Raw genomic sequence first — 46,414 nt, forward strand, 5'->3', positions numbered from 1 at the left:
ATGTCGTGCCGTCGAGGGACTCCCACGCGAGATCCAGCACCAGGTATCCGCCGTTGGTGGCCTCGAACGAGGAGCCGTTGGATGTGCCCCACGTGGCCGACCGGATCGTGACTTCGGCGGTGCCGGACATCTGCGGAACCGTCACGGCCTCGCCGAGCGTCCCCTCGGAGACCTCGCCCGTGCCGCCGTCGGTGTCCGGCGCGGTCGTCTCGGTGCCGTCGCCGAAGTCAGGGAGGGTGTCCGGGCGTACGGAGTTCGCGACCGTGACGACGAAGACGATGCTCACGATGATCGCGACGATCCCGCCGAGCACGGACACCCCGAGGCCGGTGATGCCCGGCCACTTCGTGCCCTTCAGGAACAGCGAGATCAGCGAGACGATGAACCCGGCCGCGAGCAAGAACCACGCGAACGGAAGGGTGAGCGGGATGAACGCGAGGATGAGACCGAGAGCGGCGATCCCCAGGCCCACCAGGCCGAGGACGGACACCTTCTTCGGCCCTTCCGGAGCAGTCGTCGCGCCCGGGTACGGCTGGCCCGGGTACGGCTGCCCGGGATAGGGAGCCTGGCCCGGGTACTGGCCGGCCGACGGCTGCCCCGGGTACCCGCCGGCGCTCTGCTGACCCGGGTACCCGCCGGCGCTCTGCTGCCCCGGGTAGGCGCCCGGCGCCGCATAGCCGCTCTGGCCGGAGTACGCGCTCTGGCCGGGTGGAACCGGCGCTGCCGGAGGCGCGGTCGCCAGGCCGCCGTCGGCCGCCGGCGGGACCACGGGCGCCGCCCCGGGGAGGTCATGCGCGCCGCTGGCCGGCGCGGTCCAGTCCTGCGCGGGCTCGGGCGAGACGATGAAGTCGGTCGCGGGCTCGTCCGGGGCGATCTCGCGCTCCGCGGCGACCGCCGCGGGGGTGGACGGCTCCGTGGCAGACGCCGCGGCGGCCTCCTCGATCGGGGCGACCGGAGTGTCCTCGGGAACGCTCGCGGGCGGCGCGTCCTCGGGAACGCTCGCGACGGCGTCCTCCGAGGCCGCGGAAGCGCTGTCCGCGGGCGTGCTCTCCGCGGGGGTGGTCTCCGCGACCGCCTCGTCGGTCGCCGCAGCGGTCGTGTCGGGTGCGAAGTGCTCCGTCCACTGCTGGCCGTCCCACCAGCGCAGGCGCCCGGAACCGTCGTCGTACCAGCCGGCAGGTGTCGTCATGGGGGTCCCCTCCGTGTGTGCGCTCGCACGATGGACGCGAGTCGACACTCCATGTATAGCAGCGGGGAGGGACGCCGATGTGGTCGGAGGACGGGGAGGAATACCCATGTCGCCTGCGGCGCCGCGGGGTGTCGCACGCGGCCGCGGCCGGTGCCGCGCTTAGGCTCGAATCGCCATGATTCGGTTCGAGAACGTCACGAAGCGCTACCGCGGGACGTCGAAGCCCGCCCTGTCCGGTGTCGACTTCGAGGTCCAGCGCGGGGAGTTCGTCTTCCTCGTCGGTGCCTCGGGTTCCGGCAAGTCGTCCTGCCTGCGTCTGATCCTGCGCGAGGACGTGCCGACCAGCGGTCGTGTCGCCGTCCTCGGCCGCGACCTGCGGGCCCTCGCCAACCGGAAGGTGCCCTACTTCCGACGCCACATCGGCTCGGTCTTCCAGGACTTCCGGCTGCTGCCCTCCAAGACGGTCGCGCAGAACGTCGCCTTCACACTGCAGGTCACCGGCTCCTCGCGGGGCTTCATCCAGCAGGCCGTCCCCGAGGCGCTCGCGCTCGTCGGGCTCGACGGCAAGGAGAAGCGCATGCCGCACGAGCTCTCCGGCGGTGAGCAGCAGCGCGTCGCGATCGCCCGGGCCCTCGTCAACCGTCCGCAGGTGCTGCTCGCCGACGAGCCCACCGGAAACCTGGATCCCGCGACCTCCGTCGACATCATGCAGCTGCTCGCCCGCATCAACGCCGGCGGCACCACGGTGCTGATGGCCACGCACGAGGCCGGATTCGTCGACCAGATGCGTCGTCGCGTCATCGAGCTCCGTGACGGAGAGATGGTCCGCGACGAGGTGCACGGCGGGTACGGCGACACCTCCAACATCCCGCGCCTCGGGCCGGAAGAGGTGCGCGGTGCCGCCGCCGCCGCCGCCCTGACCGCCGTGCAGGAGGTGCAGCGGCAGACCGCCGACCTCTCCGTGGTCCGCGCCGCCCTCGCCGAAGAGCTGGACGCGCAGCGCCGGGCCGCCGCCGCGGCGCCCGCTGTCACCAAGCCCGCCGCCGAACCGAGACCGCAGGTGGTCGAGCCGCCCGAGCCCGAGCGGGACGCCGGGGTGGTCGAGCCGCCCGACGCCGTGGAGCAGCCCGCACCGGAGCAGCCGGCAGCCGAGCGCGCCGCCGCGCTGCCGCCGCGCACCCACCCGATCGTGATCCCTGAGGTGGATGTCGCCGAACTCGGCGTCGCCGACCGCCTCGGACTGTCCGACCAGGACGACGAGGAAGTGGGCCCGACCTCATGAGAATCGGCCTGATCTTGACCGAGGCCCTCGTCGGCCTGCGGCGCAACATCTCGATGGTGATCTCCGTCGTGCTCGTCACCTTCGTGTCGCTGACGTTCGTCGGTGCCGCGATCCTCATGCAGTCCCAGATCGGCGTGATGCGGGGTTACTGGGCCGAGCGTGCCCAGGTCGCCGTGTACATGTGCTCGGCGGTCTCGGAGTCGGACACCTGTGTGGACGGGGCCGCGAGCGAGGAGCAGGTCGCCGCGGTGCGCGCCCAGCTCGAGGGCGACGCGTTGTCCCCGCTCATCAGCTCGGTGAGCTTCGACACGAAGGAGGAGACCTACGCCAAGCTCGTGGAGCAGGTCGGCGAGGAGCAGGCCAGCGTGCTCTCACCGGACCAGGCGTTCGAGGTCTTCTTCGTCACGATGAAAGACCCCGGGCAGTCGCAGGTCCTCGCCGAGGCGTTCAGCGGGCAGGCGGGTGTCGAACAGGTGCAGGACCAGCTCCAGTACCTCGAACCGCTGTTCTCCGCGCTCACGGTGGCGACCTACATCGCCGTCGGTATCGCCGTCCTCATGCTCATCGCCGCGACCCTGCTGATCGGTACGACCATCCGTCTGTCCGCCTACGCGAGACGGAAGGAGATCGGGATCATGCGCCTGGTGGGTGCCTCGAACCGCTTCATCCAGACACCCTTCGTGCTCGAGGGCGTGTTCGCCGCCTTCCTGGGCTCGGCCCTCGCCAGCGCGGCGGTCGTGGCTGGCATGCACTTCGGCGTGAACGGCTACCTGCGCGGACGTGTGCCCTTCATCACCACGTGGGTGACGATGCAGGATGCGATCCTCGTGGTCCCGGTCCTGGTCGGCATCGGTGTCGTCCTCGCCGCCCTGTCCGCCGGGTTCGCGATCCGGCGCTGGCTGCGCACCTGATACTCTGAAAGGCTGCTCGACCGATCCGCTGTCGAGCCGTCCATCGCATCACAGCACAGGAGATCATCATGCCCAGGGAACGCGGGGAGAAGGTCATCGCGACCAATCGTCGCGCGCGTCACGACTACAACATCGAGAAGTCGTACGAGGCGGGGATGGTGCTCACCGGCACCGAGGTCAAGTCACTGCGCCAGGGGCGCGCGAACCTCAGCGACGGCTACGCGTTCGTGAAGGGCAACGAGGTCTTCCTGGACGCCGTGCACATCCCGGAGTACTCGCAGGGGCACTGGACGAACCACTCGGCCAAGCGCATCCGGAAGCTCCTCCTGCACCGGGAGGAGATCGCGAAGCTCGCGCACGCCGTCTCCGCCGGGGGATACACGCTCATCCCCCTGAAGCTGTACTTCTCGGACGGCCGCGCCAAGGTCGAGATCGCCCTCGCGAAGGGCAAGCGCGAGTTCGACAAGCGGCAGGCCCTCCGCGAGCGTCAGGACTCCAGGGAAGCCGAGCGCGCGATGCGCCTGCGCAACCGCATGGGCGAGTAGCCGCTCAGAGGCTCGGCGTGAAGCCGAACACCCGGCCGAGGAAGGCCAGCTCCCGCTCCAGGGCGTCCACGATCGTCTCCGCGCTGCGGAAACCGTGGCCCTCGCCCGGATAGAGCACGTACTCGTGGTCGATCCCGTTCGCCGCCAGGGCGTCGCGGATCGCCTCGGACTGGGACGGCGGCACCACGCGGTCCTCCCCGCCCTGCAGCAGGAGCACGGGCACGTCGATCCGGTCGGCGTGCGTGAGGGGCGAGCGCTCGATGTACACGTCCTCCGTAGCGGGGAGGGGGCCCACCAGGCCATCGAGGTACGACGCCTCGAAGTCATGGGTCTCGGCGGCCAGCATGCGCAGGTCCGCGACGCCGTAACGGCTGATGCCCGCGGCGAACGTCCCGCCGCGGACGAGCGCCGAAAGCACCGTCCATCCGCCGGCGGATCCGCCGCGGATCGCGATGCGGGCGGGGTCGGCGAGCCCGGCCTCGGCGAGGCCCCGGGCGGCTGCGATCACGTCGTCCACGTCGACGACGCCCCACTGGCCCTGGAGACGGTCCCGATACGCGCGTCCGTATCCGGTGGACCCGCCGTAGTTCACGTCCAGCACCCCGATGCCGCGGCTCGTGAAGAAGGCGATCGAGGCGGAGGCGGCACCGGTCACGTGCGCGGTCGGTCCGCCGTGCACGAGGACGACGTAGGGCGGCAGCTCGCCGTCGACCCCGGTGGCCTCGGGGGAGGCCGGGGGATACGCGAAGGCGTGGACCGGACCGTGCGCGCCCTCCACGACGAGCTGTTGCGCGCCCGGCATCCAGTCGCGGTCGACGGGGAGGCCACCGGTGACGGTCTCCACATCGCCGGTGTCGGTGTCGACGCTCCAGACGCCGGACGTCACCGTCGAGCCGTCCCCGCTCAGCAGCACCCGCGAGCCGGAGACGTCGTCGACGCTGAGGTGCCCGTCGCCGGGCACCGCGAGCGGTCGGACGGAGCCGTCCGGGGACACGATCTGCACGGCGTCGCGCCCGTTCGTGCGGACGGCCACGACGGCTCCGTTCTCCTGCACCTGGAACCAGCGGTTGCCGAGCACCCAGAGCCCGTATCCGGTGTCGGCGTCCGAGGAGGTCAGGGCCCGCGGCGTCCCGGCGCGGAGGCCGTCCAGGGGGAGGAGCTGGAGCTGCCAGCGTCCCGTGGCGTCGTCCGCGAAGACGAGGGCGTCGTCGCCGGCCCACTCCGGCTGCAGGGCCGCCGACGTGGGGACGTGCGTCACCGTCCCGCCGGTCGGCGATCCGATCGCGAGCGCGGCGCTCTCCCACGGCATGCTGTCGGCTTGCCACTCGACCCAGGCGACACGGGTGCCATCGGGAGACAGTGCCGGGTGCGCGAAGAATCCGGGGCCCTCGGCGATCACGCGCACCGCGGCCGGATCGTCCGCGGCGGATCCGTCCAGCGGGATCTCCACGATCGCGCGGCGGTGCGGCACGGCCGAGAGGTCTTCCCGCACGGCGAACAGACGGCCACCCTGCACGCGCAGCCCACCGTGCGAGGGACCGGCGGCGGTGAGGGGCTGAGGCTCCGCCCCCCGATCCATCCGATGCACGCGCTGGTCGGCGCCCGAGACGAAGTACAGCGTGTCGCCCTCGGCCGTCCACGCGCCCCCGCCGTACTCGTGCACGCGGGAGCGCGCATTCCACGGGGCGGGGAGGATCTCCGCGCCCGTCGAGCTGCGCACCGTCACCCGTCCGCCCTCCGCCGGGACGGACTCGCCCCACCACACCTCGTCGCCCACGAAGCGGGCGCCGTCGATGCGCGGGGACGCCCCGGCGACGGCCGCGGCGGTGAAGGGGGAGGACCAGGAACCGAACGGGGAGGACATGCCTCGAGCCTATGGGCGGTGACACACGACGTCACACTCGTGCGGGCGGGCGAGGCGGTGTTCTAGGTTTCTGGAAACGCCCGGTCCCCTCCGGGCGTGGAGCGACAGCCGAGCCCGGCACCCGCCCGCGAACGACGTGCTCTTCGTCGTGCGCGGACCCCGGCCCCTGTCCCCTGGAGTGAAGATGTCTTCCACGATCGACGCCTCCCGTGTGCCGTTCTCCTTCGAGCTCTATCCGCCTCGGTCGGAGTCGAGCCAGGAGGCGCTGCACGACACCGTCCGCCGCCTCGCCGCGGCCGGGCCCGAGTTCCTCTCGGTGACCTACGGTGCCGGCGGGTCGACCGGAGGCCGCTCGCTCGACGTGCTGCGCTTCATCCGGGAGCACACCGACGTCGAGCCCCTCGCGCACCTCACCTGCGTCGGCAACACCTACGCCGGGGCGACCGCCCTCATCCGCGAGTTCCTCGACGCCGGGATCCTCCGCTTCCTCGCCCTCCGCGGCGATCCGCCCGCCGGGCAGACCGAACCGTTCCTGGGAGACCTGGAGAGCGCCGCCCAGCTCGTGCAGCTCATCGACCGCGTGCAGGCCGAACGCGCGCCCTATCGGGAATCCCCGGTACCGGGCCTTCCGGGTGCCGCGCTCGTGGCGCCCCGGCAGAAGGTGGACATCGCGGTCGCGGCCTTCCCGAAGGGGCACCCGCGGGCGACGCACCGCACGCAGGACGTCGAGGCACTGCTCGCGAAGCAGGCGGCTGGTGCGACCTTCGCGATCACGCAGCTGTTCTTCCACCCCGACGACTACCTCGCCTTCGTCGAGCGCGCCAGGGCGGGCGGCGTCACCATCCCGATCCTCCCCGGCATCATGCCGATCACGTCACCGGCCCGGCTGGCCCGCGTGCTGGAGCTGACGGGGGAGGACCTGCCGAGCGAACTCGCGATCGCCCTCGATGTCGAGCCCACGGCGGAGGGGCGTCGGGAGATCGGGATCACGTGGGCCGCGCGCCTCGCGGCCGATGTCGTCGCCGGCGGCGCCCCCGGCGTGCACCTCTACGCCTTCAACCAGCACGAGACCGTCCTGACCGTCCTCGCCGAAGCCGGCATCCTCCCGGCGCTCCGGCACTAGACCCCGCCGAAAGGAAACATCATGACCGCATTCCCCGAGGGCACCATCCTCGGCTATCCCCGCATCGGCCGCCGCCGCGAGCTGAAGAAGGCCGTCGAGGCGTTCTGGGCCGGACGCATCGACGAGGAGGAGCTGGAGCGGACCGCTGCAGACCTGCGTCGGGCGACGCGCGAGCGTCTCGCCGCCCTCGGTCTCGGCCGCACGGACTCGGCCATCCCGGAGTCCTTCTCGTACTACGACCAGGTCCTGGACGCCGCCGTCACGGTCGGGGCCATCCCGGCGCGCTTCGACGACCTCCGCGAGGCCGACGGGACGATCGGACTCTCCGCGTTGTTCACCATCGCCCGGGGCGAGGGCGACAGGGCGCCGCTCGAGATGACGAAGTGGTTCGACTCGAACTACCACTACCTCGTGCCCGAGATCGGACCGGAGACGGTGTTCTCCCTCTCCGGCGACCGGCTGGTGCGGGAGGTCGCGGAGGCGGTCGCGGACGGGTTCGTCACCCGCCCGGTGATCGTCGGACCGGTCACGCTCCTGGCCCTGGCGAAGGCCTCGGACGCCGCGCCGGAGGGTTTCGATCCGCTGTCGCGCCTCGATGACCTCCTCCCGGTGTACGCCGACCTGCTCGCCCGGCTGCGTGCCGCCGGGGCCGAGTGGGTGCAGCTCGACGAACCCGCGCTCGTGAGCGAGTCGCTGCCGGCCTCGACCACGCAGCTGGCGTCCGCCGCAGAGCACGCACTCGCGGCCCTGGGCGGCGCCGCCGATCGGCCCGCGCTCCTCATCGCGGCGCCGTACGCGAGCCTCGGCGACACCTTCGCCACCGTGGCCGCCGCTCCCGTCGAGGCGATCGCCGTGGACCTCGTGCGTGGCGTCGTCCCGGACGCCGTGCCCGGGCTGGAGGGCAAGACCCTCGTCGGCGGTGTGGTCGACGGGCACAACATCTGGCGGGGCGACCTCGCTGCGGCGTTCGCCTCCCTGGAGGCGCTCCGCGCTCTGGGCGCGCCGGTGTCGGCCGCGACGTCCACCTCGCTGCTGCACGTGCCGCACGACGTCGAGGACGAGACCGCCCTGGACCCGCGCCTCGTGTCGTGGCTCGCGTTCGCGGATCAGAAGGTGCAGCAGGTCGTCGTCCTCGCCCGCGGTCTGGCCGAGGGGCGCGCGGCGATCGCCGCCGAGCTCGATGCCGCGACCGCCGCGCTGCAGGACCGCCTGTCGGCACCCGGCGTCCGCGACGGCGCCGTCCGGTCCCGCTCCCTCACCGACGCCGACTTCGCCCGCGCACCGTACCCGGAGCGGGAGGAGGCGCAGCAGGCGCTCGGCCTTCCCGCGCTGCCGCTGACGACGATCGGCTCGTTCCCGCAGACCGGTGACATCCGGCGGGCCAGGGCCCAGTTCCTGCGCGGCGAGGTGCCCCAGGACGACTACGAGGAGTTCCTGCGCCGCGAGGTCGCCGCGGTCGTGTCGCTGCAGGAGGACCTTGGGCTCGACGTGCTCGTGCACGGCGAGCCGGAGCGGAACGACATGGTGCAGTACTTCGCGGAGCATCTCGACGGGTTCGCGGTCACCGAGCACGGCTGGGTGCAGTCGTACGGCTCCCGGGCCACCCGTCCCTCCATCCTGTGGGGAGACGTCTCCCGGCCGGCGCCCATCACGGTGGCCTGGTCGGCGTACGCCCAGTCGCTCACCGCGAAGCACATGAAGGGCATGCTCACGGGCCCGGTCACGATCCTCGCGTGGTCGTTCGTCCGCGACGACCAGCCTCTCGGCGAGACCGCCAACCAGGTGGCGCTCGCGCTGCGTGAGGAGATCGCCGACCTCGAGGCGGCGGGCATCCAGGTCATCCAGGTCGACGAGCCGGCGCTGCGCGAGCTGCTGCCGCTCAAGCAGGCCGATCAGCCCGCGTACCTCGACTGGTCGGTCGCCTCGTTCCGCCTGGCCACGGGCGGCGCGGCCGCGGCGACGCAGGTGCACACGCACCTCTGTTACTCGGAGTTCGGCGTCGTCATCGACGCGATCCGGGCGCTGGATGCGGACGTCACCTCGATCGAGGCCGCGCGCAGCCGCATGGAGGTCGTCGCGGACATCGCCGAGGTCGGCTTCGATCACGGCATCGGCCCGGGCGTGTACGACATCCACTCGCCGCGCGTGCCGACGGTCGAGGAGGTCGAGTCGCTGCTGCGCCGCGCGGTCGACGAGATCCCGCTCCGTCAGCTCTGGGTGAACCCCGACTGCGGTCTGAAGACCCGCGGTTACGCGGAGACCACGGCCTCGCTCCGGAACATCGTCGAGGCGACCCACCGGGTCCGCGCGGACGTCGCCGTCACGGCCTGACGTCCCCTGTACGACGAAGGCCCTCCCGGTGATCCGGGAGGGCCTTCGTCGTACGTGTCAGACCGCTCGGAGGACGGCGACGACCTTGCCGAGCACCACGGCCTCGTCGCCCAGGATCGGTTCGAACGCGGAGTTCCGGGGGAGCAGCCAGGTGTGTCCGTCGCGGCGGCGGAGCACCTTCACCGTGGCCTCGCCGTCGAGCATGGCGGCGACGATCTCGCCGTTCTCCGCGGTGTTCTGCGACCGGACCACGACCCAGTCCCCGTCGCAGATGGCGGCGTCGATCATCGATTCGCCGGAGACCTTGAGCATGAAGAGATCGCCCTTGCCCACGAGCTGCCGGGGAAGGGGGAAGATCTCCTCGACCTGCTGATCGGCGGTGATCGGCACACCGGCGGCGATGCGGCCGACGAGGGGGACCAGGGCGGCGTCGCCGACGGGGGTCGCGACGTCGGCGGGATTCTCGGCTCCGGTGCCGGGGAGGTCGATGAGGACCTCCATCGCCCGGGTCTTGCCGGGATCGCGGCGGAGGTAGCCGCTGAGCTCGAGCTGCCCGAGCTGGTGCGTGACGCTGGACAGCGACTTCAGCCCGACGGCGTCGCCGATCTCGCGCATGCTCGGCGGGTAGCCGTTCTGCGCGATCGAGGTCTGGATGACCTCCAGGATCGCCATCTGCTTCGGGCTGAGGCTCTTGCGACGGCGGGTGCGCGGCGCCTCGGATTCGAGGGCTGAGGTGTCGCTCATGGTGCTCCTTCAGTGCGTGATCCGACGTGCCGCTTCGAATGTCGGTGGCCCGTGGTGGGGTGTCCTTATCGAAACCGTATCCGAGAAGAGCGCCGATCTGGAAGATCTGTTCGAGCGTGTCGGTCGATTCCCCGATCCGGCTTTCGAAGACAGCTTGACAGATGTTCGAAATCGAAGATATCTTCGGAACGTAGCTTCGCATCCACGCCTCCCGGCCGAGACGCGGATGCGAAAGCTACGCCAACCTCCCCGGGCCGACGGCACCGGGACAGCTAAGGAGCAGACATGAGCAGCATCAGCCTCAGCACCGCGACCGCCCTTCCGGCATCGGCCCGTCCGGCCACCCGGCTGCGGATCACGGCGCGAGGCCGCCGCACCCTGCTCGCTCTCGCCTCGATCCCGCTCGCCGCCGGTATCGCGTTCGCGGCCATCAGCGGTGGCAGCGCCATCGCGTCGGGCGCCGATGCGCCGGCCGCTGCCGTCGAGACGGTGACGGTCATGCCCGGCGACACCCTGTGGTCCATCGCGAGTGCGATCGCCCCCGAGGCCGATCCGCGCGATGTCATCGGTGAGATCAGCCGGATGAACCTGCTCCGTGGCGGCGAGCTGCAGGTCGGCCAGGAGCTCGCGCTCCCGGCTCGCTACACCGACTGACGTCGGGAGGCCCTCGGTGCCCGCGGTTCTTCCGTCGTCACGATGACCTCGATGCCGCGTGCGGCTCTTAACATGGGAAGGGTGACCTTCTCCCTCAATGATCTCCCGCTCCGCGACGATCTGCGCGGACTCACGCCGTACGGGGCCCCGCAGGCGCCCCTTCCGGTCGCGCTGAACGTCAACGAGAACACGCATCCGGTTCCGGACGCGGTCGCCAGCGACATCCTGGACGACATCGCGGTGGCGATCCGGGACGTGAACCGCTACCCGGACCGCGAGTTCACGACGCTGCGGGAGGCTTTCGCCGGCTATCTCGGCCACGGTCTGACGGCGGAGCAGATCTGGGCCGGCAACGGCTCCAACGAGGTGCTGCAGCACATCTTCCAGGCCTTCGGCGGCCCGGGCCGCACGGCGTTCGGGTTCAGCCCGACCTATTCGATGTACCCGCTCATCGCCAAGGGCACGGGAGCGTCCTGGATCGCCGGGACGCGGCAGCCCGACTACACCGTCACGCCCGAGGACGCGGCCCAGCAGGTGCGCGACGCCGACCCCGACATCGTGATCCTCTGCTCGCCCAACAACCCGACAGGGACCCCGCTCGGGCTGGACGTGGTGGAAGCGGTCTACGACGCCGCCCGCGGCGTCGTGATCGTCGACGAGGCCTATCAGGAGTTCGCACCGCGGGACGCGTCGTCCGCGCTCACGCTGCTGGAGGGGCGTCCCCGTCTCGCCGTCTCGCGCACCATGAGCAAGGCGTTCGCCTTCGCCGGGGCGCGCGTCGGCTATCTGGCGGCCGACCCGGCGTTCATCGACGCGCTGCGTCTCGTGCGGCTCCCGTACCACCTGAGCGCCCTGACGCAGGCGGCCGCGGTCGCGGCGCTCCGCAACGCCGACGTCATGCTGGGCATGGTGCAGGAGATCGTGGAGCAGCGGGACCGCATCACGGCGACGCTCGAGGCGCTCGGCTACACGCCGCACCCGTCCTGGTCCAACTTCGTGCTGTTCGGCGGCGTCGCCGACCCGCAGGCCACCTGGCAGCAGCTTTACGACCGCGGCGTGCTCGTCCGCGATGTCGGCATCCCCGGTCACCTGCGCGTCAGCGCCGGCACGGAGGCGGAGACGACCGCGTTCTTGGATGCTCTGGCCTCGATAGGATCGGCATCATGACCATCCCCGCGCCCACCGCCCGGACCGCGAGCCGCGTGCGCACCACGTCGGAGTCGACCGTCGAGCTCGAGCTGAATCTCGACGGCACCGGTGTGAGCCGCATCGACACCTCGGTGCCCTTCTTCGACCACATGCTGACGGCGTTCGCGAAGCACTCGCTCACCGACCTCACCGTCCGTGCCTCCGGGGACACCCACATCGACGCGCACCACACCGTGGAGGACGTCTCGATCGTCCTCGGTCAGGCGATCCTCGCCGCCCTCGGCGACAAGTCGGGCATCTCGCGTTACGGCGATGCGCTCGTCCCGCTGGACGAGGCGCTCGCGCAGGCGGTCGTCGACATCTCGGGTCGTCCCTACCTCGTGCACGAGGGGGAGCCGGCCGGCTTCGAGCACCACCTGATCGGCGGCCACTTCACCGGGTCGCTCGTGCGCCACGTCTTCGAGGCGATCACCTTCAACGCCGCGCTCACCGTGCACGTCCGCGTGCTGGGCGGCCGCGATCCGCACCACATCGCGGAGGCCGAGTTCAAGGCGTTCGCGCGCGCGTTCCGGCAGGCGAAGGCCCTGGACCCGCTCGTCGACGGCATCCCGTCCACCAAGGGAGCATTGTGAGCGCCGCTCCCCGCGTCGCGGTCTTCGACTACGAGTCGGGCAACGTCCACTCCGCGGTCAAGGCGCTCGTCGCCGCGGGTGCCGATGCCGTCCTCACGCGTGACCGCACGGAGGCGCTCGAGGCCGACGGTCTCCTCGTCCCCGGCGTCGGCGCGTTCCAGGCCGTTCGCGACGCCCTGCACGCGCACGGCGGGGACGAGATCATCGGGCGTCGGCTCGCGGGCGGTCGTCCCGTGCTCGGCATCTGCGTCGGCATGCAGGTGCTCTTCGAGCACGGCGTCGAGCGCGGTCACGACACGGCGGGCCTCGGTGAGTGGCCCGGAGCGGTCACCGAGCTCAACGCTCCGGTGCTGCCGCACATGGGCTGGAACACAGTGGAGCCGGGGGAGGACAGCGTGCTGTTCCGCGGCATCGAGCAGGAGCGCTTCTACTTCGTGCACTCGTACGCGGCGCAGTCGTGGGAGCTGGACGTGATCCCGCCGTTCCCGCAGCCCGTGCTGACGTGGGCGACCTACGGCGACCCGTTCCTCGCGGCGGTCGAGAACGGCCCGCTCTCGGCCACCCAGTTCCACCCCGAGAAGTCCGGCGAGGCCGGCATCCAGCTGCTGCGCAACTGGGTGCAGAGCCTCTGACACCAGCCGCCTCATCGCCGCGCGTCATGCGTTTTGTCTCGCGCCGTGCGGCGGACTACCCTCGTCTCTCGTGCCCTCTCGGGCCATAGAGCCACCCGAACCAAGGACCCCATGAACGACTTCGCGCAGTCCCCTTCGCTCACGCTCCTTCCCGCGGTCGACGTCGCCGGCGGCAAGGCGGTCCGTCTCACGCAGGGGGAGGCCGGCACCGAGACCAGCTACGGCGACCCTCTGGACGCCGCCGGGGAGTGGGTGTCGCAGGGGGCCTCCTGGATCCATCTCGTCGACCTCGACGCGGCGTTCGGGCGCGGCAGCAACGCCCCGATCCTGCGCAAGGTCATCAAGCAGTTCAAGAACGTCAACGTCGAGCTCTCGGGCGGGATCCGCGACGACGCGAGCCTGGAGGCGGCGCTGGAGAGCGGCGCCGCGCGCATCAACCTCGGCACCGCCGCGCTGGAGAACCCGGAGTGGGCCGCCGACGTCATCAGCCGGTTCGGCGAGGCGATCGCCGTCGGCCTGGATGTGCGCGGCACGACCCTCGCGGCCCGCGGCTGGACGAAGGAGGGCGGCGACCTCTGGGAGGTGCTCGAGCGCCTCGAGGACGCCGGATGCAGCCGCTACGTCGTCACCGACGTGACGAAGGACGGGACGCTGCGCGGCCCGAACCTCGACCTCCTGCGCGAGGTGACCTCGCGGACGCCCAAGCCGGTCGTCGCATCGGGGGGGATCTCGAACCTCGACGACATCGCGGCGCTGCGCGCGCTGGTCCCGCTGGGCGTCGAAGGCGCCATCGTCGGCAAGGCCCTGTACGCCGGGGCGTTCACGCTGGCGGAGGCACTGGATGTCGCCGGAGACTGACCCGCACGCCTGCGGTCCCGAGTCGCACCACCGGGCCGATTCCGCCGGGGTGCCCTGGGAGGGGCGGCGCTTCGAGTCGAATCCGCACACCGCGGACGACGGCTCGGCGGATCCGGCTCTCCTCGCCGCGCTCCACCGCTTCCGCGCCGGGGAGGGGAGTCAGACGGAGGTCGTCGACGCCTTCCGCTCCGCCCGGGTGCTGATCCCGCTGATCGCCGAGAAGGGCGAGGAGGGCGTGGCTCCCAGCGGGCTCGTGGTCGACAAGACCCAGGAGCTGTCCATCGTCACCGTCGCCGCGCCCGACGGCCGGCGCGTCCAGCCGGTGTTCTCCTCGGTGGAGACGATGCAGCGCTGGGACGCCACCGCGCGTCCGATCCCGGTGGAGGCGGTGCGTGCCGCGCTGGCGGCGGCGTCGGAGGACACCGACCTCATCGTGCTCGACCCGACATCGGACACCGAGTTCGTGATCCGGCGTCCGGCCGTCTGGGCGATCGCCCAGGGGCACGGATGGGAGCCGAGCTTCTTCTCGCCCGAGGTGGTCACGGCGCTCCGCGAGAGCATCGCGCACGAACTGGCGGTGATCGATGTCGCCGTCGCTCCCGGAGACCCGGACGCGCGGCTTCGCGGTCCCGAGCTCATCGTGGTGCTGGAGCTCGTGGACGGCCTGGAGCGTGAGGTGCTGGATGCGGTGCTCGCCCGCCTCGCCCAGCGGTGGGCGGCGGACGACCGCATCGCCGTCCTCGCGGATTCGCTGACGGTCAAGCTCCGCCGCAGCGCCTGAGGCGGAGCGCGGCCCGGGTCAGGTGACCGGGCCGGTCCACTTCTCGCCGGGTCCCTTGCCGATCGGGTCGGGGATGGACGAGGTCTCGCGGAAGGCGAGCTGCAGCGAGCGGAGACCGTCACGCAGTGACCGTGCGTGCATGTCGCTGATCTCAGGAGCGCCGGCGGTGATGAGTCCGGCGAGGGCGTTGATGAGCTTGCGCGCTTCGTCCAGGTCGATCTGGGCCGCCGCGTCGGGGTCGTCCGCGAGACCGAGCTTGACGGCTGCCGCGCTCATGAGGTGCACGGCCGCGGTCGTGATGACCTCGACGGCCGGGACATCGGCGATGTCGCGGACGGCCGACGAGGCGGCCTCCTCCTGACGTGCCCATCGCTCCTCGCGCTCGCGCGCCGCCTCGTCCGATGCCTGGTTCGTCACTTCGCCTTGCTTTCTGTTAGACTTTGGCGGGCTCCGGAGCGTCATGCTCTGGAACGAAAGAGGATTCACTTCCCACCCGCGCTTGCCGTTCCAGGCTACCGGGTCTTGCACTCCGCCGGCTCCGATCGTCACGAGGGGACCGGTAGACAGGGTGCGGAGCCGGCGTCTGAGAGCCGGTGGGTGGGGGACGACTCCGATTTCGCCCGGGATGCAGACAGCATCGCGGTGGCCGAATCACATCGTCTAAGGAGCTCCGCATCAGCGATCCCCGTACCAATGAGCGCATCCGCGTCCCCGAGGTCCGCCTCGTCGGCCCCGCGGGTGAGCAGATCGGCGTTGTCCGCATCGAGGCAGCGCTGCGTCTCGCCCAGGAAGCCGATCTCGACCTCGTCGAGGTCGCCCCGAACTCGAAGCCGCCCGTCGTCAAGATCATGGACTACGGCAAGTTCAAGTACGAGGCCGCGCAGAAGGAAAAGGAAGCGCGTCGCAACCAGGCGAACACGATCCTCAAGGAAGTCCGCTTCCGTCTGAAGATCGAGGCGCACGACTACACGACGAAGCTCAAGCGTGCCGAGGGCTTCCTCAAGGCCGGTGACAAGGTCAAGGCCATGATCCTCTTCCGCGGTCGCGAGCAGTCGCGTCCGGAGCAGGGTGTGCGTCTGCTGCGCAAGTTCGCCGAGGACGTCGCCGAGTTCGGCACGGTCGAGTCGAACCCGACCATCGACGGCCGCAACATGGTCATGGTCGTCGCGCCGCACAAGAGCAAGTCCGAGGCGAAGCAGGAGCAGAACGCCGTGCGTGCCGCGAACAAGCAGGCCGCGCGCGACGCGAAGAACGACGCGGACGCCTCCGCGGACGCCCCGGCGGAATAAGCCCCGCCCCCAGAACTCCCGCACCGCGGGTTGACCCCGTCGCCTGACAAGGCGCCATACGAAGGAAGAGAAGATGCCGAAGCAGAAGACCCACTCGGGTGCTAAGAAGCGCTTCAAGATCACCGGCAGCGGAAAGCTGAAGAAGCAGCAGGCCGGGATGCGCCACAACCTCGAGCACAAGTCGAGCCGCCGCACCCGTCGCCTCAACCAGGACCAGGTGCTGTCGAAGGCAGACACCAAGGTCGCGAACAAGCTTCTCGGTCGCTGACGCGCCGAACGCACGATAGGAACACAGGAAAATGGCAAGAGTCAAGCGGGCGGTCAACGCCCACAAGAAGCGTCGGGTCATCCTCGAGCGCGCCTCCGGCTACCGCGGTCAGCGTTCGCGCCTCTACCGGAAGGCCAAGGAGCAGGTCATCCACTCCCTGGTCTACTCGTACCGGGACCGTCGCAAGCGCAAGGGCGACTTCCGTCGTCTGTGGATCCAGCGCATCAACGCTGCGGCCCGCCAGAACGGCATGACGTACAACCGCTTCATCCAGGGTCTGGGCCTCGCGGGTGTCACGGTCGACCGTCGTATGCTCGCCGACCTCGCGGTGAACGACGCCGCGACGTTCGCGACGCTGGTCGAGACGGCGAAGAAGGCTCTGCCCTCCGACGTCAACGCGCCGAAGTCGGCTGCGTAAGCATCACGCTTCCGAACGGGCGTCTTCCTCCGGGAAGGCGCCCGTTCCGCGTATCCGGGCCGCCGCGGGCTGACCGTAGACTGAGATCGTGCTGGAGAACCCCCGTTCCCCCCGAGTCCGTGCCGTCGCCAAGCTGACCAAGCGCAGCGCGCGCACCGAGACCGGTCTTTTTCTGCTCGAAGGTCCGCAGTCCGTCCGTGAGGCGCTGACGTACCGTCCCGAAGCGATCGTCGAGCTGTTCGCGACCCCGCACGGGTGGGAGAAGCACCCGGACATCCGGGCGAAGGCGGACGACGCCGGCATCGAGGTCGAGTACGTGAGCGAGGACGTGCTCAACGCCATGGCCGACACGGTGACGCCCCAGGGGCTGGTCGCCGTGGTGCGTCAGACGCCCACGTCGGTCCGTGAGATCTTCGCGGGCACGCCGCAGCTCGTCGCGATCTGCGAGGAGGTGCGCGACCCGGGCAATCTGGGCACCATCATCCGTGCGGCGGACGCCGCCGGTGCCGACGCCGTCGTGCTCACCGGCCGGACGGTCGATCCCTACAACCCGAAGGTCGTCCGGGCGACGACCGGCTCGCTCTTCCATCTGCCGGTCTCCGTCGGGGGAGACCTCGACGAGGTCGCTCGGCGCGCGCACGACGCCGGCCTCCGGATCCTCGCCGCCGACGTCAAGGGCGACGACCTCCTCGCGGCGCGCGCCGAGGGCATCCTCGCGCAGCCGACCGCGTGGCTGTTCGGCAACGAGGCGCGCGGGCTCGAGGACGAGGCGCTGACGAGGGCCGACCGCGTCCTGCGGCTGCCGATCTTCGGCCGGGCCGAATCGCTGAACCTGGCCACCGCGGCGAGCGTCTGCCTGTACGAGAGCGCGTTCGCGCAACGCGCGGCCGCCACCGGCTGACCGGGCGACGGACGGGACGCGCGATGCGGATACTGATCGTCGAGGACGACGAGCGGGTGGCGGGGGCACTGCAGGCCTTCCTCGCGCGCTCGGGCTATGCCACGGTGCACGCCGCCGACGGAGCCGCGGCGATGGAGCACCTCGACGCCGACACCGAGGTGGTGCTGCTCGATCTCGGGCTGCCCGACGTCGACGGCATCGATCTGTGCCGGCGCATCCGGGGGCGCTCCGACGTCCCGATCGTCATCGTGACCGCGCGCAACCAGGTCGCGGAACGGATCAAGGGGCTGCGCGCCGGCGCGGATGACTTCGTCGTGAAGCCATACGACGTGCACGAGCTGCTGGCGCGGATCGAGGCCGTCACCCGTCGGTCGCGACCCCTGCGCAGCGAGCCGGAGACCCGGGTGCTGCTCCACGACGGCGCAGTGCAGATCGACCTCGTGGCCAGAGAGGTGCAGATCGGCGGCGTGCCGCTCGGGCTCACCCGCAAGGAGTTCGACATCGTGGGGGTCCTCGCCCGGTACCCGGGAGTGGCGGTGCCCAAGGAGCGGCTCATCCGCGAGGTCTGGAACACGGACTGGCGGGGCTTCGGTCACTCGCTCGAGGTGCACGTCGCGGCGATCCGCAAGAAGAGCGGGGACCGCGCGTTCATCGAGACCGTGCGGGGTGTCGGCTATCGGCTCGCGGGGTCCTGACGCGTGCGCCGCCGTCTGATCGTCGTCTTCCTCGTTCCGCTGGTCCTCGTGCTCGTCGCGCTCGGCGGCGTGGCCGGATGGAGCGCGGCCCGCAGTGTGCAGCAGTCCTTCTACGCGGATCAGCTGGGAGACCTCGGATACTTCGCCACCAGCGCCCGGCAGGCGCTGCGGTCGGGGAGCCCGGCGGTCATGGATGCCGAAGTGCGTCGGTTCCAGGAGGTGTACGGGATCGAGGTGACCGTGTTCGACCTCACCGGCAGCCCGTGGGCGGCGGGCGACCACGGTGACACGGTGCTGTCGGAGGAGGACGCGCAGCGGGTGCGGCTGGCGTTGTCGGGGCGGCGGGCCGAGCAGCCGACGGCGTCGCCGTGGGTGGTGTCCGATGCGGCGCTCGTCGAGCCGGTGTTCGATGACGGCGACGTGATCGGCGCGGTGCTCGTGGCGGGTGGGACGGAGATCCCTCAGGGCGTCATCGTGCGGCAGACGCTCGTGCTGGGCGCGATCGTCCTGCTGCTGAGCGGTCTCGGGGTGCTCCTGGTCGCCGGCCTCGCGCGCTGGGTCCTCTCGCCGGTGCGCCGGCTGGACGAGGCGATGGCCGCGATCGAGCGCGGCGAGATGGACGCCCGTGTGGCCGAGGGGACGGGGCCGCCGGAGCTCCGGCGGATGACGAGGGTATTCAACGGCATGGCCGACGAGATCGAGCGGGTCATGACCCGGCAGCAGGAGTTCGCGCTGAACGCCTCGCACGAACTGCGCAATCCTCTCAACGCCCTCCTGCTCCGGGTCGAGCATCTGGCGACGGGACTGGGCAGGGACTGGGCGCACGACGTCGAGGAGACTCGGGAGGAGGGCCGGCGGATGACGCGGATCCTGGAGACTCTGCTCGGGCTGGCCCGCGGCGGTCGTACCGACTCCACGATGTCGGCGGTCGATCTCGGGGCCGTCGCCGCCCGGCGCGTCGAAGCCTGGCAGGAGGTGGCGGCGCAGCGGGCGATCGTGCTGACGCGCACGGGCGACCCCTCGGTGATGACCGTGACGGATCGGACGATCGTCGAGAGCGCCCTGGATGCGGCGATCGACAACGCCGTGAAGTACTCGCCGGAGGGCTCGACCATCGAGGTGGGGGCGCAGCGTGCGGACGACGAATGTCGGCTGACCGTGCGCGACCACGGCCCCGGCCTGACGCAGGAGCAGACCTCCGCGGCCGCCGATCGCTTCTGGCGCAGCCCGGACAGCGGCGACATGCCGGGCACGGGGCTCGGCCTCGCGATCGCGACCGACCTCCTCGCGACGGTCGGGGGCGCGCTCCGCGTGAGCGGCGCGGACGGCGGGGGCCTCCTCGTGACGCTCGTCCTGCCGACGGAGGCGGCGTCGTGAGTCGGGGAGGACGGCGTCTGCTCGCCGGACTGCTCGCGGTCGTGGCGGCGGCGGCGCTGAGCGCGTGCGGCCCGCGCTCCGAAGGGTGGCCGGAGTCGTCGTCCGTGATCGCCGCAGGCAGCCCGACCGGTGTCTACCACGACTACGGCAGCCGCCTCGCGACGGAGCTGTCGGAGCGCCTGGGTGTGGACGTCGTGGCTGAGGAGACGGCGGGGTCGGTCGACAACCTCCTGCGCGTGAGCTCGGGAGCGGCCCTGCTCGGATTCGCGCAGGGCGACGCCGCGGCCGATGCCGTCGCCGGGACGGGCGCGTTCTCCGCGCCGTTGGACATCGCGGCCGTGGCGCGCCTCTATGACGAGTACCTCCAGGTGGTGGTGCGGGAGGACTCCGCCCTCGACGACATCGCGGATCTCGCCGGCCGCCGGATCTCGCTCGGCGCGGAGAACTCCGGGGTGAACGTCATCGCGGGGCGTGTGCTCGACGCGGCGGGGGTCGCGGTCGAGGCGATCGACGATCCTCAGCTCGACCTCGGGGGATCGATCGCGGCGATGGAGCGGGGGGAGATCGACGGGTTCTTCTGGGTGGGCGGGCTGCCCACGCCCGGCATCGCCGGGCTCGCCGACTCCGTCGCGGTCCGGCTGCTTCCCGTGGACCAGGACTGGGTGAACGCGGTGAACGAGCGCTACTCGCATGCGTATCGCCCCGCCGACGTGCCCGCCGGAACCTACGGTCTCGACGCTGCGGTCGTGACCATGGCCGTTCCGAACTACCTGGTGACGGCCGGCGGCACCCCCGCCGGAGTCGTGCACGATGTCGTCGCGGGTCTCTTCGAGGCGCGAACGACCATCGCGGCGGATGTTCCCGCGGCGGCGCTGCTGGACCGGCGGTCGGCGATCTTCACGGGCCCGGTGCCGCTGCATCCCGGCGCGGAGGACTACTACCGGGATCTGCGGCGCTGACCGCCGGGTTCCCCTCAAGAAATCCTCAAGATCCCTGACAGCCGTCCCCGTGCTCTGCCAGGGTGAGGTCGATCGCACACGATCGGACACCTGCTGCCTGCTGTCGCTGGGAGCGTGGCAGCAGGGCGATCCCGCGGCCCGAGGGGGCGGGCCGTGGGGTGCCCTTGCGAAGACGCATTGGCGCCGCGATCAGGTGATTACGAACGTGTAAACCTCACCGTGGTGCCTGGAACCGCGCGCATCGCGTGGCTAGTTTGGAGAAATGATGACCTCTGAAACCCCGCTCGTCGTCGTCGAGAACGTCCAGAAGCACTACGGCGAGTTCCAGGCGCTCAGCGACATCGACCTCACCGTCAACGCGGGGGAGGTCGTCGTCGTGATCGGCCCCTCCGGTTCGGGCAAGTCGACGCTCTGCCGCACGATCAACCGCCTGGAGACCATCACCAGCGGCTCGATCCGCATCGACGGCAAGGAGCTACCCGCGGAGGGCAAGGCTCTCGCGCACCTGCGGGCCGACGTCGGCATGGTCTTCCAGTCGTTCAACCTCTTCGCGCACCTCACGATCCTCGAGAACGTGACGCTCGGCCCGATCAAGGTCCGTGGCCTGAAGAAGTCCGACGCCGAGGCGGAGGCGATGATGCTCCTCAAGCGCGTCGGCGTCGCCCAGCAGGCGAACAAGCTCCCCGCGCAGCTCTCCGGTGGCCAGCAGCAGCGCGTCGCGATCGCGCGGGCCCTCGCCATGCAACCCAAGGTCATGCTCTTCGACGAGCCCACGAGTGCGCTCGACCCGGAGATGATCAACGAGGTCCTCGATGTCATGGTCGAGCTCGCCCATGAGGGCATGACGATGATCGTCGTCACTCACGAGATGGGCTTCGCGCGCAAGGCGGCCGACCGGGTCGTCTTCATGGCGGACGGCCGCATCGTCGAGGAGGCCACGCCCGAGGAGTTCTTCACGAACCCGAAGAGCGACCGCGCGAAGGACTTCCTCTCGAAGCTCCTCACGCACTGACTTCCCCCAGACCCCGCACCCACAGCACAGCACATGAAGGAGACGCACATGCGACGTACACGGACACTGGCCGGATTCGGGATCGCCACGGTGGCGCTGCTCGCGCTCACGGCCTGCAACAGCGGCACGCCGTCGAACCCCGGAGGTGGGGGTGACGGCGATGGGGGCGAAGACAGCACTTGGTTCGAGGTGGCCTCGGACGTGCAGCTCGAAGGCAGCCCGACGTTCGATGCCATCGAGGAGCGCGGCAAGGTCGTCGTCGGTGTCAAGGAGGACCAGCCCGGCCTCGGCTACCTCGACGTGACCACGAACGAGCGCACCGGCTTCGACGTCGACATCGCGCGCTGGATCGCGGCCTCCCTCGGCTATGACGAGGACAAGATCGAGTTCAAGCCGATCGCCTCCGCGAACCGCGAGCAGGCGATCGTGAACGGCGACATCGACTACTACGTCGGCACCTATTCGATCAACGACAAGCGCAAGGAGCAGATCGACTTCGCCGGGCCGTACTTCATCACGGGGCAGGGCCTCCTCGTCGCCGCCGATGCGGAGGACGCGGATGCGCTCGAGGACTTCAACGGCAAGACCGTCTGCTCGGCGACCGGTTCCACCCCGATCCAGAACATCAAGGCGAACTTCCCCGACATCAAGACGCAGGAATACGACCTGTACTCCGCGTGCGTGCAGGACCTGATCGACGGCAAAGTCGACGCCGTCACCACTGACCAGGCCATCCTGATCGGTTACGCGGCGCAGTACCCGGACGACGTGAAGGTCACCGGCGGTCTCTTCACGGAGGAGCGCTACGGAGTCGGCCTGGCCAAGGGCGATGACGTCTTCCGCGCGCACATCAACGAGCTCTTCACCGACGGTGGCGACATCTGGCAGGCGATCTTCGACAAGAACCTCGGCTCCAGCGGCATCGAGGTCGAGCAGCCCGAGGTCGACGCGTACTGATCCGATGGGGCGGCCCTCCTCCAAGGGCCGCCCCACAGCTTGAACCGAGAAGGGGAGGGTGGCGTGGACGTCATCTTCGGGAACCTCGACCTGTGGGGCGAGGCGATCAGCAACACGCTGCTCGTCTTCTTCGCGGGCGGCATCATCGCCCTGGTCCTGGGAATCATCGTCGGCGCGATGCGCGTCTCGCCCGTGCCGATCGCGCGTGGCGTCGGCACGGTGTACGTCAACATCGTGCGCAACACGCCACTGACACTGGTCTTCTTCTTCTTCGTGTTCGGGTACCCCCAGCTCGGTCTGCCCGAGCTGTCGAACACCGTGCTGGGCATTCTCGCGATCGGCATCTACACGGCCACCTATGTGGCCGAGGTGCTGCGCGCCGGTATCAACACCGTCCCCGTCGGGCAGGCGGAGGCCGCACGGGCCATCGGCCTCCCGTTCGGGCAGGTGATGACGCTCGTCATCCTGCCGCAGGCCTTCCGCTCGGTCGTCCCGCCCATGATGAGTGTCTTCATCGCGTTGCTGAAGAACACCACGGTGGCCGCCGGCTTCTCGATCGCGGAGCTCGCGGCCCTGCGCTCGACGGTCAACGACTCGGCCGATCGCCCGGGCAACCCGATGGAGGTCCTGCTCTGGGTCGCGGTGGTCTTCGTCGCCCTTGTCATGCTGATGAGCTGGGGTCAGCGGTATCTCGAGAACCGATGGAGGATCGCCCGATGAGCTCCGTACTGTACGACGTCCCGGGCCCTCGTGCCATCGCGCGCAACCGGATCATCGCTGTCGTGACCATCCTCGTGGTGCTGGCAGCCTTCGGCTTCGTGATCTATCGGATGATCGAAACGGGGCAGTTCTCCCCGCAGAAGTGGTACGTCTTCACCTTCACCAACGTCTGGGCAGGCATCGCGCGTGCTCTCGTGAACACCCTGGCGGCCTTCGCGCTGGCCGCGGTCCTCAGCCTCATCCTCGGTTTCGTCCTCGCGATCGGGCGGTTGTCTGACCACGCGTGGGTCCGCGTCCCCGTCACGATCATCACGGAGCTGTTCCGCGCCGTGCCGGTCCTCGTCTTCATGATGCTGCTCTACTACGGGCTCCCCGTGGTGGGTGTGAAGATGGACCCTTACTGGGCGGTCGTCCTCGCCCTCATGGCGTATAACGGCTCCGTGCTCGCCGAGGTGCTCCGTGCCGGCGTCGAGTCGCTGCCGCGCGGGCAGAAGGAAGCGGGCTACGCGATCGGACTGCGCAAGAGCGGCGTGATGCGCCTCATCCTGCTGCCGCAGGCCATTCGCGCGATGCTCCCTGTGATCGTCGCCCAGCTCGTGGTCACGATGAAGGACACCGCCCTCGGCTTCATCATCACGTACCCCGAGTTGCTCTACTTCGCGAAGCAGCTGACCTCGCAGCAGGGGCGCCCGATCCTGCAGTCCGCCTTCGTCATCGGCGGCATCTACATCATCATGTGCCTCATCCTTTCCGGCATCGCACGTTGGGTGGAGGTGCGCACGCGCCGCTCGGCGAAGGTTCTTGCTGGCGGCACCGTCGATCCTGAGCTCGATCCTCGACTTCACGAGGGCGGTACCGACACGCAGCTGCTCACGCTTCAGAAGGGTGACAGCCGGTCGCGACGCTCCAAGCGCGAGTGAGTATCGGCGCGGGACGCCCGTCCCGCGCCGGTAGACTCGACTCCCGTGTCAGAGTCTCCGGAAATCACCCCCGAAGCGGTCGAAGCCGCTGTCGCCGACGCCCTTGCGGCGATCGATGCGGCCGCCGACACCGCCGCGCTGAAAGCCGCCCGTGCGGCGCACGTCGCGGAGGGATCGCCGCTCGCGGTCCTGAACGCCTCGATGCGCCAGGTCGCCCCCGAGAACAAGGCCGCTTTCGGCAAGCTCGTCGGTCAGGGCCGCGGTCGTGTGAACCAGGCGCTCGCGGCGAAGGAGGCCGAGCTGGCCGCCGCCGAGGTCGCCGCGCGCCTGGAGGCTGAGCGCGTCGACATCACTGCCGTCCCGTGGCGGACGCGCGTGGGCGCCCGCCACCCGCTGGCCCTCCTGCAGGACCACGTCGAGGACATTTTCGTCGGCATGGGCTGGGAGATCGCGGAGGGGCCGGAGCTCGAGCACGAGTGGTTCAACTTCGACGCCCTGAACTTCGACGTCGATCACCCCGCCCGGCAGGAGCAGGACACCTTCTACGTCGACCCGACCTCGCGGCACCTCGTCATGCGCACGCACACGAGCCCGGTGCAGGTGCGGTCGATGCTGAACCGCGAGGTCCCCATCTATGTGCTGTGCCCCGGCCGCGTGTACCGCACCGACGAGTTCGACGCCACGCACCTCCCGGTCTTCACGCAGTTCGAGGGCCTGGTGGTCGACAAGGGCATCACGATGGCGCACCTCAAGGGGACGCTCGACCACTTCGCGAAGCAGCTCTTCGGCCCGGAGGCCAAGACCCGTTTCCGCACGAACTACTTCCCCTTCACCGAGCCTTCCGCCGAGCTCGATCTGTGGCACCCGACCTTCAAGGGCGGCGCGCGCTGGATCGAGTGGGGCGGCTGCGGCATGGTCAACCCGAACGTGCTGCGCGCGGCCGGGATCGACCCGGAGGTGTACAGCGGCTTCGCGTTCGGCATGGGCATCGAGCGGGGCCTGATGTTCCGCAGCGATGTGCAGGACATGCGCGACATGGCCGAGGGCGATGTCCGTTTCAGTGAGCAGTTCGGGATGGTGGTGTGATGCGCGTCCCGCTTTCGTGGTTGCGTGAGTACGTCGATCTGGCAGCGGATGCCATGCCCGAGGACGTCCTCGCGGCCCTAGTGACCGTCGGATTCGAAGAGGAGGACGTGCACCGGTTCGACATCACGGGTCCCGTGGTGGTCGGCCAGGTCGTCTCGCTCGAGCCGGAGCCCCAGTCGAACGGCAAGACCATCAACTGGTGCCAGGTGGACGTCGGGCCCGAACACGGCGGCGTCCGCGGCATCGTGTGCGGCGCGCACAACTTCGGCGTCGGCGACAAGGTCGTCGTGACCCTGCCCGGCGCCGTCCTCCCCGGCCCGTTCCCGATCGCCGCCCGCAAGACCTACGGCCACGTGTCCGACGGCATGATCGCCTCGGCGCGCGAGCTGGGGCTCGGCGACGAGCACAACGGCATCGTCGTGCTGTCCGACCTCGGCATCGATGCGCCGGTGGGCACCGACGCGATCGCCCTCCTCGGCCTCGACGACGTCGCGGTGGAGATCAACGTGACGCCGGACCGGGGCTACGCCTTCTCGGTGCGCGGGGTCGCCCGTGAGTACTCCCACGCCACGGGGGCGGCGTTCCGCGACCCGGCCGAGCGTGACTTCGCCGAGCTGCAGCCCGGCTCCGGACACACCGCCGTGGTGGACGACCAGGCGCCGGTGCGCGGCCAGGTCGGCGCGAGCGAGTTCGTCACCCGGGTCGTGCGGGACGTCGACCCGTCGCGACCCACCCCGCCGTGGATGATCGCGCGACTGAGTCTCGCCGGCATGCGTTCCCTGGGTGTCCTCATCGACATCACGAACTACGTCATGCTCGAGCTCGGACAGCCGCTGCACGGCTACGACCTCGACAAGCTCACGGGCGGCATCACCGTCCGCCGCGCGACGCCGGGGGAGAAGATGACCACGCTCGACGGCGTCGAGCGGAAGCTGCACGTCGAAGACCTCCTCATCACCGACGACTCCGGTCCGATCGGCCTCGCGGGGGTCATGGGCGGCGGCACCACCGAGATGAGCGACACCACGCGGAACGTGCTCATCGAGGCGGCGACCTTCGACGCCACGACCATCGCCCGCACGGCCCGCCGGCACAAGCTCCCGAGCGAGGCGTCCAAGCGCTTCGAGCGGGGCGTCGACCCGCTGATCCCCTTCGTCGCGGCCCGGCGCGCAGCCGACCTCATGGTCGAGCTCGCCGGCGGCACGCTCACGGAGGAGGGCGGCGCGCTCTTCGCCGAGGTGTTCGTCGCCGAGATCGAGCTCCCGCGCGGCTTCGTCCAGGGGCTGATCGGCGTCGACTACACCGACGACGAGATCGTGGGCGCGTTGACGACGATCGGGGCGGAGGTCAGCCCTTCGACAAGCTCAGGGACCCAGGCCGAAGGCGAAGGGACCCAGGCCGAAGGCGAAGGGACCCAGGCAGAGGCCGGGTGGATCGTCATCCCGCCCACGTGGCGTCCCGACCTCACCGACAAGTGGACGCTCGCCGAGGAGGTCGCCCGCATCCATGGGCTCGACCGCATCCCCTCGGTGCTGCCGACGCCGCCGTCCGGTCGCGGCCTCACGGCCCACCAGCAGGGACGTCGCCGCGTGGCGAACGCCCTCGCGGCCGCCGGCTTCGTCGAGACCCCGGCATTCCCGTTCACGACCGAGGCGCAGAACGATCTGCACGGCTCCGCGTCCGGTGAGCACCTGCCCAGCATCCGCCTCGCGAACCCGCTCGACGGGCAGGTGCCGTTCCTGCGGCGCTCGCTCATCCCCGGTCTGCTGCAGACCGCGCATCGCAACATCTCGCGCGGGCTCACCGACTTGGCCCTGTTCGAGACCGGCGCCGTGTTCGTCCCGGGGCCGGGCGTGGAGTACGGCACCGCCGAGGTTCCGCCCCTCGGCGTCCGGCCGTCGGACGAGGTGCTCGCGGAGCTCGACGCGTCGATCCCGCCGCAGGAGCGCCATGTCGCGGTGCTGCTGACCGGGAACGTGTCCCCGCGTCAGCCGGGACGTGCTGCCGAGCCCGCCGGGCTTGTCGAGGCGCTCGATGCGGTGCGCGTGATCGGGGCCGCCGCGGGCATCGAGATCGATGTCGTGCAGACGCAGCGCGCCGCGTTGCACCCCGGACGCACCGGAGCGCTCGTCGTCGGCGGCGAGGAGGTCGGCTACGTCGGCGAGCTGCATCCCGCCGTCGCCGAGGAGGCCGATCTGCCGGCTCGTGCCACCGTGCTGGAGCTGGACCTCGACCGGCTGCTCACGCTCGCCGGGGGACGCATCGTGGCGGCATCGCTCTCCACGTTCCCGGCCGCGACGCAGGACGTCTCGCTCACCCTCCCGGCCGAGGTGCCGGCAGGCGACGTCCGCGCGGCTCTCGTCGAGGGCGCCGGCGCGCTGCTGGAGTCCGTCCGGCTCGTGGACGACTACCGCGGCGAGGGGGTGCCCGAGGGATCGAAGTCGCTGACGTTCGCCCTGCGCTTCCGCGCCGACGACCGCACGCTCACCGCCGCGGAGGCCTCCGAGGCGAAGATGGCGGGCGTCGCGGTGGCCGCCGAACGCTTCGGCGCCGCGCTCCGCGACTGATCCTGATGCCGCGCGGCATCATGCGTTCGCGCGGCATCAGGCGACAGCAGTGCCGGTGGCCTGTACTCGCGTGATGACCTGTGTTCGCGTGGGGGGCTTCGTTCGCGTGACGCCTGTACTCGCGTGACGGCCTGACCTGCCGCTCCGCTCTGAGCGGAGCCGCTTCCCTCGCGCCCGCGATCCTGCTGACATGGGCACATGACGGATGTGCTGATCCTCGGGGGAACCGGATGGCTGTCGGGGCGCATCGCCGCGCATGCGCTCAGGGCGGGGGCGACCGTGACCTGCCTGGCCCGCGGGGGACGCCCGGCGCCGCCGGGAGCGACCCTCGTGCTGGCGGACCGAGAGGAGGAGGCTGCCTACGACGTCGTGTCCCGGACGGACTGGGACCACGTGGTCGACGTCTCCTCCCGCGCCGATCACGTGTCCGCGGCCGTCCGTGCGCTCGGCGATCGCGCCGCCCGGTGGACGTACATCTCATCGATGTCGGTGTACCGCGACGACGAGACGGTCGGGACCGACGAGTCGGCCCCGCGGCATCCGGCGGCGCGGGCCGGTGAGGGCGACGACTACGCGCGTGAGAAGGTCGCGGCGGAGGACGCCGTGCAGGATGGTCTCGGCGACCGCGCGCTCATCGTCCGTCCCGGCCTCATCGTCGGCGACGGCGACCCCAGCGATCGCTTCGGATACTGGGCGGCGGCGTTCCTCCGGGCCCTGGACGAGCCGGTGCTGCTCCCGCCCCTGGACGGGCGCACGGCACAGGTCATCGACGTCGAGGACGTCGCCGCCTTCGTCGTGTCCGCCCGCGTCACCGGCGCCGTGAACGCGATCGGCGACGTGCACGCGCTGGAGGACGTGCTCCGGACCGTCCGCGCGGCAACGGGGCATACCGGCCCGGTGGTCGTGGGCACGGAGGAGCGTCTCGTCGCGGAGGGCGTCGCGTATTGGGCGGGACCGCGGTCGCTGCCGCTGTGGCTGCCGCCGGAGATGCGTGGATTCATGACGCGCTCCAATGTGCGGTACCGGAGCAGCGGCGGCACGCTCCGCCCTCTCGATGACACGGTGGAGCGCGTCGTGGCGGACGAGCGCGAGCGGGGCGTGGACCGGGAGCGCCGCGCCGGACTCACGCGGACGGAGGAGCGGGCGCTGCTCGACGCCCTCGCTCGCTAGACTGCGAGGCAGTGACACGGGGTGCCGCATCCGCGGCTGAGATCACACCCGTCGAACCTGATCTAGTTCGTACTAGCGAAGGGATGTCGCCGATGAGCGATCCTGTGCGTCCGCAATCCGTCCTCGACCTCGCCGCCACGGCGGGAAGGCTGCGGGAGGAGGTCCGGGCCTCTCCGCCGTTGACGCACTGCATCACGAACGCCGTCGTGACGGGCTTCACCGCGAACGTCCTCCTCGCGCTCGGCGCCGCCCCGGCCATGGTCGACATCGTCGGTGAGGCCGAGGCCTTCGCGGGTGCCGCCTCCGGGGTGCTGATCAACCTCGGGACGCCGACCCCGGAGCAGCGGGAGGCCGGCCGGGAGGCTGTGGCCGGAGCGCTCGCCGCCGGCACGCCGTGGGTGCTCGACCCCGTCGCGATCGGCACCCTCCCGGTGCGGACGGCGCTCGCGCACGAGCTGGCCGCGCTGCGCCCCACCGCCATCCGCGGCAACGCGTCCGAGATCCTCGCGCTGGCCGGACGCACCGCCGGCGGCCGCGGGGTCGACGCGACGGACGGGACGGAGGCGGCCGCGGATGCGGCCCGCGAGCTCGCGGGCCGTCACGGGGCCGTGGTCGCGGTCTCCGGTCCGGTCGACCTCCTCACCGACGGCTCGCGGGTGATCCGCATCGCCAACGGGCATGAGCTGCTCACGCGGGTCACGGGCGGAGGCTGCGCGCTCGGTGCGGTCATGGCGGCGTTCCTCGGGGCGGCGCGCGGCACGGCGACGGACGCCCTCACCGCGGTGGCCGCGGCGGCGCTCGTCTACACGGTCGCGGCGGAACAGGCAGCGGAGGTCTCCCGCGGGCCCGGGAGTTTCGCCGTCGCCCTGCTGGACGCGATGTCCGCCGTGACCCCGGCGGACATCGCCGCCCGCGCCCGCGTCGAGGAGGGAACGCGATGAGCGCCGATCTGTCTCTGTACCTCGTCACCGATCGCACGCTGTGCGGCGCCCGCGGGGTGGTCGAGACAGTCCGCGAGGCCGTGGCGGGCGGGGTCCGCATCGTGCAGCTGCGCGACAAGCAGGCGACGGATGAGGAGACCGTCGAGCAGCTCCTCGCCCTGTCCGAAGCCATCGGCGGCCGTGCCCTTCTCGTCGTCAACGATCGCCTCGAGGCCGCGGTCGAAGCCCGCCGTCGTGGTGCGCGGGTGGACGGCGTGCATCTCGGGCAGGCCGATGCGTCGGTCCTCCGCGCTCGCGACCTCCTCGGACCGGAGGCGCTGATCGGCCTGACGGCGAACACTCCGGCCCACCTCGATGCGGTGGCCGCCTTGCCGCCGGGGACCGTCGACTACCTCGGCGTCGGCGTCATCCGTCCCACGAGCACGAAGCCCGACCATCCGGCGCCGCTCGGTGTCGACGGCTTCGCGGCATTCGTCGCGGACAGCCCGCTCCCGTGCGTCGCGATCGGCGGCGTCGGCGTGGACGATGTCGAGACCTTGCGAGATGCCGGAGCCGCGGGGGTGGCTGTGGTGTCCGCGCTGTGCGCGGCGGACGACCCCCGGACCGCGGCTGCCGCCTTCCGCCGCCGGTGGCTCGCCCGAAGGGTGCCCCACGTCCTCAGCATCGCGGGCAGTGATCCCTCCGGGGGTGCGGGCATCCAGGCCGATCTCAAGGCCATCGCCGCGAACGGGGGCTACGGGATGGCGGCGCTCACGTCGCTCACCGCGCAGAACACGCAGGGCGTCCGGGCCGTGCACGTGCCTCCCGTGGAGTTCCTGCGGGCACAGCTCGATGCGATCGCCGACGACATCCGGATCGACGCCGTGAAGATCGGGATGCTGGCGGACGTCGAGGTGATCCGCACGGTGGCCGAGTGGCTGGTCGCGAACGAGCCCCCGATCGTGGTCCTCGACCCGGTCATGATCGCCACCTCCGGGGATCGGCTCCTCCATGCCGACGCGGAGCGCGAGCTGCGGGAACTGCTGCCCTTGGCGACCGTCGTCACCCCGAACCTCGCCGAACTCGCCGTCCTCGCCGGACGTGCGGTGCGCGACTGGACCGATGCGCTCGACGCGGCGCAGGAGCTGTCGACGGCGACCGGCGCCGCCGTGCTCGTGAAGGGCGGGCATCTGCCGGGGGAGGAGTCGCCGGACGCCCTCGTCGACGCGGTCGCGGAGTCGCGGACGGTGTTTCCCGGGGCTCGCATCCGGACGGCGCACACGCACGGCACGGGCTGCTCGCTGTCCTCCGCGCTCGCGACCCGCCTGGGCCGAGGAGAGGAGCCGGAGGACGCCGTGGCTTCCGCGCGCGCCTGGCTGCGGGAGTCCCTGCGCGCGGCGGACGCGCTGCCCGTGGGCGGCGGACACGGTCCGGTCCATCACTTCGCGGGACTGTGGGACCGGGGCGGCGTCGAGACCCGTCCCACGGCCGAGGAGGTGGCGGATGCCTGGTGGGACGACATCGCCGGGCTCCGTGCCGACATCGACGCGCTGCCCTTCATCCGCGACCTCGCCGGGGGCACCCTCGACCGCGCGGCCTTCGTGTTCTACCTCGCGCAGGACGCCCTGTACCTCCGCGAGTACTCCCGGGTGCTCGCGGAGGCCTCGCGCCTCGCTCCCACCCCGGCGGAGCAGGCGTTCTGGGCTGATGCCGCACAGGGGGCGATCCGCGGAGAGCTGGAGCTGCACGCGTCCTGGCTGACACCGGAGACGGGGGTGAGCGGCGCGACGTTCGCCACCGAGCCCGCCCCGGCGACGGTCGCCTACCTCGACCATCTGCGGGCGGTGGCGTTCGGCGGGGACTACGCCGCGCTGATCGCGGCTGTGCTGCCGTGCTTCTGGCTCTACACGGATCTGGGGGCGCGGCTCCACGCCGGGGGATTCGGCGCGGAGCCGCTCGACCCGCAGCACCCGTACGCCTCATGGCTGGCGACATACGCGGATCCCGCTTTCGCGGAGGCGACACGGCAGGCGGTCGCGCACGTCACCTCGGCCGCGGCGCTCGCCGACGAGGGCACCCGGGAGCGGATGCGCCGTGCCTTCGTCACGTCGAGTGCGCACGAGCGCGCGTTCTTCGCCGCACCGCAGGAAGGCGCTCTCGTGTGACGGCCCCGATTTGCGGTGCCGGTGACGCCCGCGCTATCGTCACCGCATGCCTTCGGTCGCCACCGCTCCTTCGACGCTCGTCCCGAGCGTCATCGCCGTGCGCCGACGTCGCGGCCGCCGATTCTAGGCGACCCCGCCCTTCTGCCTGCGTGCCCGCGGCGGTCGAGTGCCGGTGTCGCCGCCTCCGGCCCCGCCCCCGGTCCCGCGATCGTCGAGGACCCGACCGTTAAGGTAGAAGCATGACGTATTCCGTCGCCGTCTCCGGCGCCTCCGGCTACGCAGGCGGCGAGATCCTCCGCCTCCTGGCCGCCCACCCCGACGTCGAGATCCGCACCGTCACGGCGCACTCGAACGCCGGACAGCCCCTCGTCGCCCACCAGCCGCACCTCCGCTCGCTTGCGCACCTCACTCTGCAGGACACCACTCCCGAGATCCTGGCCGGACACGACATCGTGTTCCTCGCCCTCCCGCACGGTCAGTCCGGGCAGTACACCGACGCGCTCGGCGACACTCCGCTCGTGATCGACGCGGGAGCCGACCACCGGCTCACCTCGTCCGCCGCCTGGGACGCCTTCTACGGCGGGACGTTCCACGAGCCGTGGACGTACGGTGTGCCCGAGCTCCCGGTCGCCGGTGGCAAGCAGCGCGACGTCTTGCGCGGGGCGACCCGCATCGCCGCCCCCGGTTGCAACGCCTCGACCGTGAGCCTGAGCCTCGCCCCCGGCGTCGCCGCCGGCGTCATCGATCCGGGCGACATCGTCTCCGTGCTGGCGGTCGGCCCCTCCGGGGCGGGCAAGAGCCTGAAGACCAACCTCCTCGCCAGCGAGATCCTCGGCTCCGCCAACCCGTACGCGGTCGGCGGCACGCACCGGCACATCCCGGAGATCCGGCAGGCGCTCGCGGCCGTTCGCCCTTCGACAGGCTCAGGGGCCCAGGACATCCGGATCTCGTTCACGCCGGTGCTGGTGCCGATGTCGCGCGGCATCCTGGCGACCTCCACGGCGCCGATCGTCGAGGGAGTGACGGACGCCGAGATCCGCCAGGCGTGGGAGAGGGCCTACGGCGACGAGACCTTCGTGCAGCTGCTGCCGGAGGGGACCTTCCCGCGCACCGCCGACGTGCTCGGGGCCAACACGGCCCTCATCGGTCTCGCGATCGATCGCGCCGCGAACCGCGTGACCGTGGTCACCGCGGTCGACAACCTCGTCAAGGGCACCGCCGGAGCTGCCGTCCAGTCCATGAACATCGCGTTGGGTCTTCCCGAGGCCCGCGCCCTCTCAGTGAACGGAGTCGCCCCGTGAGCGTCACCGCCCCCGCAGGATTCGAGGCGGCGGGCGTCGCCGCCGGACTCAAGTCCACCGGCAAGCCCGATGTCGCCGTCGTCGTCAACCGCGGTCCCCGCAAGGTCGGCGCCGCCGTCTTCACGAGCAACCGTGCCAAGGCGAACCCCATCATCTGGTCGCAGCAGGCCGTCGCGGACCGGGTGGTGGAGGCCATCGTCCTCAACTCCGGCGGAGCGAACTGCTTCACGGGCAGCTTCGGGTTCCAGACCACTCATCAGACCGCGGAGAAGGCGGCCGAGCTGCTCGGCATCAGTGCGGGCGATGTGCTGGTCTGCTCCACCGGGCTCATCGGGACCGGCGACGAGGTCTTCCGCGAGAGGGTCCTCTCCGGTACCGCGCAGGCGATCGCCGCGCTCAGCGCGGAGGGCGGGGAGAGCGCTGCCCACGCCATCATGACCACGGACACGGTCGCGAAGACCGCGGTCGTGACCCGCGACGGCTGGACGATCGGCGGGATGGCCAAGGGCGCCGGCATGCTCGCACCCGGCCTGGCGACGATGCTCGTGGTGCTCACCACCGACGCGGTACTCGAGCCGCTGCAGGCCGACGCGGCCCTGCGCCGGGCGACGGGTCGCACGTTCGACCGCCTCGACTCCGACGGCTGCATGTCGACCAACGACCAGGTCACCCTGCTCGCCAACGGCGCCTCGGAGGTCGTCCCCGATCTCGACGACTTCGCCGAAGCGCTCACCGCGCTCTGCCAGGAGCTCGCCGTGAAGCTGCAGGGCGACGCGGAGGGGGCCAGCCACGACATCACCATCGAGGTGCAGCACGCCGTCTCCGAGCAGGACGCCGTCGAGGTCGGCCGCTCCGTCGCCCGCAACAACCTGTTCAAGGCCGCCATCTTCGGCAACGACCCGAACTGGGGTCGCGTCCTGGCGGCGATCGGCACGACGGCGGCGCAGTTCGATCCGTATGACGTCGACGTGTGGATGAACGGGGTGCGCGTCTGCAGCGCCGGTGGCCCCGACCGCCCGCGGGAGGAGGTCGATCTGACGCCGCGCGCCACGCATCTGCTCATCGACCTCAAGGTCGGGGAGGCCACCGCCACGGTGCTCACCAACGACCTCACCCACGACTACGTGCACGAGAACAGCGCCTACGCCTCATGACCGACATCCAGGACACCACGCCGGACATCGCCGCGCAGAAGGCGACGACGCTCATCGAGTCGCTGCCGTGGCTGAAGAAGTTCCGCGACCAGATCGTCGTCGTCAAGTACGGCGGGAACGCCATGGTCTCGGATGAGCTGCAGGAGGCCTTCGCCCAGGACATCGCGTACCTCCGCTACGTCGGCGTGCAGCCGGTCGTCGTGCACGGCGGCGGACCGCAGATCTCCGACATGCTGCAGCGACTGGAGATCCCCAGCGAGTTCAAGGGCGGATACCGGGTCACCAACACCGAGGCCATCGGCGTCGTGCGGATGGTGCTCACGGGACAGGTGAACCCGCAGCTCGTGTCGAAGATCAACTCGCACGGGCCGATCGCCACCGGACTCAGCGGGGAGGACGCCGGACTCTTCGGCGGCCGCCGCCGCGGCGTCGTGATCGACGGCGAGGAGGTGGACCTCGGGCGTGTGGGCGACGTCGTCGAGGTCGACCCGTCGCCGGTGCTCGACCACCTCGCGGCCGGACGGATCCCCGTCGTGTCGAGCATCGCGCCCGACCTCGACCACCCGGGTCAGTCGCTCAACGTCAACGCCGACGCCGCCGCGGCCGCCCTGGCCGTGGCCCTCGGGGCGCGCAAGCTCGTCATCCTCACCGACGTGCCCGGTCTGTACGCCGACTGGCCCAACCGGGACTCGCTCGTGTCGCACCTCACCTCGGACACGCTCATCGAGATGCTGCCGCGCCTGGAGTCGGGCATGATCCCGAAGATGCGCGCCTGTCTCGACGCGGTCGAGGGCGGGGTCGACGCAGCCGCGATCATCGACGGACGGGTGCCGCACTCGGTGCTCGTCGAACTGTTCACCAGCAAGGGAATCGGGACCGAAGTGGTCCTGGCGGAGAAAGGGGCGACGGCATGACCGTCTGGCAGGACGACGCGGCACGTGATCTCGTGCTCAACGCGGGGGAGCGGCTCGCGCTGCTGACTCGCGGTGAGGGCTCGTACCTGTGGGACGCCGATGACCGACGCTACCTCGACTTTCTCGCCGGGATCGCGGTGACCTCGTTGGGACACGCGCATCCGGTGTTCGTGGACGCGGTCTCGCGCCAGGCCGCCACCCTGGCGCACGTCTCCAACTACTTCGCGACGCCGCCCCAGCTCGCGCTCGCCGCGCGGCTGAAGCGTCTGGCCGGCGCCGGCCTCGACGGTCGCGTGTTCTTCTCGAACTCCGGCGCCGAGGCGAACGAGGCGGCGTTCAAGCTCGCCCGGCTGCACGGCGGGGCGGAGCGTCCGCGCATCCTCGCCCTGGAGAACGGCTTCCACGGCCGCACCATGGGTTCGCTCGCGCTGACGGCCAAGGAATCGATGCGCGCACCGTTCGCCCCGATGCCAGCGGGCGTGGAGCACATCCCGGCGACGGTCGAGGCCCTCGAGGCGGCGATGGACGACCGGGTGGCCGGCCTCATCGTCGAGCCCATCCAGGGGGAGGCCGGGGTGGTCGAGCTGCCCGCGGGCTATCTCGCCGCGGCGCGCTCGCTGACCCTCGCGCACGGAGCCCTGCTCATCGTGGACGAGATCCAGACCGGCGCGGGCCGCACGGGCGCCTGGTTCGGTTTCAGCCATGAGGGCATCACCCCGGACGCGATCACGCTCGCCAAGGGCATCGGCGGCGGGTTCCCGATCGGCGCGCTCGTCACCTATGGCGCCGCGAGCGAACTGTTCACGCCGGGCTCCCACGGGTCCACGTTCGGCGGGAACCCGCTCGCGACGGCTGTGGCGGACGCGGTGCTGGCGGAGATCGAGCGGGCCGACCTCGTCGAGAACGCCGCTCGTCGCGGGGAAGAGCTGCGCGACATCATCCTCGGCATCGACTCCCCGCTGGTCGCGGGCGTCCGGGGGCGCGGACTCCTCGTCGGCGTCGCCCTCACCCAGCCCGTGGCGGGTGCGGTGGTCGCCGCCGCGCAGGACCGCGGGCTCATCGTGAACGCCGCCAACCCCGAGACCGTGCGCGTCGCGCCGGCGCTCACCATCGGCGACGCGGAGCTGGCGGAGTTCCGCGAGCTGTTCACCGCCGCCCTCTCCGACGTCCATGCCTCCTCCACCGGAAAGGTCCCCGCATGACCCGCCACCTGCTGCGCGACGACGATCTGACGCCCGCCGAGCAGGCGGAGATCCTCGATCTCGCCCTCGACCTGAAGAAGGATCGCTGGGCTGACAAGAGCCTCGCGGGCCCGCAGACCGTCGCCGTGATCTTCGACAAGTCGTCCACCCGCACCCGCGTCTCGTTCGCGGTGGGCATCGCCGACCTCGGCGGCACCCCGCTCATCATCTCCACCGCGAGCAGCCAGCTCGGTGGGAAGGAGACGCCGTCCGACACGGCCCGCGTCCTCGAGCGTCAGGTGGCGGCGATCGTCTGGCGCACGTACGCCCAGTCGGGTCTGGAGGAGATGGCCGCCGGCACGCGGGTCCCCGTGATCAACGCGCTGTCCGATGACTTCCACCCGTGCCAGCTCCTCGCCGATCTGCTCACGATCCGCGAGCACAAGGGCGACCTGAAGGGCTTGACGCTGACGTTCTTCGGCGACGGCCAGAGCAACATGGCCCACTCCTATGCGCTCGCGGGCGTCACGGCGGGCATGCACGTGCGCATCGCCTCGCCGGAGGACTACGCGCCGCGGGCCGATGTCATCGAGGCGGCCGACCGTCGCGCCGGGGAGACCGGGGGGTCGATCACGCTCTTCACCGACCCGGTCGAGGCGGCCGCGGGTGCCGATGTCGTCGTGACCGACACCTGGGTGTCGATGGGCAAGGAAGAGGAGAAGCTCGCGCGGATCCGCGATCTCGGGGGCTACAAGGTCACGCCCGAGACCATGGAGCTCGCGCACGACGACGCGATCTTCATCCACTGCCTGCCCGCCGACCGCGGCTATGAGGTCGACTCCGCCGTCATCGACGGTCCGCAGAGCGTCGTGTGGGACGAGGCGGAGAACCGCCTGCACGCGCAGAAGGCGCTGCTGGTCTGGCTCCTCGGGAAGAAGGACGCGTGATGGCCGGCGCGCACGAAGGCACCAACGAGGGCGCGCTCTGGGGCGCGCGGTTCGCCACCGGACCGTCGCCGGAGCTCGTCGAGCTGAGCCGGTCGACGCACTTCGACTGGATCCTGGCGCCGTACGACATCGCGGGCTCCCACGCGCACGCCACGGCGCTGGCCGCCGCCGGCTACCTGGAGCAGGAGGAGGCCGCCCGCATGCACGAGGGCCTCGACGCCGTCGCGCGCAAGGTCGCCGACGGCACCCTGCAGCCGCTGCCCACCGACGAGGACGTGCACGGTGCCCTCGAGCAGGCGCTGATCGCCGAGCTCGGTCCGGAGCTGGGCGGACGCCTCCGCGCCGGCCGCAGCCGGAACGACCAGATCGCCACCCTCGTGCGGATGTACCTGATCGATCACGCCCGGGTGATCGCCCGCGACCTGCTCCGCGTGATCGACGCGCTCGTGGCGCAGGCGGAAGCGCACCCCGACGCGATCCTTCCCGGCCGCACGCACCTGCAGCACGCGCAGCCGGTGCTGCTCGCCCATCACCTCCAGGCCCACGCCTGGCCGCTGGTGCGCGAGCTCGAACGCCTCGTCGACTGGCGCCGTCGCGCCGGCGTCTCGCCGTACGGCGGGGGAGCGCTCGCGGGATCGACCCTGGGTCTCGACCCCGCGCTCGTCGCGACGGAGCTCGGCCTCGACCGGCCGGCGGAGAATTCGCTCGACGGGACGGCCGCGCGGGATGTCGTGGCGGAGTTCGCGTTCATCGCGGCGATGACGGGCGTCGACCTCTCGCGTCTGTCCGAGGAGATCATCCTCTGGAACACGCGCGAGTTCGGTTTCGTCACGCTCGACGACGGCTACTCCACGGGTTCCAGCATCATGCCGCAGAAGAAGAACCCGGACATCGCCGAGCTCGCGCGCGGCAAGTCGGGGCGTCTCATCGGCAACCTGTCGGGCCTGCTGGCGACCCTCAAGGGCCTTCCCCTCGCGTACAACCGCGATCTCCAGGAGGACAAGGAGCCGGTGTTCGACTCGGTGCAGACGCTCGAGGTCGTGCTGCCGGCATTCGCCGGGATGATCGCGACGCTGCGTTTCCACACGGATCGCATGGCCGAGCTCGCTCCGCAGGGATTCTCCCTGGCGACGGATGTCGCCGAGTGGCTGGTGAAGCGGCGCGTGCCGTTCCGCGATGCCCATGAGATCTCCGGCGCGCTCGTGCGCGCCTGTGAGGAGCAGGGGATCGGGCTGGAGGGCGCGTCCGACGAGCTGCTGCTGTCCGTGTCCCCGCACCTGGTCCCGGAGGTCCGTGAGGTCCTCACGATCGAGGGATCGGTCGCGTCCCGGACAGGCGCCGGCGGCACGGCTCCGGAACGGGTCGCCGAGCAGCGCGCCGAGCTCGTCGCCCGTGCCCAGGCGGCCGCACACGCGCTCGGTCTGTAGCCGTGGGGCGGCCGGCCCGGGCGTGCGACCTCAGTGCAGGTCGCTGTCGGCGGCCGACCGCTCCCATCGGAGGAAGCGCACGGTGAGACCGGCGCGGGTGGGGGCGGCCAGGAAGGGCCCGGCGGAGACGGTCGCGTCGCCGTCGAAGGGGGCGACCCTGACCAGGCGCCAGGGGCCGTCGTCCGCACGGGCGCGCACGATCATCGCGTCCGCCCAGCGGCTGACCCGGACCGTGATCTCGCTGTCGCGCCAGTCGTCGACGTAGCCGACCGACCAGTCGGAGCGGCCGGCGGTCACGACCGCGCCCAGGCCGAGGTGCCCGTCGGCGAACTCCACCCCGGCTTTGATCCAGTGCTCGTCGTCCGCGCGGACGAAGAGTCCCGCCTGGTCGAACTGCCCCTCCCACGGCGCGCGGAAGGCCACCTCGATGGCCTCGCCGACCGCGAGTGGCGCGAGCAGCGCGTGCTCGGTGTCGTGGACGAAGCCGTAGGCGGTGTGGCGCCAGGCGTCGCTGCCCTCGACGGCGGTGACGTCGAGGTGCCCGTCGATGCGGGTCGTGGCGGGCGCGTGGGTCCACGTGCCGTCGGTCCAGGGGATAATGCGTGAATCAGGCATATTTCCTATCTATAGCCATAAAAGGCATAACTCGCGAATATTCATGTTACGGTTATCCCATGGTCATCGCCGTGATCGCCGACATCGTGGGTTCCCGAGAGCTCGGAGACCGGAGCGCCGCGCAGCACGCCCTGGACGACACCATCGCCCGGGTCGAGCGCGATCGCCCGCTCGCGGTCCAGCCGCTCACGCCCACGGTAGGGGACGAGCAGCAGGGCGTCTACCGGGAGCTTCCCGACGCGCTCCTCTCGCTCCTCATGGTCCAGCTCCGGCTCCCCGAGGGGCTCGCCTTCCGCTTCGGCATCGGGATCGGCGAGGTCCGTCCCGTGCCGTCCGTGCACGGCGAGCTCGCCGACGGCCCCGGCTGGTACGCGGCCCGCGCGGCGATCGAGACCGTGCATGCGCGGGAACAGCGCGCCGTGCCGAGGACCCGCACGTGGATTGTCGGAGCCCCGGGTCAGGATGAGGTCATGGAGACCGTGATCGCCGCGTCTAACGCCTACGTGCTCGCGCGCGACGAGCTCGTCGGGGCGATGAGCGAACGCGAGCGCCACCTCACGTACGGGCGGCTGATCGGCCGGTCCCAGCAGGAGCTCGCTGCCGAGGAGGGCATCTCGCAGCCCAGCGTGTCGAAGTCGTTGCGCAGCGCGGGGGCGGCCGCTCTCCTCGAGGGCATCGCCGTGCTCCGCGGGGAGACCGCATGATCCTCGCCGGCTTCCTCCTCCTCGCGGTCGGCGCGACCGACCTCGTGCGGCAGTTCGTGCCGCGACGATGGATCGGTTACGTGGTGGCGGCGGCCGTCATCATGCTCCTCGGCATCGGCGGCGATGCGCTGCTGCCGGCTCTCCTCGGCATCGGTGCCGGCGCGCTCTGGGCGTGGAGCATGCCGGACGACGGTCCGTCGCGCGCGGGATTCTGGCCCGCGGTGGTGCTCGCCGCTCTCAGCGTCGGTGCGGTGATGGCGAGCGGGGCGAGGGACACCGCCGGTCTCGTCGGTGAGCTCTGGGTGCTGCGATCGCCCTTCGGCGAGGTGCCGTTCGATCTCGTCGTCCTCGCCCTCGGCGCCGGCGTCTTCCTGCTCGAATCCGCCAACCTCGTCGTGCGCGCGGCGCTCGACGGCGAGCACACCTGGCGTCCCGTCGACGCCGCCGCCGCCCCTGCGGCGGTCGCCCCGGTCGTCGAGCCCGTCCCCGAGACTCCCGTCGCCGCCGGCCCCGGAGCGGTCGACACCGCCGTCTCCGGAGGCGTCGTCGCCGATCCGCGACAGGGCTTCCAGGGTGGCCGCCTCATCGGGCCGCTGGAGCGCGTGCTCGTGATGCTCCTCACCCTGGCCGCGGCGTACCCCGTGCTGGCGGCGATGCTCGCCGCGAAAGGCATCGTCCGCTTCCCCGAGATCTCCCGGGACGGGGAGACCGGAGCGCGGGCCGAGTACTTCCTCGTCGGCAGCCTGGTCAGCTGGGTGATCGGTCTCGGTGCGGCGTTCCTGGTGTGGTGGGCGGCGCACAGCTGACCTCGTCGAGGTGGCGGCGGTACCAGTCCAGCTTCTCCGCGAGCCGCTGCTGCTGGGCGAGCACCTCCGCCAGCTGCCGCTCCACGGATTCGGCATGCTCCTCGAGCAGCGCGATCCGCTCGGGGATCGTCTCGTCGCTCCGGCACAGCTGTCCGTAGCGCCGGAGCCGCTCGACCGGCATCCCGGTCTCGCGGAGGCACTTGAGGAACTCCAGGAGGTCGAGTTCGGCGTCGCCGTAGGCGCGGCGTCCGCCGGCGGTGCGAGGGACCGCCGGGAGGATGCCCTCCCGTTCGTAGTAGCGCAGCGTGTCGATCGTGAATCCGGACCGCGCCGCGGCCTCGGCCGGGGTGTAGATGGTCATGCCGTGATCCTAAAGCTTGACCTGGAGTGCGCTCCAGGTTGAAGAGTGTGAGCATGACACAGAACAGCCCCGCTTCCCCCCTCGTCCTCGGTGCCATGTCGTTCGGCACGCTCGTGGACGAGGACACCTCCTTCGCCCTCCTCGACCGGTTCGTCGAGCGCGGGGGGACCTGGATCGACACCGCCGACTGCTACAGCTTCTGGACCAGCGACACCGGCCGCGGCGGCGACTCCGAACGCGTGATCGGCCGCTGGCTCGCGGCGCGGCCCGAGATGCGCGGACGGGTGCGCCTGTCGACGAAGGTCGGTGCCGAGCCGCTCTGGCCCGGGTCATGGCCGGCGTACCGGGCAGGCCTCTCGCCCCGAGCCATCCGTCAGGCGTTCGAGGGCAGCCGAGAGCGTCTCGGCGTGGAGACCGTCGACCTCCTGTGGCTGCACCAGGAGGACCGCACCGTCCCGATCGAGCACACGGTCGACGCGCTCGCCGCGCTCACGGCGCAGGGCGAGGTCCTCCGGGTGGGCGCGTCGAACCATCCGGCCTGGCGGGTCGAGAGGGCGCGCGCCCATGCCGCATCGATCGGCAGCGTCCCGCTCGACGTGCTCCAGCTGAACAGCACCTACCTCCGTGTGCGCCCCGGCACGCGTCCTCCCGGCGTCGAGCATCCGTTCGGCGTGCTCAGCGACGAGCAGCGCGACTTCGCGGTGACGAACGGTCTTGAGCTCTGGGCCTACACGCCGCTGCTGACCGGTGCCTACGACAACCCGGCCAAGGCGATTCCGGAGGTGTACACGCACCCCGGGACGGACCGGCGTCTCGCCGTCCTCACACGGATCGCGCAGGCGCGCGGCACCCAGCGCGGCCAGATCGTCCTGGCATGGCTCCTGGCCCACGGCGTCCGGCCGATCCTGGGCGGGAGCACGCTCGCACAGCTCGACTCCGCGCTGGATGCCGCAGCGATCGACCTCACGGCCGACGAGCTGACGGAACTCGACGGGCCCGCGTGAGACGGGGAGGGGCGCGGCGCGCTGCTAGCCTGGAGCGCGTGTCAACTCCCGCTCTGACGACCGCGCCGCAGGCGATCGATCCCACGTTCGAGAACGTGTGGGACGAGATCGTGTGGCGTGGCCTCGTCCACGTGTCCACCGACCAGGAGGCGCTGCGCGCCCTTCTCGCGGGAGACCCGATCACGTATTACTGCGGCTTCGACCCCACGGCGCCCAGCCTGCATCTCGGGCACCTCGTGCAGCTGCTCCTGCTCCGCCGTCTCCAGCTCGCCGGACACAAGCCGATCGGGCTCGTCGGCGGTTCCACGGGCCTCATCGGCGACCCGCGGCCGACGGCCGAGCGCACGCTGAACACGCGCGAGACGGTGGCGGAGTGGGTCGACAGGCTCCGGGCACAGGTCGAGCGGTACCTCAGCTTCGAGGGCGAGAACGCCGCGCAGATGGTGAACAACCTGGACTGGACGGCGCCGCTCTCCGCCATCGACTTCCTGCGCGAGATCGGCAAGCACTACCGCGTCGGCACGATGCTGAAGAAGGACGCGGTGGCGGCGCGGCTGAACTCCGATGCGGGAATCAGCTACACCGAGTTCAGCTACCAGATCCTCCAGGGTCTCGACTTCCTCGAGCTCTACCGTCAGTACGACTGCGTGCTGCAGACGGGCGGCTCCGACCAGTGGGGCAACCTGACCAGCGGGACGGATCTCATCCACCGCGTCGAGGGCGCGTCGGTGCACGCGATCGGCACACCGCTGATCACGAACAGTGACGGCACGAAGTTCGGCAAGAGCGAGGGCAACGCGATCTGGATCGATGCGGACCTCACCAGCCCGTACGCGTTCTACCAGTTCTGGCTGAGCACGGCGGATGCCGACGTGATCGAGCGCCTCAAGGTGTTCACGTTCCTGACCAAGGCCGAGATCGAGGAATACGCGGAGCTCGTCGCGACGGAGCCGTTCCGCCGCGCCGCCCAGAAGCGCCTCGCGCTCGAGGTCGTCGCGACGGTGCATGGCGTCGAGGCGACCGCGGCCGTGATCGCTGCGTCCGAGGCGCTGTTCGGCCAGGGCGACCTGACCGCTCTCGACGCGGCGACGCTGCGCTCGGCGCTCGACGAGCTGCCGAACGCGACGGTCGCCGCCGGTACTCCCGTCGTCGACGCCCTCGTCGCGACCGGTCTGGTGTCGAGCCTCTCAGAGGCCCGTCGTGCGATCGCGCAGGGCGGGGTCTCCCTCGACGGCGAGCGCGTGGAGGACGACTCCGCGACCGTGCAGGGCACCTTGCCCGGTGGGGTCTCGGTGCTGCGTCGCGGCAAGAAGACGCTCGCGGGCGTCTTCCTCGCCTGACCCGGAGCGCGAATGCCGTTCACGCCGAGCCATGCGATCGTCGCGCTGCCTTTCGTGCGCACGCCGCTCGTCCCGGCGCCGATCGCGATCGGCGCGATGACTCCCGACATCTCGCTGTTCCTGCGTAACGTCGGGCTGAACTACGGGTTCCTGCATGATCCGGTCAACATCGTGTGGACGACGCTGCTCGCCCTCGGACTGTTCCTGATCTGGCGGGTGCTGTTGCGTCCGGCCGCCCCGGAGCTCGTCCCCGCCTGGGTGGCGGAGCGACTTCCCGACGGTTGGCGCGTCGGGGGTCTCCGCGCGGCGACCGAGGCACTGCGTCGAGATGATCGCGCGCGGTACCGGGCGGTCCGGCCGCTGTATCCATTCCTGCTCCTGCTGTCGGCGATGCTCGGGGTGCTGTCGCACATCCTGTGGGACGCCTTCACCCATGAGTCGCGGTGGGGAGTGGATCTGCTTCCGGCGCTCGGGAGCGCCTGGGGTCCGTTCGACGGCTACAAGTGGCTGCAGTACGGATCCAGCGCGCTCGGCCTGCTCGGCCTCGCGATCTGGGCGGCGCTCTGGCTGCGCCGCGCGACGCCGCGGACGAATCCGGCGCGGGTCCTGCCCGGCGCGGTGCGGATCCTCTGGTGGATCTCGCTGCCGGTGATCCTCCTCGCTGCCTGGGTGGTCGGCCTCGTCGCCTTCGGACCGCTGTCGCCGGAGTTCACGGTGGCGCACCTCGCGTACCGCGTGCTCCCTCCCGCGTGTGCGGTGTGGGGCGCGATCACCCTCGTCCTCTGCGTCGCGCTCACCGTGCGGCGGCCGCGCGACGCGGACTGACGCGGCACCGCCTGCCGGCGCTCGCGCCCGGTGGATGCGGGGCACTCACCAGCGCGGGTCGTCCGCTCCCCACGGATGGGGCGGGGCGAAGGTCAGGCCGGGGAGCGCCGAAGCCGCCGTCACGATCGGTGTTCCCGCGACGTCGAACCGTGCGAGGTGGGCGGATGCGTCGCCGTCGGCCACCGGATCGGCGTTCGCTGACCGAGGCATGCCGAGCAGCTCTGCCGCGATCCGGCGGAGCGAAGTCCGCACGATGCGGGATCGTCCGTCGCGTTCCCTGAGCAGGTGCGTGAGGGCGGCAGCCAGGAGATACCCGCTGCTGTGGTCGAGCGCTTGGGCGGGCAACGCGCCCGGCCGGCCGTCGTTCCCTTCGATCAGCGCGATGCCGCTCTCCGCCTGCACGAGGCTGTCGAAGCCGGCGCGATCGGGCTGATCCGTGCCCCAGGCGCTGAGCTCGGCGACGAGGAGGCCGGGATGGCGCGCGGCGAGGTCGGCGGGGGACAGGCCCATGCGGTCCAGCGCAGCGGGGCGGTACCCGAGCACGATCACGTCCGCGTCCTCGAGGAGCGCATGTATCGCGGGGCCGCGGGCGTCGAGGAGAGCCGTGCGCTTCCCATGACCGGTGTCGAGGTGCTGCCAGGGGAGCTCCGGAAGATGAGGGGGATCGAGGCGGAGCACGTCCGCGCCGAGGAGAGCGAGGGTCCTCGTGCACACCGGTCCCGCGATGACCCGGGTGAGATCGAGGACGCGGACGCCGGCGAGCGGAGCCGTCGCCGGCCCGTCCGCCCTGTCCCGGCTGGGATGACGGAAACGCGCAGAGTCTGCGCTTCCGACGGCGATGTCGAGGAGAGGGCTGCGTCGCCACGCTTCGTCCGTCGCCCGGTCCTCCGGACGGACGGGGACGGCGAGACCGCCGGCCGCGGAGATCCGCGAGACGGCCTCGTCTGTGCCCAACGCCGAGACCGCGCGGGCGATGCTCTCCGCAGCGGCGTCGCCGTCGATCCCCAGCGCCAGACGGAGGGCGCGGGCGTGGTGCGGGTAGTTGCCGTGCGTCCGGATCCACCCGTCGGCGCTCCGCCAGAAACCGGAGAGCGGTGCCCAGACCGGTGGGGGTTCGTCGTCCACCCGTAGGTACCGATCACTCCGGTACGCAGCGGCCACGCGGGAGGGGTCGACCAGGAGGGGGTCGAGGCCCGCGGCGAGAGTCACGGCTGCGACGCTGGCGAGGGCCAGCTCCCCGGTCGCCGTCCGGGAGGCGAGCGGCACTGACCCGATCCCACGGAGGGCGTCGCCGCGGGGGAGAGCCGCGGTGTCACCGCCGATCTCCCCCCACACGCGACGGAGGAGGTCGGTCGCGGCGGAGGACGGGTCGGAATCCATGGCGCGATGCTACTCCGGGCTCGATCGCCGACCGAAACACACGCTGACCCGGGCGAATCACGGTGAGCGAGTCGTGCGACACGCCCGGGGGTGTGCGCCCGATTTGCCAGACCCCCGGAATCCACGTAACTTATTACTTGTTCGCCCCACAGGGAAGCGGAGAAGCCCAGAGCTTCACCCCCCTCAAGCGGAGAACCACTCCCGATCCTCTCTCACTTGAGAGATCAGGCGCTTGCGTCTAGGATGGGAGATCCACCCCTTCTGCGGCTGTCACCGGCTGCGCAGCGGATCCAAGATCCGCGCGGCGCGCCGATTTGACAAGCGAGTCGGGATGGC

At 71.1% G+C, this 46,414-nt stretch carries 45 protein-coding genes and 1 riboswitch (1 of these 46 running past the window's edge); of the genes, 38 read left to right on the forward strand and 7 right to left on the reverse strand.

What is annotated here, in order from left to right; genetic code table 11:
* Positions 1 to 1,189, reverse strand: the 5' portion of a protein-coding gene (locus tag KAF39_RS16070) for a DUF2510 domain-containing protein (protein WP_246878782.1). Its footprint begins 224 nt before the window's first position; only the first 1,189 of its 1,413 coding nucleotides appear in the window; its start codon is at positions 1,187 to 1,189; its stop codon lies off the left edge, out of view.
* A gap of 175 nt (positions 1,190 to 1,364) precedes the next feature.
* Between KAF39_RS16070 and ftsE the strand changes: the two genes are divergently transcribed.
* The 3 genes from ftsE (at position 1,365) to smpB (ending at position 3,927) form a co-directional block, all read left to right on the forward strand.
* Complete coding sequence (gene ftsE, locus KAF39_RS15615) at positions 1,365 to 2,471, forward strand: cell division ATP-binding protein FtsE (RefSeq protein WP_210678407.1); 1,107 nt, start codon at positions 1,365 to 1,367, stop codon at positions 2,469 to 2,471.
* Positions 2,468 to 3,382: a permease-like cell division protein FtsX gene (gene ftsX / locus KAF39_RS15620; protein WP_210678409.1), complete on the forward strand. Its 915-nt coding sequence runs from the start codon at positions 2,468 to 2,470 to the stop codon at positions 3,380 to 3,382. Before ftsE ends, ftsX begins: the two co-directional genes overlap by 4 nt.
* A gap of 68 nt (positions 3,383 to 3,450) precedes the next feature.
* Positions 3,451 to 3,927, forward strand: a complete 477-nt coding sequence (smpB, locus tag KAF39_RS15625) for an SsrA-binding protein SmpB (protein WP_210678412.1) — start codon at positions 3,451 to 3,453, stop codon at positions 3,925 to 3,927.
* A 4-nt stretch (positions 3,928 to 3,931) separates the two neighbouring features.
* Here the strand turns inward: smpB and KAF39_RS15630 are convergent, their stop codons facing one another.
* Positions 3,932 to 5,791: a prolyl oligopeptidase family serine peptidase gene (locus KAF39_RS15630; protein ID WP_210678414.1), complete on the reverse strand. Its 1,860-nt coding sequence runs from the start codon at positions 5,789 to 5,791 to the stop codon at positions 3,932 to 3,934.
* Between the two features lie 184 nt (positions 5,792 to 5,975).
* On the opposite strand from KAF39_RS15630, the gene KAF39_RS15635 reads away from it, so the two are divergent.
* Positions 5,976 to 6,914: a methylenetetrahydrofolate reductase gene (locus tag KAF39_RS15635; RefSeq protein ID WP_210678416.1), complete on the forward strand. Its 939-nt coding sequence runs from the start codon at positions 5,976 to 5,978 to the stop codon at positions 6,912 to 6,914.
* A 21-nt stretch (positions 6,915 to 6,935) separates the two neighbouring features.
* The gene (metE, locus tag KAF39_RS15640; RefSeq protein WP_210678418.1) at positions 6,936 to 9,245 is read left to right on the forward strand and encodes a 5-methyltetrahydropteroyltriglutamate--homocysteine S-methyltransferase; all 2,310 of its coding nucleotides are present in this window, start codon (positions 6,936 to 6,938) and stop codon (positions 9,243 to 9,245) included.
* Between the two features lie 57 nt (positions 9,246 to 9,302).
* Here metE and lexA read toward each other — a convergent pair whose 3' ends face one another.
* On the reverse strand, positions 9,303 to 9,989 hold the full coding sequence (gene lexA, locus KAF39_RS15645; RefSeq protein ID WP_210678420.1) for a transcriptional repressor LexA: 687 nt from the start codon (positions 9,987 to 9,989) through the stop codon (positions 9,303 to 9,305).
* Positions 9,990 to 10,274: 285 nt separating this feature from the next.
* On the opposite strand from lexA, the gene KAF39_RS15650 reads away from it, so the two are divergent.
* The 6 genes from KAF39_RS15650 to KAF39_RS15675 all read left to right on the forward strand — a co-directional run bounded on the left by KAF39_RS15650 (position 10,275) and on the right by KAF39_RS15675 (position 14,695).
* Positions 10,275 to 10,643, forward strand: a complete 369-nt coding sequence (locus tag KAF39_RS15650; RefSeq protein WP_210678421.1) for a LysM peptidoglycan-binding domain-containing protein — start codon at positions 10,275 to 10,277, stop codon at positions 10,641 to 10,643.
* 72 nt (positions 10,644 to 10,715) lie between these two features.
* Positions 10,716 to 11,810 carry a histidinol-phosphate transaminase gene (locus KAF39_RS15655; RefSeq protein ID WP_210678423.1) on the forward strand — a complete coding sequence of 365 codons (1,095 nt, stop codon included), beginning with the start codon at positions 10,716 to 10,718 and terminating at the stop codon, positions 11,808 to 11,810.
* Complete coding sequence (hisB, locus tag KAF39_RS15660) at positions 11,807 to 12,424, forward strand: imidazoleglycerol-phosphate dehydratase HisB (protein WP_210678425.1); 618 nt, start codon at positions 11,807 to 11,809, stop codon at positions 12,422 to 12,424. Before KAF39_RS15655 ends, hisB begins: the two co-directional genes overlap by 4 nt.
* On the forward strand, positions 12,421 to 13,056 hold the full coding sequence (gene hisH / locus KAF39_RS15665; protein WP_210678427.1) for an imidazole glycerol phosphate synthase subunit HisH: 636 nt from the start codon (positions 12,421 to 12,423) through the stop codon (positions 13,054 to 13,056). Before hisB ends, hisH begins: the two co-directional genes overlap by 4 nt.
* Before the next feature lie 111 nt (positions 13,057 to 13,167).
* Positions 13,168 to 13,914 carry a bifunctional 1-(5-phosphoribosyl)-5-((5-phosphoribosylamino)methylideneamino)imidazole-4-carboxamide isomerase/phosphoribosylanthranilate isomerase PriA gene (gene priA, locus KAF39_RS15670; RefSeq protein ID WP_210678429.1) on the forward strand — a complete coding sequence of 249 codons (747 nt, stop codon included), beginning with the start codon at positions 13,168 to 13,170 and terminating at the stop codon, positions 13,912 to 13,914.
* The gene (locus KAF39_RS15675; RefSeq protein ID WP_210678431.1) at positions 13,898 to 14,695 is read left to right on the forward strand and encodes an SseB family protein; all 798 of its coding nucleotides are present in this window, start codon (positions 13,898 to 13,900) and stop codon (positions 14,693 to 14,695) included. Before priA ends, KAF39_RS15675 begins: the two co-directional genes overlap by 17 nt.
* 18 nt (positions 14,696 to 14,713) lie before the next feature.
* Here KAF39_RS15675 and KAF39_RS15680 read toward each other — a convergent pair whose 3' ends face one another.
* Complete coding sequence (locus KAF39_RS15680; RefSeq protein WP_210678433.1) at positions 14,714 to 15,112, reverse strand: DUF1844 domain-containing protein; 399 nt, start codon at positions 15,110 to 15,112, stop codon at positions 14,714 to 14,716.
* A 233-nt stretch (positions 15,113 to 15,345) separates the two neighbouring features.
* Here KAF39_RS15680 and infC point away from each other — a divergent pair, with 233 nt between their 5' ends.
* From infC to argH, 22 genes are all read left to right on the forward strand, one after another.
* Positions 15,346 to 15,984 carry a translation initiation factor IF-3 gene (gene infC / locus KAF39_RS15685; RefSeq protein ID WP_370428515.1) on the forward strand — a complete coding sequence of 213 codons (639 nt, stop codon included), beginning with the start codon at positions 15,346 to 15,348 and terminating at the stop codon, positions 15,982 to 15,984.
* 73 nt (positions 15,985 to 16,057) lie between these two features.
* Positions 16,058 to 16,252, forward strand: a complete 195-nt coding sequence (rpmI, locus tag KAF39_RS15690) for a 50S ribosomal protein L35 (protein ID WP_116243323.1) — start codon at positions 16,058 to 16,060, stop codon at positions 16,250 to 16,252.
* A 31-nt stretch (positions 16,253 to 16,283) separates the two neighbouring features.
* Positions 16,284 to 16,670, forward strand: a complete 387-nt coding sequence (gene rplT, locus KAF39_RS15695; RefSeq protein WP_025105279.1) for a 50S ribosomal protein L20 — start codon at positions 16,284 to 16,286, stop codon at positions 16,668 to 16,670.
* 88 nt (positions 16,671 to 16,758) lie between these two features.
* Complete coding sequence (locus KAF39_RS15700) at positions 16,759 to 17,571, forward strand: RNA methyltransferase (protein WP_210678435.1); 813 nt, start codon at positions 16,759 to 16,761, stop codon at positions 17,569 to 17,571.
* 23 nt (positions 17,572 to 17,594) lie between these two features.
* Positions 17,595 to 18,266, forward strand: coding sequence for a response regulator transcription factor (locus KAF39_RS15705; protein ID WP_210678437.1), 672 nt, complete (start codon positions 17,595 to 17,597; stop codon positions 18,264 to 18,266).
* Between the two features lie 3 nt (positions 18,267 to 18,269).
* Positions 18,270 to 19,643 carry a HAMP domain-containing sensor histidine kinase gene (locus KAF39_RS15710; RefSeq protein ID WP_210678439.1) on the forward strand — a complete coding sequence of 458 codons (1,374 nt, stop codon included), beginning with the start codon at positions 18,270 to 18,272 and terminating at the stop codon, positions 19,641 to 19,643.
* On the forward strand, positions 19,640 to 20,602 hold the full coding sequence (locus tag KAF39_RS15715; protein ID WP_210678441.1) for a TAXI family TRAP transporter solute-binding subunit: 963 nt from the start codon (positions 19,640 to 19,642) through the stop codon (positions 20,600 to 20,602). The genes KAF39_RS15710 and KAF39_RS15715 overlap by 4 nt, the downstream gene beginning before the upstream one ends.
* A gap of 265 nt (positions 20,603 to 20,867) precedes the next feature.
* Positions 20,868 to 21,614: an amino acid ABC transporter ATP-binding protein gene (locus KAF39_RS15720; protein ID WP_210678516.1), complete on the forward strand. Its 747-nt coding sequence runs from the start codon at positions 20,868 to 20,870 to the stop codon at positions 21,612 to 21,614.
* 48 nt (positions 21,615 to 21,662) lie between these two features.
* A complete protein-coding gene (locus KAF39_RS15725) occupies positions 21,663 to 22,571 on the forward strand; it encodes a glutamate ABC transporter substrate-binding protein (RefSeq protein ID WP_210678443.1) in 909 nt (302 codons plus the stop codon).
* Positions 22,572 to 22,634: 63 nt separating this feature from the next.
* The gene (locus KAF39_RS15730) at positions 22,635 to 23,291 is read left to right on the forward strand and encodes an amino acid ABC transporter permease (protein WP_060922531.1); all 657 of its coding nucleotides are present in this window, start codon (positions 22,635 to 22,637) and stop codon (positions 23,289 to 23,291) included.
* Positions 23,288 to 24,211 (forward strand): amino acid ABC transporter permease, encoded by a 924-nt coding sequence (locus tag KAF39_RS15735; RefSeq protein ID WP_144882557.1) that lies wholly within the window; start codon positions 23,288 to 23,290, stop codon positions 24,209 to 24,211. Before KAF39_RS15730 ends, KAF39_RS15735 begins: the two co-directional genes overlap by 4 nt.
* 45 nt (positions 24,212 to 24,256) lie before the next feature.
* A complete protein-coding gene (gene pheS / locus KAF39_RS15740) occupies positions 24,257 to 25,297 on the forward strand; it encodes a phenylalanine--tRNA ligase subunit alpha (RefSeq protein WP_210678445.1) in 1,041 nt (346 codons plus the stop codon).
* Positions 25,297 to 27,864 carry a phenylalanine--tRNA ligase subunit beta gene (locus tag KAF39_RS15745; protein ID WP_210678447.1) on the forward strand — a complete coding sequence of 856 codons (2,568 nt, stop codon included), beginning with the start codon at positions 25,297 to 25,299 and terminating at the stop codon, positions 27,862 to 27,864. The genes pheS and KAF39_RS15745 overlap by 1 nt, the downstream gene beginning before the upstream one ends.
* A gap of 198 nt (positions 27,865 to 28,062) precedes the next feature.
* Positions 28,063 to 29,034 (forward strand): NAD-dependent epimerase/dehydratase family protein, encoded by a 972-nt coding sequence (locus tag KAF39_RS15750; protein WP_210678449.1) that lies wholly within the window; start codon positions 28,063 to 28,065, stop codon positions 29,032 to 29,034.
* A 7-nt stretch (positions 29,035 to 29,041) separates the two neighbouring features.
* A riboswitch (TPP riboswitch) is annotated at positions 29,042 to 29,135 on the forward strand.
* A complete protein-coding gene (gene thiM / locus KAF39_RS15755; protein ID WP_210678451.1) occupies positions 29,127 to 29,975 on the forward strand; it encodes a hydroxyethylthiazole kinase in 849 nt (282 codons plus the stop codon). (Overlaps the previous riboswitch by 9 nt.)
* Positions 29,972 to 32,119 carry a bifunctional hydroxymethylpyrimidine kinase/phosphomethylpyrimidine kinase gene (locus KAF39_RS15760; RefSeq protein ID WP_210678453.1) on the forward strand — a complete coding sequence of 716 codons (2,148 nt, stop codon included), beginning with the start codon at positions 29,972 to 29,974 and terminating at the stop codon, positions 32,117 to 32,119. The genes thiM and KAF39_RS15760 overlap by 4 nt, the downstream gene beginning before the upstream one ends.
* A 239-nt stretch (positions 32,120 to 32,358) precedes the next feature.
* Positions 32,359 to 33,420 carry an N-acetyl-gamma-glutamyl-phosphate reductase gene (gene argC / locus KAF39_RS15765; RefSeq protein WP_210678455.1) on the forward strand — a complete coding sequence of 354 codons (1,062 nt, stop codon included), beginning with the start codon at positions 32,359 to 32,361 and terminating at the stop codon, positions 33,418 to 33,420.
* Complete coding sequence (argJ, locus tag KAF39_RS15770; protein ID WP_210678458.1) at positions 33,417 to 34,574, forward strand: bifunctional glutamate N-acetyltransferase/amino-acid acetyltransferase ArgJ; 1,158 nt, start codon at positions 33,417 to 33,419, stop codon at positions 34,572 to 34,574. Before argC ends, argJ begins: the two co-directional genes overlap by 4 nt.
* The gene (argB, locus tag KAF39_RS15775; protein ID WP_210678460.1) at positions 34,571 to 35,488 is read left to right on the forward strand and encodes an acetylglutamate kinase; all 918 of its coding nucleotides are present in this window, start codon (positions 34,571 to 34,573) and stop codon (positions 35,486 to 35,488) included. Before argJ ends, argB begins: the two co-directional genes overlap by 4 nt.
* Positions 35,485 to 36,690: an acetylornithine transaminase gene (locus KAF39_RS15780; RefSeq protein WP_210678462.1), complete on the forward strand. Its 1,206-nt coding sequence runs from the start codon at positions 35,485 to 35,487 to the stop codon at positions 36,688 to 36,690. The genes argB and KAF39_RS15780 overlap by 4 nt, the downstream gene beginning before the upstream one ends.
* Positions 36,687 to 37,616: an ornithine carbamoyltransferase gene (gene argF / locus KAF39_RS15785; protein ID WP_210678464.1), complete on the forward strand. Its 930-nt coding sequence runs from the start codon at positions 36,687 to 36,689 to the stop codon at positions 37,614 to 37,616. Before KAF39_RS15780 ends, argF begins: the two co-directional genes overlap by 4 nt.
* Complete coding sequence (argH, locus tag KAF39_RS15790) at positions 37,616 to 39,043, forward strand: argininosuccinate lyase (RefSeq protein ID WP_210678466.1); 1,428 nt, start codon at positions 37,616 to 37,618, stop codon at positions 39,041 to 39,043. The genes argF and argH overlap by 1 nt, the downstream gene beginning before the upstream one ends.
* A 30-nt stretch (positions 39,044 to 39,073) precedes the next feature.
* On the opposite strand, the gene KAF39_RS15795 is transcribed toward argH, so the two are convergent.
* Positions 39,074 to 39,658 carry a DUF1349 domain-containing protein gene (locus KAF39_RS15795; RefSeq protein ID WP_210678468.1) on the reverse strand — a complete coding sequence of 195 codons (585 nt, stop codon included), beginning with the start codon at positions 39,656 to 39,658 and terminating at the stop codon, positions 39,074 to 39,076.
* Between the two features lie 59 nt (positions 39,659 to 39,717).
* Here KAF39_RS15795 and KAF39_RS15800 point away from each other — a divergent pair, with 59 nt between their 5' ends.
* Together KAF39_RS15800 and KAF39_RS15805 are read left to right on the forward strand one after the other, a co-directional pair.
* The gene (locus tag KAF39_RS15800; RefSeq protein ID WP_210678470.1) at positions 39,718 to 40,362 is read left to right on the forward strand and encodes a SatD family protein; all 645 of its coding nucleotides are present in this window, start codon (positions 39,718 to 39,720) and stop codon (positions 40,360 to 40,362) included.
* Entirely contained in the window at positions 40,359 to 41,168 is an 810-nt protein-coding gene (locus KAF39_RS15805; protein WP_210678472.1) for a hypothetical protein, read from the forward strand. Before KAF39_RS15800 ends, KAF39_RS15805 begins: the two co-directional genes overlap by 4 nt.
* Here the strand turns inward: KAF39_RS15805 and KAF39_RS15810 are convergent.
* The gene (locus tag KAF39_RS15810) at positions 41,110 to 41,529 is read right to left on the reverse strand and encodes a MerR family transcriptional regulator (protein WP_210678474.1); all 420 of its coding nucleotides are present in this window, start codon (positions 41,527 to 41,529) and stop codon (positions 41,110 to 41,112) included. The genes KAF39_RS15805 and KAF39_RS15810 overlap by 59 nt on opposite strands.
* A gap of 53 nt (positions 41,530 to 41,582) precedes the next feature.
* Here KAF39_RS15810 and KAF39_RS15815 point away from each other — a divergent pair, with 53 nt between their 5' ends.
* Genes KAF39_RS15815 through KAF39_RS15825 form a run of 3 tightly spaced genes read left to right on the forward strand, consistent with a single transcriptional unit; the run spans position 41,583 to position 44,698 of the window.
* Positions 41,583 to 42,533 carry an aldo/keto reductase gene (locus KAF39_RS15815; protein WP_210678476.1) on the forward strand — a complete coding sequence of 317 codons (951 nt, stop codon included), beginning with the start codon at positions 41,583 to 41,585 and terminating at the stop codon, positions 42,531 to 42,533.
* 38 nt (positions 42,534 to 42,571) lie between these two features.
* Positions 42,572 to 43,873: a tyrosine--tRNA ligase gene (tyrS, locus tag KAF39_RS15820; RefSeq protein ID WP_210678478.1), complete on the forward strand. Its 1,302-nt coding sequence runs from the start codon at positions 42,572 to 42,574 to the stop codon at positions 43,871 to 43,873.
* 12 nt (positions 43,874 to 43,885) lie between these two features.
* The gene (locus KAF39_RS15825; protein ID WP_210678480.1) at positions 43,886 to 44,698 is read left to right on the forward strand and encodes a DUF4184 family protein; all 813 of its coding nucleotides are present in this window, start codon (positions 43,886 to 43,888) and stop codon (positions 44,696 to 44,698) included.
* Between the two features lie 45 nt (positions 44,699 to 44,743).
* Here KAF39_RS15825 and KAF39_RS15830 read toward each other — a convergent pair whose 3' ends face one another.
* The gene (locus tag KAF39_RS15830; protein ID WP_246878785.1) at positions 44,744 to 46,078 is read right to left on the reverse strand and encodes a CoA transferase; all 1,335 of its coding nucleotides are present in this window, start codon (positions 46,076 to 46,078) and stop codon (positions 44,744 to 44,746) included.
* Positions 46,079 to 46,414 lie beyond the last annotated feature (336 nt).

The organism is Microbacterium sp. BLY, from assembly GCF_017939615.1.
In the GTDB taxonomy this organism is placed as follows: Bacteria; Actinomycetota; Actinomycetes; order Actinomycetales; family Microbacteriaceae; genus Microbacterium.

Bases quoted from the DNA above. Each gene is read 5' to 3' on its own strand.
- ftsE (WP_210678407.1), top strand. From the start codon at position 1,365: ATGATTCGGTTCGAGAACGTCACGAAGCGCTACCGCGGGACGTCGAAG.
- ftsX (WP_210678409.1), top strand. From the start codon at position 2,468: ATGAGAATCGGCCTGATCTTGACCGAGGCCCTCGTCGGCCTGCGGCGC.
- smpB (WP_210678412.1), top strand. From the start codon at position 3,451: ATGCCCAGGGAACGCGGGGAGAAGGTCATCGCGACCAATCGTCGCGCG.
- KAF39_RS15630 (WP_210678414.1), bottom strand. From the start codon at position 5,791: ATGTCCTCCCCGTTCGGTTCCTGGTCCTCCCCCTTCACCGCCGCGGCC.
- KAF39_RS15635 (WP_210678416.1), top strand. From the start codon at position 5,976: ATGTCTTCCACGATCGACGCCTCCCGTGTGCCGTTCTCCTTCGAGCTC.
- metE (WP_210678418.1), top strand. From the start codon at position 6,936: ATGACCGCATTCCCCGAGGGCACCATCCTCGGCTATCCCCGCATCGGC.
- lexA (WP_210678420.1), bottom strand. From the start codon at position 9,989: ATGAGCGACACCTCAGCCCTCGAATCCGAGGCGCCGCGCACCCGCCGT.
- KAF39_RS15650 (WP_210678421.1), top strand. From the start codon at position 10,275: ATGAGCAGCATCAGCCTCAGCACCGCGACCGCCCTTCCGGCATCGGCC.
- KAF39_RS15655 (WP_210678423.1), top strand. From the start codon at position 10,716: ATGGGAAGGGTGACCTTCTCCCTCAATGATCTCCCGCTCCGCGACGAT.
- hisB (WP_210678425.1), top strand. From the start codon at position 11,807: ATGACCATCCCCGCGCCCACCGCCCGGACCGCGAGCCGCGTGCGCACC.
- priA (WP_210678429.1), top strand. From the start codon at position 13,168: ATGAACGACTTCGCGCAGTCCCCTTCGCTCACGCTCCTTCCCGCGGTC.
- KAF39_RS15675 (WP_210678431.1), top strand. From the start codon at position 13,898: ATGTCGCCGGAGACTGACCCGCACGCCTGCGGTCCCGAGTCGCACCAC.
- rpmI (WP_116243323.1), top strand. From the start codon at position 16,058: ATGCCGAAGCAGAAGACCCACTCGGGTGCTAAGAAGCGCTTCAAGATC.
- rplT (WP_025105279.1), top strand. From the start codon at position 16,284: ATGGCAAGAGTCAAGCGGGCGGTCAACGCCCACAAGAAGCGTCGGGTC.
- KAF39_RS15705 (WP_210678437.1), top strand. From the start codon at position 17,595: ATGCGGATACTGATCGTCGAGGACGACGAGCGGGTGGCGGGGGCACTG.
- KAF39_RS15720 (WP_210678516.1), top strand. From the start codon at position 20,868: ATGACCTCTGAAACCCCGCTCGTCGTCGTCGAGAACGTCCAGAAGCAC.
- KAF39_RS15725 (WP_210678443.1), top strand. From the start codon at position 21,663: ATGCGACGTACACGGACACTGGCCGGATTCGGGATCGCCACGGTGGCG.
- KAF39_RS15735 (WP_144882557.1), top strand. From the start codon at position 23,288: ATGAGCTCCGTACTGTACGACGTCCCGGGCCCTCGTGCCATCGCGCGC.
- KAF39_RS15745 (WP_210678447.1), top strand. From the start codon at position 25,297: ATGCGCGTCCCGCTTTCGTGGTTGCGTGAGTACGTCGATCTGGCAGCG.
- KAF39_RS15750 (WP_210678449.1), top strand. From the start codon at position 28,063: ATGACGGATGTGCTGATCCTCGGGGGAACCGGATGGCTGTCGGGGCGC.
- thiM (WP_210678451.1), top strand. From the start codon at position 29,127: ATGAGCGATCCTGTGCGTCCGCAATCCGTCCTCGACCTCGCCGCCACG.
- KAF39_RS15760 (WP_210678453.1), top strand. From the start codon at position 29,972: ATGAGCGCCGATCTGTCTCTGTACCTCGTCACCGATCGCACGCTGTGC.
- argC (WP_210678455.1), top strand. From the start codon at position 32,359: ATGACGTATTCCGTCGCCGTCTCCGGCGCCTCCGGCTACGCAGGCGGC.
- argB (WP_210678460.1), top strand. From the start codon at position 34,571: ATGACCGACATCCAGGACACCACGCCGGACATCGCCGCGCAGAAGGCG.
- KAF39_RS15780 (WP_210678462.1), top strand. From the start codon at position 35,485: ATGACCGTCTGGCAGGACGACGCGGCACGTGATCTCGTGCTCAACGCG.
- argF (WP_210678464.1), top strand. From the start codon at position 36,687: ATGACCCGCCACCTGCTGCGCGACGACGATCTGACGCCCGCCGAGCAG.
- argH (WP_210678466.1), top strand. From the start codon at position 37,616: ATGGCCGGCGCGCACGAAGGCACCAACGAGGGCGCGCTCTGGGGCGCG.
- KAF39_RS15795 (WP_210678468.1), bottom strand. From the start codon at position 39,658: ATGCCTGATTCACGCATTATCCCCTGGACCGACGGCACGTGGACCCAC.
- KAF39_RS15800 (WP_210678470.1), top strand. From the start codon at position 39,718: ATGGTCATCGCCGTGATCGCCGACATCGTGGGTTCCCGAGAGCTCGGA.
- KAF39_RS15805 (WP_210678472.1), top strand. From the start codon at position 40,359: ATGATCCTCGCCGGCTTCCTCCTCCTCGCGGTCGGCGCGACCGACCTC.
- KAF39_RS15810 (WP_210678474.1), bottom strand. From the start codon at position 41,529: ATGACCATCTACACCCCGGCCGAGGCCGCGGCGCGGTCCGGATTCACG.
- KAF39_RS15815 (WP_210678476.1), top strand. From the start codon at position 41,583: ATGACACAGAACAGCCCCGCTTCCCCCCTCGTCCTCGGTGCCATGTCG.
- KAF39_RS15825 (WP_210678480.1), top strand. From the start codon at position 43,886: ATGCCGTTCACGCCGAGCCATGCGATCGTCGCGCTGCCTTTCGTGCGC.
- KAF39_RS15830 (WP_246878785.1), bottom strand. From the start codon at position 46,078: ATGGATTCCGACCCGTCCTCCGCCGCGACCGACCTCCTCCGTCGCGTG.